General features: G+C 68.6%; 55 protein-coding genes and 2 pseudogenes (1 of these 57 only partly in view). 28 read left to right on the top strand and 29 right to left on the bottom strand.

Going from position 1 to position 55,198, the window contains the following annotated elements:
- The 5 genes from AB0E02_RS04435 to AB0E02_RS04415 all read left to right on the top strand — a co-directional run.
- Window positions 1–278, top strand: partial view of an alpha/beta hydrolase gene (locus tag AB0E02_RS04435; protein ID WP_362135865.1) — the end only. It extends 685 nt beyond the left edge of the window; only the last 278 of its 963 coding nucleotides appear in the window; its start codon lies beyond the left edge, outside the window; it ends in the stop codon at window positions 276–278.
- 10 nt (window positions 279–288) lie between these two features.
- A complete protein-coding gene (locus AB0E02_RS04430; protein WP_362135863.1) occupies window positions 289–1,269 on the top strand; it encodes an aldo/keto reductase in 981 nt (326 codons plus the stop codon).
- A 15-nt stretch (window positions 1,270–1,284) separates the two neighbouring features.
- Window positions 1,285–1,734 (top strand): hypothetical protein, encoded by a 450-nt coding sequence (locus AB0E02_RS04425; protein ID WP_362135860.1) that lies wholly within the window; start codon window positions 1,285–1,287, stop codon window positions 1,732–1,734.
- Between the two features lie 94 nt (window positions 1,735–1,828).
- Complete coding sequence (locus AB0E02_RS04420; protein WP_362135858.1) at window positions 1,829–2,593, top strand: NAD(P)-binding domain-containing protein; 765 nt, start codon at window positions 1,829–1,831, stop codon at window positions 2,591–2,593.
- Between the two features lie 278 nt (window positions 2,594–2,871).
- A complete protein-coding gene (locus tag AB0E02_RS04415) occupies window positions 2,872–4,380 on the top strand; it encodes a pentapeptide repeat-containing protein (RefSeq protein ID WP_362135856.1) in 1,509 nt (502 codons plus the stop codon).
- Between the two features lie 134 nt (window positions 4,381–4,514).
- Here AB0E02_RS04415 and AB0E02_RS04410 read toward each other — a convergent pair whose 3' ends face one another.
- The gene (locus tag AB0E02_RS04410; RefSeq protein WP_362135854.1) at window positions 4,515–6,887 is read right to left on the bottom strand and encodes an MMPL family transporter; all 2,373 of its coding nucleotides are present in this window, start codon (window positions 6,885–6,887) and stop codon (window positions 4,515–4,517) included.
- 81 nt (window positions 6,888–6,968) lie between these two features.
- Here AB0E02_RS04410 and AB0E02_RS04405 point away from each other — a divergent pair, with 81 nt between their 5' ends.
- A complete protein-coding gene (locus AB0E02_RS04405; RefSeq protein ID WP_362135852.1) occupies window positions 6,969–7,451 on the top strand; it encodes a hypothetical protein in 483 nt (160 codons plus the stop codon).
- A 34-nt stretch (window positions 7,452–7,485) separates the two neighbouring features.
- Here the strand turns inward: AB0E02_RS04405 and hemC are convergent, their stop codons facing one another.
- Window positions 7,486–8,421: a hydroxymethylbilane synthase gene (hemC, locus tag AB0E02_RS04400; protein WP_362135850.1), complete on the bottom strand. Its 936-nt coding sequence runs from the start codon at window positions 8,419–8,421 to the stop codon at window positions 7,486–7,488.
- A 113-nt stretch (window positions 8,422–8,534) separates the two neighbouring features.
- Here hemC and AB0E02_RS04395 point away from each other — a divergent pair, with 113 nt between their 5' ends.
- Complete coding sequence (locus AB0E02_RS04395; RefSeq protein ID WP_362135848.1) at window positions 8,535–9,257, top strand: DinB family protein; 723 nt, start codon at window positions 8,535–8,537, stop codon at window positions 9,255–9,257.
- 40 nt (window positions 9,258–9,297) lie between these two features.
- Here the strand turns inward: AB0E02_RS04395 and proP are convergent, their stop codons facing one another.
- From proP to AB0E02_RS04375, 4 genes are all read right to left on the bottom strand, one after another.
- Complete coding sequence (gene proP / locus AB0E02_RS04390; RefSeq protein ID WP_199812377.1) at window positions 9,298–10,809, bottom strand: glycine betaine/L-proline transporter ProP; 1,512 nt, start codon at window positions 10,807–10,809, stop codon at window positions 9,298–9,300.
- Window positions 10,810–11,412: 603 nt separating this feature from the next.
- Entirely contained in the window at window positions 11,413–12,120 is a 708-nt protein-coding gene (locus AB0E02_RS04385) for a class F sortase (RefSeq protein WP_362135845.1), read from the bottom strand.
- A 130-nt stretch (window positions 12,121–12,250) separates the two neighbouring features.
- Window positions 12,251–12,967 carry a hypothetical protein gene (locus AB0E02_RS04380; protein WP_362135843.1) on the bottom strand — a complete coding sequence of 239 codons (717 nt, stop codon included), beginning with the start codon at window positions 12,965–12,967 and terminating at the stop codon, window positions 12,251–12,253.
- Window positions 12,968–13,705: 738 nt separating this feature from the next.
- A complete protein-coding gene (locus tag AB0E02_RS04375; protein WP_362135841.1) occupies window positions 13,706–14,443 on the bottom strand; it encodes a Mut7-C RNAse domain-containing protein in 738 nt (245 codons plus the stop codon).
- Between the two features lie 336 nt (window positions 14,444–14,779).
- On the opposite strand from AB0E02_RS04375, the gene AB0E02_RS04370 reads away from it, so the two are divergent.
- Window positions 14,780–16,069 (top strand): bifunctional GNAT family N-acetyltransferase/ATP-binding protein, encoded by a 1,290-nt coding sequence (locus AB0E02_RS04370; RefSeq protein ID WP_362135839.1) that lies wholly within the window; start codon window positions 14,780–14,782, stop codon window positions 16,067–16,069.
- Window positions 16,070–16,124: 55 nt separating this feature from the next.
- Here AB0E02_RS04370 and AB0E02_RS04365 read toward each other — a convergent pair whose 3' ends face one another.
- On the bottom strand, window positions 16,125–16,904 hold the full coding sequence (locus tag AB0E02_RS04365; RefSeq protein ID WP_362135837.1) for a chitinase: 780 nt from the start codon (window positions 16,902–16,904) through the stop codon (window positions 16,125–16,127).
- A 324-nt stretch (window positions 16,905–17,228) separates the two neighbouring features.
- Here AB0E02_RS04365 and AB0E02_RS04360 point away from each other — a divergent pair, with 324 nt between their 5' ends.
- Window positions 17,229–17,930 (top strand): aspartate/glutamate racemase family protein, encoded by a 702-nt coding sequence (locus tag AB0E02_RS04360; RefSeq protein ID WP_362136116.1) that lies wholly within the window; start codon window positions 17,229–17,231, stop codon window positions 17,928–17,930.
- 249 nt (window positions 17,931–18,179) lie between these two features.
- On the opposite strand, the gene AB0E02_RS04355 is transcribed toward AB0E02_RS04360, so the two are convergent.
- Window positions 18,180–18,533, bottom strand: coding sequence for a hypothetical protein (locus AB0E02_RS04355; protein ID WP_362135835.1), 354 nt, complete (start codon window positions 18,531–18,533; stop codon window positions 18,180–18,182).
- A 236-nt stretch (window positions 18,534–18,769) separates the two neighbouring features.
- A complete protein-coding gene (locus tag AB0E02_RS04350; protein WP_030413553.1) occupies window positions 18,770–19,006 on the bottom strand; it encodes a DUF6296 family protein in 237 nt (78 codons plus the stop codon).
- Window positions 19,007–19,468: 462 nt separating this feature from the next.
- Here AB0E02_RS04350 and AB0E02_RS04345 point away from each other — a divergent pair, with 462 nt between their 5' ends.
- From AB0E02_RS04345 to AB0E02_RS04330, 4 genes are all read left to right on the top strand, one after another.
- Window positions 19,469–19,846, top strand: a complete 378-nt coding sequence (locus AB0E02_RS04345; protein ID WP_362135833.1) for a VOC family protein — start codon at window positions 19,469–19,471, stop codon at window positions 19,844–19,846.
- Between the two features lie 425 nt (window positions 19,847–20,271).
- On the top strand, window positions 20,272–20,397 hold the full coding sequence (locus tag AB0E02_RS04340; RefSeq protein ID WP_267881487.1) for a hypothetical protein: 126 nt from the start codon (window positions 20,272–20,274) through the stop codon (window positions 20,395–20,397).
- A gap of 232 nt (window positions 20,398–20,629) precedes the next feature.
- On the top strand, window positions 20,630–21,445 hold the full coding sequence (locus AB0E02_RS04335) for an alpha-ketoglutarate-dependent dioxygenase AlkB (protein ID WP_362135830.1): 816 nt from the start codon (window positions 20,630–20,632) through the stop codon (window positions 21,443–21,445).
- A gap of 220 nt (window positions 21,446–21,665) precedes the next feature.
- Entirely contained in the window at window positions 21,666–21,911 is a 246-nt protein-coding gene (locus AB0E02_RS04330; RefSeq protein WP_362135828.1) for a DUF2277 domain-containing protein, read from the top strand.
- Window positions 21,912–21,982: 71 nt separating this feature from the next.
- On the opposite strand, the gene AB0E02_RS04325 is transcribed toward AB0E02_RS04330, so the two are convergent.
- From AB0E02_RS04325 to AB0E02_RS04315, 3 genes are all read right to left on the bottom strand, one after another.
- Window positions 21,983–22,996, bottom strand: a complete 1,014-nt coding sequence (locus AB0E02_RS04325) for an endonuclease/exonuclease/phosphatase family protein (RefSeq protein WP_362135826.1) — start codon at window positions 22,994–22,996, stop codon at window positions 21,983–21,985.
- Window positions 22,997–23,065: 69 nt separating this feature from the next.
- Window positions 23,066–23,683: a flavin reductase family protein gene (locus AB0E02_RS04320; RefSeq protein WP_362135824.1), complete on the bottom strand. Its 618-nt coding sequence runs from the start codon at window positions 23,681–23,683 to the stop codon at window positions 23,066–23,068.
- 425 nt (window positions 23,684–24,108) lie between these two features.
- Window positions 24,109–24,324, bottom strand: coding sequence for a tautomerase family protein (locus AB0E02_RS04315; protein ID WP_362135822.1), 216 nt, complete (start codon window positions 24,322–24,324; stop codon window positions 24,109–24,111).
- Window positions 24,325–25,013: 689 nt separating this feature from the next.
- Between AB0E02_RS04315 and AB0E02_RS04310 the strand changes: the two genes are divergently transcribed.
- The gene (locus AB0E02_RS04310) at window positions 25,014–25,403 is read left to right on the top strand and encodes an AQJ64_40280 family protein (protein WP_362135820.1); all 390 of its coding nucleotides are present in this window, start codon (window positions 25,014–25,016) and stop codon (window positions 25,401–25,403) included.
- Between the two features lie 415 nt (window positions 25,404–25,818).
- Here AB0E02_RS04310 and AB0E02_RS04305 read toward each other — a convergent pair whose 3' ends face one another.
- Complete coding sequence (locus AB0E02_RS04305) at window positions 25,819–26,784, bottom strand: chlorophyllase (RefSeq protein WP_362135818.1); 966 nt, start codon at window positions 26,782–26,784, stop codon at window positions 25,819–25,821.
- A 170-nt stretch (window positions 26,785–26,954) separates the two neighbouring features.
- Here AB0E02_RS04305 and AB0E02_RS04300 point away from each other — a divergent pair, with 170 nt between their 5' ends.
- Window positions 26,955–27,551, top strand: a complete 597-nt coding sequence (locus AB0E02_RS04300) for a TetR/AcrR family transcriptional regulator (RefSeq protein WP_362135816.1) — start codon at window positions 26,955–26,957, stop codon at window positions 27,549–27,551.
- Between the two features lie 819 nt (window positions 27,552–28,370).
- Here AB0E02_RS04300 and AB0E02_RS04295 read toward each other — a convergent pair.
- The gene (locus AB0E02_RS04295) at window positions 28,371–28,739 is read right to left on the bottom strand and encodes a luciferase family protein (RefSeq protein ID WP_362136114.1); all 369 of its coding nucleotides are present in this window, start codon (window positions 28,737–28,739) and stop codon (window positions 28,371–28,373) included.
- Window positions 28,740–29,068: 329 nt separating this feature from the next.
- On the opposite strand from AB0E02_RS04295, the pseudogene AB0E02_RS04290 reads away from it, so the two are divergent.
- A pseudogene (locus AB0E02_RS04290) lies at window positions 29,069–29,542 on the top strand (IS5/IS1182 family transposase); the annotation flags it as partial.
- A gap of 7 nt (window positions 29,543–29,549) precedes the next feature.
- Here the strand turns inward: AB0E02_RS04290 and AB0E02_RS04285 are convergent.
- On the bottom strand, window positions 29,550–30,254 hold the full coding sequence (locus tag AB0E02_RS04285) for an SDR family oxidoreductase (protein ID WP_362135813.1): 705 nt from the start codon (window positions 30,252–30,254) through the stop codon (window positions 29,550–29,552).
- Window positions 30,255–30,692: 438 nt separating this feature from the next.
- Window positions 30,693–30,968, bottom strand: coding sequence for a hypothetical protein (locus tag AB0E02_RS04280; protein ID WP_362136112.1), 276 nt, complete (start codon window positions 30,966–30,968; stop codon window positions 30,693–30,695).
- Between the two features lie 497 nt (window positions 30,969–31,465).
- Here AB0E02_RS04280 and AB0E02_RS04275 point away from each other — a divergent pair, with 497 nt between their 5' ends.
- Window positions 31,466–31,642 carry a hypothetical protein gene (locus AB0E02_RS04275; protein ID WP_362135811.1) on the top strand — a complete coding sequence of 59 codons (177 nt, stop codon included), beginning with the start codon at window positions 31,466–31,468 and terminating at the stop codon, window positions 31,640–31,642.
- A 90-nt stretch (window positions 31,643–31,732) separates the two neighbouring features.
- Here the strand turns inward: AB0E02_RS04275 and AB0E02_RS04270 are convergent, their stop codons facing one another.
- Entirely contained in the window at window positions 31,733–32,827 is a 1,095-nt protein-coding gene (locus tag AB0E02_RS04270) for a hypothetical protein (RefSeq protein WP_362135809.1), read from the bottom strand.
- A 302-nt stretch (window positions 32,828–33,129) separates the two neighbouring features.
- Here AB0E02_RS04270 and AB0E02_RS04265 point away from each other — a divergent pair, with 302 nt between their 5' ends.
- Together AB0E02_RS04265 and AB0E02_RS04260 are read left to right on the top strand one after the other, a co-directional pair.
- Complete coding sequence (locus AB0E02_RS04265; protein ID WP_362135807.1) at window positions 33,130–33,339, top strand: DUF6243 family protein; 210 nt, start codon at window positions 33,130–33,132, stop codon at window positions 33,337–33,339.
- A 689-nt stretch (window positions 33,340–34,028) separates the two neighbouring features.
- Window positions 34,029–34,862: a PIG-L family deacetylase gene (locus AB0E02_RS04260; RefSeq protein ID WP_362135805.1), complete on the top strand. Its 834-nt coding sequence runs from the start codon at window positions 34,029–34,031 to the stop codon at window positions 34,860–34,862.
- Between the two features lie 278 nt (window positions 34,863–35,140).
- Here the strand turns inward: AB0E02_RS04260 and AB0E02_RS04255 are convergent, their stop codons facing one another.
- Complete coding sequence (locus AB0E02_RS04255) at window positions 35,141–35,659, bottom strand: RICIN domain-containing protein (protein WP_362135803.1); 519 nt, start codon at window positions 35,657–35,659, stop codon at window positions 35,141–35,143.
- A 590-nt stretch (window positions 35,660–36,249) separates the two neighbouring features.
- Here AB0E02_RS04255 and AB0E02_RS04250 point away from each other — a divergent pair.
- Complete coding sequence (locus AB0E02_RS04250; protein WP_362135801.1) at window positions 36,250–36,972, top strand: hypothetical protein; 723 nt, start codon at window positions 36,250–36,252, stop codon at window positions 36,970–36,972.
- A gap of 155 nt (window positions 36,973–37,127) precedes the next feature.
- On the opposite strand, the gene AB0E02_RS04245 is transcribed toward AB0E02_RS04250, so the two are convergent.
- The 3 genes from AB0E02_RS04245 to AB0E02_RS04235 form a co-directional block, all read right to left on the bottom strand.
- A complete protein-coding gene (locus AB0E02_RS04245) occupies window positions 37,128–37,472 on the bottom strand; it encodes a hypothetical protein (protein WP_362135799.1) in 345 nt (114 codons plus the stop codon).
- A gap of 106 nt (window positions 37,473–37,578) precedes the next feature.
- Window positions 37,579–37,989, bottom strand: a complete 411-nt coding sequence (locus AB0E02_RS04240; protein WP_362136110.1) for a hypothetical protein — start codon at window positions 37,987–37,989, stop codon at window positions 37,579–37,581.
- 391 nt (window positions 37,990–38,380) lie between these two features.
- Window positions 38,381–38,962 carry a TetR family transcriptional regulator gene (locus AB0E02_RS04235; RefSeq protein WP_362135797.1) on the bottom strand — a complete coding sequence of 194 codons (582 nt, stop codon included), beginning with the start codon at window positions 38,960–38,962 and terminating at the stop codon, window positions 38,381–38,383.
- A gap of 156 nt (window positions 38,963–39,118) precedes the next feature.
- On the opposite strand from AB0E02_RS04235, the gene AB0E02_RS04230 reads away from it, so the two are divergent.
- The 4 genes from AB0E02_RS04230 to AB0E02_RS04215 all read left to right on the top strand — a co-directional run bounded on the left by AB0E02_RS04230 (window position 39,119) and on the right by AB0E02_RS04215 (window position 43,151).
- Window positions 39,119–39,469, top strand: a complete 351-nt coding sequence (locus AB0E02_RS04230; RefSeq protein WP_362135795.1) for an antibiotic biosynthesis monooxygenase family protein — start codon at window positions 39,119–39,121, stop codon at window positions 39,467–39,469.
- A 139-nt stretch (window positions 39,470–39,608) separates the two neighbouring features.
- On the top strand, window positions 39,609–39,995 hold the full coding sequence (locus AB0E02_RS04225) for a VOC family protein (RefSeq protein WP_362135793.1): 387 nt from the start codon (window positions 39,609–39,611) through the stop codon (window positions 39,993–39,995).
- Between the two features lie 187 nt (window positions 39,996–40,182).
- Window positions 40,183–40,611, top strand: a complete 429-nt coding sequence (locus AB0E02_RS04220; RefSeq protein WP_362135791.1) for a DUF4267 domain-containing protein — start codon at window positions 40,183–40,185, stop codon at window positions 40,609–40,611.
- Window positions 40,612–40,856: 245 nt separating this feature from the next.
- On the top strand, window positions 40,857–43,151 hold the full coding sequence (locus tag AB0E02_RS04215) for a serine/threonine-protein kinase (protein ID WP_362136108.1): 2,295 nt from the start codon (window positions 40,857–40,859) through the stop codon (window positions 43,149–43,151).
- A 334-nt stretch (window positions 43,152–43,485) separates the two neighbouring features.
- Here the strand turns inward: AB0E02_RS04215 and AB0E02_RS04210 are convergent, their stop codons facing one another.
- Window positions 43,486–44,649 carry a hypothetical protein gene (locus AB0E02_RS04210; protein WP_362135789.1) on the bottom strand — a complete coding sequence of 388 codons (1,164 nt, stop codon included), beginning with the start codon at window positions 44,647–44,649 and terminating at the stop codon, window positions 43,486–43,488.
- Window positions 44,650–44,886: 237 nt separating this feature from the next.
- On the opposite strand from AB0E02_RS04210, the gene AB0E02_RS04205 reads away from it, so the two are divergent.
- Window positions 44,887–45,243, top strand: coding sequence for a DegT/DnrJ/EryC1/StrS family aminotransferase (locus tag AB0E02_RS04205; RefSeq protein ID WP_362135787.1), 357 nt, complete (start codon window positions 44,887–44,889; stop codon window positions 45,241–45,243).
- Between the two features lie 295 nt (window positions 45,244–45,538).
- Here AB0E02_RS04205 and panD read toward each other — a convergent pair whose 3' ends face one another.
- Entirely contained in the window at window positions 45,539–45,958 is a 420-nt protein-coding gene (gene panD / locus AB0E02_RS04200) for an aspartate 1-decarboxylase (protein ID WP_030413541.1), read from the bottom strand.
- Window positions 45,959–46,235: 277 nt separating this feature from the next.
- A pseudogene (locus AB0E02_RS04195) lies at window positions 46,236–47,933 on the bottom strand (DUF885 domain-containing protein).
- A gap of 224 nt (window positions 47,934–48,157) precedes the next feature.
- Between AB0E02_RS04195 and AB0E02_RS04190 the strand changes: the two are divergent.
- A complete protein-coding gene (locus AB0E02_RS04190; RefSeq protein WP_362135784.1) occupies window positions 48,158–48,532 on the top strand; it encodes a hypothetical protein in 375 nt (124 codons plus the stop codon).
- Between the two features lie 271 nt (window positions 48,533–48,803).
- Here the strand turns inward: AB0E02_RS04190 and AB0E02_RS04185 are convergent, their stop codons facing one another.
- The 4 genes from AB0E02_RS04185 to AB0E02_RS04170 all read right to left on the bottom strand — a co-directional run bounded on the left by AB0E02_RS04185 (window position 48,804) and on the right by AB0E02_RS04170 (window position 52,216).
- Window positions 48,804–48,959 carry a hypothetical protein gene (locus AB0E02_RS04185; protein ID WP_362135782.1) on the bottom strand — a complete coding sequence of 52 codons (156 nt, stop codon included), beginning with the start codon at window positions 48,957–48,959 and terminating at the stop codon, window positions 48,804–48,806.
- A gap of 134 nt (window positions 48,960–49,093) precedes the next feature.
- Entirely contained in the window at window positions 49,094–49,381 is a 288-nt protein-coding gene (locus tag AB0E02_RS04180) for a hypothetical protein (protein ID WP_362135780.1), read from the bottom strand.
- Between the two features lie 982 nt (window positions 49,382–50,363).
- Entirely contained in the window at window positions 50,364–51,083 is a 720-nt protein-coding gene (locus tag AB0E02_RS04175; protein WP_362135778.1) for an alpha/beta hydrolase, read from the bottom strand.
- A 515-nt stretch (window positions 51,084–51,598) separates the two neighbouring features.
- Window positions 51,599–52,216, bottom strand: a complete 618-nt coding sequence (locus AB0E02_RS04170) for a TetR/AcrR family transcriptional regulator (protein ID WP_362135776.1) — start codon at window positions 52,214–52,216, stop codon at window positions 51,599–51,601.
- Between the two features lie 94 nt (window positions 52,217–52,310).
- On the opposite strand from AB0E02_RS04170, the gene AB0E02_RS04165 reads away from it, so the two are divergent.
- Window positions 52,311–52,739 (top strand): nuclear transport factor 2 family protein, encoded by a 429-nt coding sequence (locus AB0E02_RS04165; RefSeq protein WP_362136105.1) that lies wholly within the window; start codon window positions 52,311–52,313, stop codon window positions 52,737–52,739.
- A complete protein-coding gene (locus AB0E02_RS04160) occupies window positions 52,736–53,596 on the top strand; it encodes an NAD(P)H-binding protein (protein WP_362135774.1) in 861 nt (286 codons plus the stop codon). The genes AB0E02_RS04165 and AB0E02_RS04160 overlap by 4 nt, the downstream gene beginning before the upstream one ends.
- 157 nt (window positions 53,597–53,753) lie before the next feature.
- Here AB0E02_RS04160 and AB0E02_RS04155 read toward each other — a convergent pair whose 3' ends face one another.
- Complete coding sequence (locus tag AB0E02_RS04155; protein WP_362135772.1) at window positions 53,754–54,980, bottom strand: MFS transporter; 1,227 nt, start codon at window positions 54,978–54,980, stop codon at window positions 53,754–53,756.
- Between the last annotated feature and the right edge of the window lie 218 nt (window positions 54,981–55,198).

The raw sequence follows: 55,198 nt of genomic DNA, 5'->3' as shown, positions 1-55,198 counted from the left end.
CCGTCCCGCCGGGAACCGACGCCGGCACACTCTCGCCGCTGTACGCGGACGACCTGAGCGGCCTGGCCCCGGCGCTCGTGGTGGTGCCCACCCAGGACGCGGTCGCCGATCACGGCCGCCGCTACGCCGAGCGGCTGCGCGCGGCTGGGACGTCCGTGCGGCTTTCCGAATTCCCGGGCGCGAAGCACGCGTTCCTCACCCTGCCCGGCGTCGAACCCCAGGCGAAGGCAGCCCAGGCGGAGATACTCCAGTTCCTCCGCGCGGCCCTGGCGAAGTGACGGAGGAACGATGCCCACCACCACTCTCGGGCAGGACGGCCCTGCGGTATCCCGGCTCGGCCTCGGCTGCATGAGCATGGCCGGCAGTTACGGCACCGCCGACCCGCACGAGGCCGCAGCCACCCTGCTGGAAGCCCTCGACTCCGGCGTCACGCTGTTCGACACCGGCGACTTCTACGGCGACGGAGCCAACGAGGAACTCCTCGGCCAGACCCTCGCACCGCACCGCGACCGGGTGGTGCTGGCCACCAAGACCGGTGTCCGTCGCACCGCGGACGGCCTGGTCCCCGCCGGTTCACCCGAGCATCTGCGACGTGCCTGTGAAGCGTCCCTGCGCCGACTCCGCACCGATCACATCGACCTGTACTACCTCGCCCGCATCGACCCCGCCGTCCCCGTCGAAGAGTCGGTCGGCGCACTGGCCGAACTGGTCGCCCAGGGCAAGGTGGGCCGCATCGGCCTGTCCGAAGTCTCCGCCGCCACCCTCCGCCGTGCCCACGCCATCCACCCGATCAGCGCCGTCCAAACCGAGTACTCGCTATGGGAACGCCATGTCGAGAACGACATCCTGCCCACGATCCGCAGTACCGGCGCCACCCTGATCGCCTACAGCCCGCTCGGCCGCGGCCTGCTCACCGGGGCCGTCCGCGCCACCACGCGCTACGAACCCGGCGACTTCCGCGCCACCGCTCCCCGCTACAACGGCGACGACCTCAAGGCCAACCTGGCCATCGTCGACGCACTCACCCACCTCGCCGCCGCCAAGAACGCCACCCCGGCCCGGATCGCCCTCGCCTGGCTCCTCGCCCGCGGCAGCGACGTCATCCCCATCCCCGGCAGCTCCCGCCGCCCCCATCTGCGCGACAACCTGGCCGCCCTCGACCTGCACCTGACCGCCACCGACCTCGGCGCCATCGACGCCGCCGTCCCCGACACCGGGGCCCAGGGAGCCCGATACGGCGACCACGGCATCGGACTGATCGACCAATGAAGGAGAAGCGCCTTGATGACGAAGCCAGCCCATGAGCGAGGGGCGCTCGGAGCGATGTACGCGGGCCTTGCGCTCACTGTCCTCGCGACGATCGCCCTGTACGTCGACCGCGGCACCACCCATCTGCTGGCCGACCACATCCGGGCCGGCTATCCCACCTACCCCCGGACGCGGGTCGACGCGGCCGTCACCACCTACCTGATCGCGTTGTCCGCCATCGGAGCGCTCGGCGCCCTCGTCTGGCTCGCGACGGCCAGGGCCGTCAAGGCAGGCAAACGGTGGGCCCGCCCCGCCGTGACCGTGATGTTCGTGCTCGGCACCAGCGTCGGACTGACCGGGCTGCTCACCAAGGACACCTCCGGCGAGACCGGCCTACCGCCGGCGCTGGGCTGGGCCGGGATGATTCCCTGCCTGGCAGGAGCCGTGGAGGTGGCACTGCTCTGGAGAAGACCGCGGCTGACGTAACCTCAATTCTCCATCCGAGCTCGCACTTGACAAGCAGACAGCGACCAACCCGACGACACAGGCCCGCACCAACACGGGCCTGCAGGAGGACACAGTGAAGCGCATCGGCATCATCGGAGTGGGCGAGATCGGGCGGGCCCTCGTCGAGGGCCTGCGGCACGGGGGAGGCGCGTCGTCGGAGATCTTCCTCTCCCCCCGGGGAGCCCGCACCGCCGCCGAGTTGTCCGAGCGCTACGAGGGCGTCCAGATATGCGCTGACAACCAGGAGGTGGTGGACCGCTCCGAGCTGGTGATCATCGCCGTACGCCGCCAGGGCCATCAGGAGGCGCTCGCCGGACTGAAGGTCGACAACGACAAGATCGTGGTCAACCTCATGGCCGGCGTTGCCACGGACGACCTGCGGCGGACCCTCTCCACCGGCGCCCCGATCGTCCGCGCCATCCCGCTTCCCTCGGCGCGCGAGTGCCGCTCCGTCACAGTGACCTGCCCCTCGCACCCCCTCGTGGACGCCCTCTTCGAGCAGCTGGGCGGCGCGCTCCCCGTCACGGACGAGGCCGCCTTCAACGTGTTCTCCGCACTGACCGGGACGCTCACCACCCACTACACCTACCTCGCCACGCTCACCTCGTGGGCCGCCGGCCACGGCATCGCCCCCGACGCCGCCGACCGCTATGTGCGCGGTCTCTTCCAGAACGTCGGCCGCTCCCTGGGCGACGGGACCCGCCCCCTGCACCAACTCGCCGCCGACCACGAGACACCGAAGGGCAACAACGAGCGCATCCGCACCACCTGGTTCGATCCGGCCAACGCCGCAGCTCTCAAGAAGGCCCTGGACGGTCTCCTCGCCGATCTGAAGTAAGAGCGCCCGGCAGGAGGCGTTCACTTGAGGCACTTCGTCATGGGGCAGCCGTGTGGGGCGACGCTCTGTACGTCGATGAAGGCCGGGGTTCGCGACAGTCGCGGGGGCGTAGCCTACGCCGCTGGGAAGAGGATGAGGTCGTACGTCAGGCCCACACGCTCCCGCGTCGCGGGCCCAGGCCGCACCTCGCGCCAGCCCCGGCTCCACATCTACGACTGACCGGACGGCAGTGTCGCACAGTCGCCCGAATCGGACCGGTCAGGACAAGAACCTTTCAAATGCCCGCGCCCGGCACGGATTTCGACTGGAATGAGCCGGTGGCACACAAGAAAAATGTACGCGCCGTCCGCGCCGTGCTCGCTGCAGTCGTCGCGCTACCAGTTGCTCTCTTCTTTTGCGCTATGTACCTGTCGCTCATCGAGGCGCTGCTGAAAGGTAACAAGGTCGCGGCTTGGTGGCTGCTGGTCGAGTCCCTGGCCCTCGCTGCCACCATCTTTCTGATCGTCTGGCTGCGGTACCGGCGCGACCGCCAAATCGGCCTGCTCATCGGCCTGTTGGCGATAGGCGCGATCTGGCTGTGGGGGCAGCACCTGTGGGATGCCGTCTCTTCGACGGTCGTGCCGCAGTACAAGGGGCTGAAGCCCGCAGAGCACGCACAGGCCGTCGGACAGTACCGGCTCGCCGTCGTTCAGGCCTGCGCTGCCGCTGGCGGTGTGATCGCGTTGCTCTACACCGCACGGAACTACCGGCTCATTCGCCGCGGCCAGGTGACGGACCGGCTCTCCAAGGCTCTGGAGCGCCTGGAGTCCACGGAAGAGTTCGTACGTCTCGGCGGTATCCTCGCCCTGCAGCAGATCGTCCACGACGCGCCGGCACAGGCCGAGCATGTGACGCACATCGTCCGCACGTTCGTCCGCCGTCAGGCACCGAAGGCAGGCCGGAGCACGTCGCAGGGTGGGCAGGCAGCAGCGGCTTCAGGCTTGCTGCTGCCCCCGGGACACGCGTCCTCCGGCCCAGAGAGGCCGGCGGCCGATGTCCAGGCAGCGCTGACCGCGCTGAATGCCAGACACGCCAAGCTGTATTCCTCCCGCATCGATCTCAGCGGATACCACCTCGCCGGTGCTCATATGGCGCGCCAGAATCTGTCTGGGGCGCAGCTGAGCGGAGCAGTGCTGACGAATGCTGTCCTGGTCCGTGCTGCACTGGGACGAGCAAGCCTGGAAAACTGCGATCTCCGGTGGGTGCTGGCCACGGATTCCCGGTGCAACAAGGCGCAGATGAACGGCGCTGATCTGCGTGCGGCGGTCTTCATCCTGGCCAATATGGTGGCCTGTGACCTCACCGACGCGGATCTGCGCCATGCCGACCTTTCCAAGTCAGATCTGCAGCTGGCAACGTTGGTCGGTGGAAAGTTGTCGGGTGCGTGCCTGGTGAGCACTGACCTGACCAATGCCGACCTGACGGATGTCAGAGCAGAGGAGGAGCCGGTGCGCCTCGATGAAAGCTGCCTCGACCAAGCGCGCCTCAACGGAGCGGTATTGCGGAACGCCAGCCTCATCGGGGCGAAGCTACGGCACGCCGACCTTACCGACACCGACCTGACGGGCGCCGATCTGACCAGAGCCGACCTTCGCATGGCGCGGGGGTTGACGGCAGACCAGTTGCTCGCTGCCGCTTCGATCGACAAGGCACAACTGGACCCCACGCTCCGCGCAGCATGCCGACGCAACGTGCATGGGGCCGGGACTGAGGCTCATGGGCCAGTCGGCCAAGAGGTACAGCCCTGACCTCGGGCGTGCAGTCGCAGGCCAGCCGCCTGAAGGGTTGCAACACCGCGTCGCGCTCTCGAACGCCGCCATCAGAGCACACCCAGATGCCGCTCGCATAAGGGGTGGTCGGGGCCTGGTCACCACACGGTTTCCTACTGCGTTCGCGTCGCGTCGGCGTGCGGCTCGACGTTCGCGCGGCGGGCGGCGCGGCGGCCGCGCCCCGGCGCCCACCAGTTGGCCCGCCCCGCCAGCCGCATCACCGACGGGACCAGCACCCCCCGTACCACCGTGGCATCGACCACGACGGCCAGTGCCAGACCGACTCCCAGTTCCTTGAGCAGCAGCACGCCCGAGGAGGCGAGCGCGCCCATGGCCACGGCCACGGCGAGCGCCGCCGCGGTGAACAGCCGTCCGGTCCGGGAGATGCCGTGGACGATCGCCGCCGTATTGTCGCCCGTTGCCCGGTAGTGCTCCTGGATACGGGAGAGCAGGAACAGCTCGTAGTCCACGGACAGGCCGAATGCCACGCTGAACAGAAGCAGCGGAATCGTCATGTCGATCGTGCCGGTGACGGTGAAGTCGCCGAGCAGCGACCGTAGATGACCGTCCTGGAAGACGAAGACGAGGCCGCCGAGGGCCGCGGTGAGGCTCAGCGCCGCCACCGCGAGCACCTTCAGCGGAATCAGCACACTGCGGGTGAACAGGAACACCACGGCCATGGTCCCGGCGGCGATCAGCCCCAGTGCCAGCGGGAGCCGGTTCGCCAACGCGGCGCGGGCATCGACGACTTGAGCGGCCCAGCCGGCGAGATGCAGGGCGCCGCCGGGGGCCGGCAGCCGGCGGACCGCGTGTACGAGGGCGGCGGCACGCTCCGACTGCGGGTCGGACCGCAGCGTCAACGTCACGACGGTGCCCCGCACCATGCGCCCGGCGGCTCCCCCGCCCAGCCTCGGCGCGTGCGCTCCCCCGCCCGTCTCAGAGGGGTACGCTCCCTCGCGCCCCACACGCCGCCCGCCCGCATACCGTCCCGTCGCCGGAACGGTCACCGTCGCCTCCCCCCGCACCCCGGCCAGCCCGGACAGCCTGCGTCCGTACGCATCCAGCGCCGCCCGGTCGGCCTCCGGATCGACCCGAGGGAGGACCGCCGTCAGGGTGCCCTCCGCGGACGTGCCCCACTCGCTCCGCACGAGATCGGCGGTCGCATGCGACTCGGCGCCGGCCGGCAGGATCCGTTCATCGGCGAGCCCGGGGCGGCCGTGTGCGAACGGCAGCACCAGCGCGGCCAGCACCACCATGCAGGCCGCTCCCCAGCACACCGGCCGCCGGGTGACCGCCCGTGCGATCGTGCCCCACAGCGGACTGTCCCCGCCGATCGTCGGCGCCGGTGCCCACCGGAACCGTCCCAGGGGATCCAGGGCCGTGACCCGGCTCCCCCAGCGGACCAGTACCGCCGGCAGCACGAACACAGCGGTGAGGGCGGCGAGTACGACCACCACCATGCCCGCGTACGCCATCGAGCGCAGGAACGAGAAGGGGAACACCAACAGCGCCGCCAGGGCCGCGGTCACCGTACCGGCCGACACGGCGACCGTGCGGCCGGCCGTCGCCACACCGGCCAGCGCCGCCTCCTGTGCGGTACGGCCGCGGGCCTGCTCCTCACGGAACCGGGCGACGATGAACAGGGCGTAGTCCACCGCCAGTCCGAACCCGAGCGCGCCGATGAGGTTGACGGCGAAGACGGAGACGTCCGTGACGGCGGTGAGCGCCCACAGCACGGCGAGCGCCCCGACCGCCGCCACCCCGCCGACCAGCACCGGCAGGAGCGCCGCCACCAGCGAACGGAACGCCAGGGCCAGGATCACGAAGGTCAGCGGTGCGGCGATCAGCTCCGCCCGCAGCAGGTCCGTACGGGCCTGCACGGTCGACTGTGCCAGGCTCCACGCGGGCCCGGTGGCCCGGATCGCGAACGGGCCCCGTTCCCCGGCGTAGCGCGGTACGAGCCGCTCCGCGGTACGCGCCGTCCCGGTCTCGCTCCCGTCAAGATCGACCAGCACGAGCGCGGCCCGCCCATCCGTCGACCGCAACCCCGCCGCACGACCACGATCAAGGTCAACATCAAGACCACGAGCAAGATCAGTACCACGAGGACCGTGCGCACCGTCTGCGTCCGCCGTCCAGTACGAGCGGACCCCGGCCACCCCTCGCTCAGCTGCCAGCCGCTCCGTCAGACGTCGTCCCGCGACACGCACCGCCGGATCGCCCAGCGCATTCCGCGGTGCGACCGGCCGGACGACCAGCACGAGTTCCGGGCTGCCGGCGCCGTAGCGCGCCGCCCACGCCTCGGCCCGCTCCGAAGGTGTCCCCGACGCGGCCAGGCCGCCTACGGACAGCCGATCGGCCAGCCCCGAGGCCGCGCACCCGAAGAGGACACACAACACCCCCGCCACCACCAGCACCCGGCGCGGAAACCGCACCCCCCACTCCGCGAACCCCCACCGCCCCGTCCCGCCGCATCCCTTGCCCATCGCGCCATGGTCCAGCCGGCCTGCGGGCGGGCTGAGCTGACGCGCCGTCACTCACCCCACACATGGAACGGATGGCGCACCATGAAGGACGCACACAAGTCCGCAAGCCGAGCCCATGCCGCCGCGATCCGCCCGCTCCCCTTCGCCCCACCGTTCGCCCCACCGGAGGTCAACACCGTGACCCAGGCCCGCTACATACGGTTCCAAGGGACGACGCGCAGTCCGCACGGCCACTTTCCCGGCATCTTCGCCCTCGCCAACGGGCTCGCCCGGGACGGCAGGCTGAGCGAGGAGCAGTACCGCTTCTGGCGCGCCGGAAACGACTGGTACGACGCCCACTACGCCAACCCGTCCGACACCGACCCGCTCGTCTACGACCGGCAACGGAACCCGTGCGCGGTGGCCTGGTTCAAGACCACCGCGACCCACCTCATAGCGCGCGTGGACGGCTACCTGCACCTACTGGCCGCACACGGCGTCCCGTACGAACGACTGGAGTCCGCCGACCCGGGCCGCATCATCTACGAGGACGACGACCAGGTCGTGGTCGTACCCCGGGGATGAAGAGAGCCCGTGCCCCTTCGGGGCACTCGCGGGCTCAGTGCGGGATGCCGTCGATGAGTTCGCGGGCGCCCTGGCGCAGCAGGGTCACGGCCACGGAGGTGCCGAGCGTCTCCGGGGTGAGCGGTCCGGCCCATTCGTGGGCGTTGAGGACCGTCTTGCCGTCCGGGGTGAAGACGCAGGCGCGCAGGGAGAGTTCGCCGCGGCGGTCGGTGGTGGCGTAACCCGCGATCGGGCTGTTGCAGTGCCCCTGCAGGGCGTGCAGCAGCATCCGCTCGGCGGTGGTCTCCTGGTACGTCCGGGGGTGGCCCAGGCCGCTGACCGCGTCGATGGTCTCGGTGTCGTCCTCGCGGCACTGGAGCGCCAGCACGCCCGCGCCGATCGGCGGGCACATCTCCTCGACGGAAAGGACCTGGGTGATCACGTCCGTCCGGCCGATGCGCTCAAGACCCGAGACGGCCAGCAGCAGTGCATCCGCCTCGCCGGCCGCGAGCTTCTCCATGCGGCGGTTGGCGTTGCCGCGCATCGGCACGCACTGGAGGTGCGGGTGCGAGGCGGCGAGCTGGGCGATCCGCCGGACCGAGGAGGTGCCGATCCGGGTGCCGGCCGGGAGCTCGTCGAGCGTACGGCCGCCCGGGTCGATCAGCGCATCGCGGACGTCATCGCGCTCCAGGAACGCGGCGAAGGTCGTACCCGCCGGCAGCGGACGGTCGCCCGGAATGTCCTTGACGCAGTGCACCGCCAGATCCGCCTCACCGGCGAGCAGGGCGGCGTCGACCTCCTTGGTGAACGCGCCCTTGCCCTCGACCTGCGAGAGCGCACCCATCCAGCGGTCACCGGTGGTCTTGACCGGGATGACCTCGGTGGCGATGCCGGGATGGAGCGCGGCGAGTTCGGTGCGTACCCGCTCCACCTGGGCCAGGGCCATCGGCGAGTCGCGGGAGACGATGCGGATCAGTTCTGGGGCGGACATGCGCCCACGATAGTCCGTCAGTTAGGGGCGACCGCCATCAGGAGGCCACCGGTGGGGGCGTTTCCTCGGGGCCCGTTCCCTTCGCCCACGTCATCACGAGATACGGTCCCTTCATGTCCCAGTCAACACCCCTTACCGTCACCGCGGACGACCTCGACCGTTGTGTGCAGCTCGCGGTGGCCGTACTGCGCCGGGCACCCGCGGAGGCGTGGCAGCAAAGAGCCGGTTCGCTGGAGTGGGACTGCTGGGAGACGGTCGAGCACCTCAGTGACGACCTCTTCGCCTACGCCGTCCAACTCGGGCCGCGGAAGCCTCCGTTGGACGGTGAGGTGCCCTTCGTGTGGGAGAGCCGACGGCCGGGCGGGCCGGCGAACGCCGTGCATGCCGACCGCGCGGCGGGGCCGGCGGGGCTGTTGCAGGTGCTGGAGGCGTGCGGCGCGCTGCTGGTCGCCATGGTGCGCACGGCATCGCCGGAGGTCCGGGCTCACCATGTGTTCGGGCTGTCGGACCCGGCGGGCTTCGCGGCGATGGGGGCGGTGGAGACCCTGGTCCACACCCACGATCTGGCCGAGGGGCTGGGGCTGATTTGGGAGCCGCCCGCCGACCTGTGCGCACGGGTGCTCGCCCGGCTGTTCCCGGACGCCCCGGGCGTCCCGGGCAATCCGGGTGACCCGGGTGACCCGGGTGCCGCGGAGGATCCGGGGGCTCCAGCTGTGGCGGATGCCCCAGTGACCCCCGGCCCGTGGACCGTCCTGTTGTGGGCCACCGGACGCGGTGCGCTACCGGGACGTCCTCGTCGCACCAGTTGGCGCTGGGACAGCAGCGTGCGCCGATGAAGTCCGGGGTGACTGCGCCGACGGAGTGACGAGGGGGTTCTCAGTGCCGGGCCCAGGGGTGCCGTAGGCGGATCCAGATGTCCCTGGCCCGCCGGCCGGCCTCGGTGCGGCTCTTGGCCACGAGTGCCTGGGCCTGCTCCTCGGTCTCCACCATCGGGCCGGAGCCGCGCAGCGGTTTGCCCGCGGTCTCGTGCAGGAAGAAGGTGGCGATCAGCCCGATGACACCGGCCGCCATCAGGTAGTACGCCGGGACCATGGCGCTTCCGGTCGCCTGCACCAGCGCGGAGGCGAACAACGGTGTCGTACCGCCGAAGAGCGAGACGGAGATGTTGAAGGAGATCGACAGCGCTCCGTAGCGCAGCCGGGTCGGGAAGAGGGCCGGCAGCGTCGAGGCCGACGTCCCCGCGAAGCACACCAGCAGCAGGCCGAGGATCAGACACCCGAAGGCGGGCAGCAGGATGCCGCCGGCCCGGATGAGCAGCACCGCGGGCGCGGCGAGCGCGATCAGGGCGGCGCTGCCCGCCATGAAGACGGGCCGCCGGCCCCATTTGTCGGAGGTGCGGCCGACGGTGGTGATGGTGAGCACCACGACGACCATGGTGCCGAGCACCAGCAGCTGCGCGGTGAGGGGGTCCTCGCCGAGGGTCTCGGTCATGTACGTCGGCAGGTAGGAGGTCACCATGTAGTTGGTGACGTTGTAGAGCAGCACCAGGCCCATGCAGATCAGCACCGCCTGCCAGTGCCGGGTGAAGATCTCCTTCAGCCGCCCGTGTCCGGACTGGCGGGCCTCCTCGACCGGGTCCTCGCCACCCGCGGCACGGACCGCCTCCGCGTCGTGGTGGGCCTGTTCGGCCTCGCGCTGGAAGGCCGGCGTCTCCTCCAGCCGCAGCCGCATGTACAGGCCGATCAGCCCCAGCGGCCCGGCGACGAGGAACGGCAGCCGCCAGCCCCAGTTCACCAGACCGTCCGTACCGAGGACGCCGGTGAGCAGCGTGACCAGTCCGGAACCGAGCGAGTACCCGACGAAGGTGCCGAAGTCGAGCCAGCTGCCGAGGAAACCGCGCCGGGTATCAGGGGCGTATTCGGCGATATAGGTGGTGGCTCCGGCGTATTCGCCACCGGTGGAGAAGCCCTGCACCAGACGGCAGATCAGCAGCAGAATCGGGGCGGCGAAGCCGATGGTGTGGTAACTGGGCAGAAAGCCGACCGCGAAGGTACTGATCGCCATCATGATCATGGTTGCGGCGAGTACGCGCTTGCGGCCGATGCGGTCGCCGAGCGGACCGAATACGAGGCCACCGAGCGGCCGGACGAGAAACGCCGCGGCAAATGTTGCGAACGTCGAGACGACCTGCGCCCCGGGCGAACTCGCCGGGAAGAACACCTTCCCCAGCGTGCCCGCCAGATAGGCGTAGACGCCGAAGTCGAACCACTCCATGGTGTTGCCCAGCGCGGCCGCCGAGACCGCCTTGCGGACCGCGGGCCGGTCCGTGACGGTGACGTCCTGGGCGCTCAGTGGCTGTTTGCGGCGGCGCAGCAGAATGCGCAGCATGCGGTCGGTCGCGGGCGTACCCCCGCGGGCCGGCTTCCGGCCCCGCCGCGGGGTAGGCGGTTGTTGACGTCCGGGGTTCATTTCATCCCGTCATCAGGGCGAGGTTGTGGCATCACGAGCAGAGTGCGTCAGACGCACTCACGTCTGCGGCACGCAGCTCTGCTTCTCAGCGCTGCGGTACTCACGTCGTCTCGCGTGTGCCCAGTGATCGCCAGGCAAAACGGCTCACGACCGGAACGACCCGTGAGTACTTCTCGAAGTCGGAAAGCGGAAGGCAGAACGCAGGAGGGGAACGCGGGAGGGGGAACGGGAAACGTGGAACGGCGAACGGGGAACGCGGAGAGGCGTCGCGAGGTCGTTCTCAGTGCCGGGCGAATACTGAGCGGTTCGGGCCGAGCGCGTTCATTATTCCCTCGCCCCTTCCCGGCCGGGGAAGCATCCACGGTTCCGCGTGTCGCTCGACCGCAGGCCGAATACAGAACGGTGCCCGGACCGGCGCGGCGGCCGGCCCGGGCATCGTCCGGTTGCAGCGGGACGAAACGCAAAGACAGGAACGGGTGGAGACGGGGAGGGTCGGGAGGAGGGAGGAGGTACGAGGGCGGATCAGGCACGCCTGTACGAGGAGAGGTGGGCGAAGACCACGATGTTGTCGACGTAGTCCTTGACCTTCCGGTCGTAGGCGCCCCCGCAGGTGATGATCCGCAGCGACGCGTCCGGCACATCGCCGTAGACGCGGTCGTTGGGGAAGTTCGCCTTGCTGAAGGTCTCCACGGAGTCGACCTTGAACGTGGCGATCACCCCGTCCTCACGGGTGATGTTGACCGTACTGCCGGGTTTGAGGGATTCGAGTTGCATGAACACCGCGGGTCCGGTCTTGGTGTCGACGTGGCCGGCGATGATCGACGAGCCGCGTTCGCCCGGCGTGGCCCCGTCCTTGAACCAGCCGACGAGGTTGTTGTCGCCTGCGGGAGGAGCTTCGAGCTGGCCGGTCGGGGTGATGCCGAGCGGGGTGAAGGGCGCGTCGACCGCGATCGCCGGGATCGACAGCCGCTTCGGCGCGGAGCGGGGCAGAGCCAGTCCCGGAGCGACGGTCGGAGCGGATGAGGAGCCGTTCGCCCGGGGGGTTGCGGAGGCGGCCACGGCGTGGGAGGACTGCGGCTTGGGATCCGCCGAGGTGTCGACGGAGTTGTAGACGAGGAGCGAACCCAGCAGAAAGGCTGCCGCGGACCACAACAGGCCGCGCCCGACGGGGCGGGAGGCGGGGGTCCGGGGCGGGTTCTTCTTCGGCTGGGGCGACTGCTGGGCGGTCATGTGCGGATGCCTTTCATGAACGGGCGGCGGCGAGTCGTGGGGAGGCGGTGGGAAACGCAATCGCCGCGGCCACCGTCCACGAGGAACGGTGGCCGCGACGGCGCAGCGGCCTCCGTACGGGGCAGCCTTGTCAGGCCGTCGCAGAACCCGAGGCGGAACGACGACGCAGCATGTAGGCACCGGCACCCAGACCACCGAGCATCAGCACGGAGCCGGCGGCCATGCTGCTGCCGGACGCGAGGCCACCGCCACCGGTGTGGATGCCGCCGTGCGGCCGGCGGTGGTCGCCGTAGCCACCGTGGTCGCGGTCGCCGTAGCCACCGTGGTCCCGGTCGCCGTAGCCACCGTGGTCCCGGCCGCCGTCCCGGCCGCCGCCGTCCCGGCCGTGGTCGCGCCCGTGATCCCGGCCACCGCCACGGCCGTGGTCGTCATCGCCGTAGCCGCTGCCCTGGTCCCAGTCGGCGAGCACGGTCTGAGCCAGCGCGCCGCCACCGGTGTGCACACCACCGCTCGGCCGCTGCCGGCCGTGGTCGCAGTAGTGGCCCCGGCCGTAGTCACGACCGTGGTCCCGTCCGTAGTCACGACCGTGGTCGCGGTCGCGGTCGCGGTCACGGCCGTTGTCGCGACCGTTGTCCCGGCCGTTGTCCCGGCCGTTGTCCCGGTCGCGGTCGCGGTCGCGACCGTTGTCGCGGCCATTGTCACGTCCGTGGTCCCGGCCGTAGTCACGACCGTGGTCCCGGCCGTAGTCGCAACGGTTGTCGCGGCCGTGGTCGCGGTCACGGTCGCCGTTCCTGTCGTGATCGTTGTTGCTGGCAGACGACCCGCTGCCCGAGGCAATATCCTCCATGATCATTGCGTTTGCGACGGGCGCGGAGATTGCGAGGGCCGCCGTGATGGCGGCCGAAGCGAACAGGGTGCGGGCAGTGCGCATGGGGAGATGTTCCTTTCGGCGCGACTACGAAGGCTGACTCTTTGTCGGCACATCGGATCGCAGTAGCGATGTGATCACCGTCAGCCGGATTGCGACCGCGCACCACCGGAGAACGTCGCATTCGAGGTACCCGATGGGCTCTTCGGGTGGCCGAAAGCAGCGGATTCACCCGTTGGACGGCGCGCGTCGTCGGCGTGTCGCGCAACGAGTGGGCTAGGGGGCGCGAGGGCACACTCGCCACCGGGATGGCTCACGGTCTACGCGGGATGGTTCACGACCTCCACGCGGGATGGTTCACGACTGAACGACTGAGACGGCGACGGTGACGGCGACGGCGACGGCGACGGCGCTACAACTGGTACCTCGGCGGTCCACTTCGGCCGGGTGGCAGAGAACCCGGCACCGAGCCGACGGCCGATCCGCTACCTGACTTGATTCAGAACTCCCTTTCAACGAAGGGAAGTTGAGCACTCATCGACGAAGAGTCACTACGGCCACAGCAGGTGCTGGAGCGACGCGAAGCGCCGATTGCCCTCCCGCCCGTCACCCGCCCTGAGGAATGCGTACGGCCAAGCGGCCGCCCCGGGAGGCGCCGGCCCGCACCGCGTGTTCCAGCGGCAACGGGCGATGGCCCACGGGCAGCCGCTCGCCGTATCAGCCGGCGTTCTCCCGAAGCGCCTCCTGGACGATGGCCTCCAGTCGGGCGTGGTGGGCACCGCGCCAGTAGACACGGCCGCAGGCGGTGCACTGCGCGAAGACGTCGTACGTACGCTGCGTGCCGTGCTGGAGTTGCTCGCGCACCGAGTCCTTGTCGGCGTCCGCCAGCTTGCCGTTGCAGGCCGTGCAGCGCGTCCAGGGGGCGAGCGCGGGCGCAAAGCGCGTTAGGACGTCGCGGAGTTGGTCATCGGGCCGGTCGCTGTAGACGAACGCTCCGGCCCAGATCTCCCGTCGGCGCAGCAGGCCGCGGTCCCGGGAGAGCAGCACCCGCTGCTCCTTCGCCGAGAGCGCCGCCAGTGCGGCGTCGCCCGGGTCCTGGTTCGTGTACGCCGCGTCGACGCCCAGCAGCCGCAGCCGGCGGGCGAGGGTGCCGAGGTGGACGTCGAGCAGGAAGCGCAGCGGGGCACCGGGGACCTGTTGCGGGCGTTCGACGGCCCGCACCTCGATGCGTTCGCCCGCGCTCGGCACATGGGCCGGCGTCGCCTCGGCCCCGTCCACCACCAGACCGCCGACCTCGGTGAGCGGGACGCCCAACGACTCGACGACATGGCCGAGCGTCGAGGTCCCGTCGGTCACCACGGGCACATCCGCGGCACTGTGCTCTGCCGCGACGAAAACGTGCAGCTCAGGGGCGAAGCTGAAGTGGACTACCGGTGCGTTCACGTCGCACAGCATGTCATCGGCCGGGACGGACCGGCCAGCAAATTCCGCCTCGGCGGGCGGCCTCCAAGGAAGACGAGATCTGGCTACGTACGGACCGTAGTGGTCCGCGCCCTCGGTTGTGCACGGTGGAGCAGGCCCGCGCTCCCCCCTGAGCCCTAGCCTCACTGCCACCCCACGCACATCAGGACGACATCAACCTCATCGCAACACCAACGTCACCACGGCATCAACGTCACCACGACACCTCAACACCAACGTCGCGGGGCCTCGACGTCTGCTGACATCGGCGTCACCCAAAGGCACCCAAGGCACCCACATCACGAGCATGACCAACGAGGGGCGGTACCGGTGAACTGGCTCATCCATGACTACCGCGAGAACGATCTCGCCGAAGTGGTCCACCTGATCGACTCCACGGCCGACCTCGGGCAGGAGTCCGTCTTCTCACTCGCCGAGTGCATCAGCGCGCTGACCTCGCGGCAGCCCGCCGTGGTGGCCGTCCACCAGGGAGCGCCCATCGGCGCCGCGCTGGCCTGCGTGGCGGGTGAGCGGGGCTGGGTGATGCGGATCGCGATCTCGTCGGCCTGGCGCGGCCGGGGCCTGGCGAGCGCGCTGCTGGTGGAACTGGAACGGCGGCTGATCGCGGCCCGGGTGAGCCGCATCGCGTACGTCCTGCCGGAGGAGGACCTGCTCGGTGAGGGGTTGCTGAACGCCGGCTACACGCGGCAGCCCGCGGTGGCCTACTTCGAGAAGGTCGAACCGCACCACGGTCCGGCGGCCAGCCTCCTGGAGGACCTCGGCGGGCGGTTCCTGCCCGCCGACCTCTGGGCAAAGGTGGCCGGGATGGAGGCGGAGAAGGACCTGATCGAACGGCGGGTCGTCCTGCCGCTGGCGGAGCCGGAGCGGGCCGCCCGGCACGGCGTCAGGCCACCGCGGGCGATCGCCCTCTTCGGTCCGCCGGGGACCGGCAAGACCACCTTCGCCCGGGCCATCGCCGCCCGACTCGGCTGGCCGTTCGTCGAGCTGCTGCCGTCCCGGCTCGCCGACGAGGGCAATCTCGCGGCGGCGCTGCGCAGCGCGTTCGCCCGGATCGCGGATCTGGAACGGGTGCTCGTCTTCATCGACGAGGTCGAGGAGATCGCTCCGGTACGGCATGAGCCCGCCCAGCCGGGTGGGCTGCACGGCGTGACCAATGAGCTGCTCAAGCTGATACCGGGGTTCCGGGAGCGGGACGAACGGCTGTTGGTGTGCGCGACCAACTCGATCCGCTCGCTCGACCCGGCGTTCCTGCGTCCGGGCCGCTTCGACTACCTGATCCCGATCGGTACGCCGGACACCGCGGCGCGCTCGGCGATCTGGTCCCGGTACACCGAAGGGCGGGCCGATGTGGACGTCGCGGCACTCGTGGCGGCCAGTGAGCTGTTCACCCCGGCCGACATCGAACACGCCGCGCGGGTGGCCGCGCAGGCGTCGTTCGAGCGGGACCTGGAGTCGGTCGGCGCGGGGGCGGGCACGCACGGCCGGTTCGGTGCGAGCACCGAGGACTACCTCGCCGCCATCGCCCAGTGCCGGCCGTCCGTCACCCCCGCCATGATCGACGAGTTCGGCGCGGACATCACGGCCCACGCCCGTTGCTGAGGGCGGCCGGCGCTCGGACGCATCTACGTATGCCTACGCCTACGCCTACCCCGCCTCAGCAGCTCAGATTGTCGCCAGGTGTGGTGCCCAGGATCTGCACGAAGCTCGTGTAGTTGTTGATCCGGCTCTGCACCTGACCGGGGTTGCCGCCGTTGCATTCGAGGGACCCGTTGATGCTGCGGATGGTCTCCCCGAAACCGGCGCCGCTCACCATCGCCTGATGGGGGGTCATGGTGCCCGGGCCCTTCTGGGTGTTCCAGTACCAGAGCGCGGTCTTCCAGGCGACGGCGGGATCCTGCTCCACCAGGTAGGGGTTGTGCAGCAGATCGATCCCCAACGCGTCGCCCGCAGCCTTGTAGTTGAAGTTCCAGCTGAGCTGAAGCGGCCCGCGGCCGTAGTAGGCGGCCTGCCCGGCCGGGCACCCGTACGGCTGGCCGGCGTCGCAGTAGTGGGGATAGTTGGCGGTGTTCTGCTCCACTACGTAGACGAGCCCGCCGGTCTCATGGCCGACGTTCGCGAGGAACGCCGCTGCCTCCTGCCGCCGTACGGTGTCGCTCCCGGTGTTCGCGAACTCCGGGTAGGCACTGAGCGCCGCGGTCAGTCCGCTGTACGTGTAGAACGCGTTCCGGTTCGGGAACATCTGGTTGAACTGCGCCTCACTCACGACGAATTCCTCGGCCCGCGCATCGGCCCGGGCATCGGGCCGGGCTCCGTCCGGAGCAGCGGTACAGGAGGTACAGCCCACCGCGGCCGCCACAGGGCCCGTCGGCACGACGAGGGCAACACCGACGGCCAGAGTCGCGGCACTCAGTACCGCGGCCATACGTGTTCTCATTGCGAAACTCCTTCGCGCGGCCGACGGGCGCCACGAGCCCCAGGAGCAGGGCTGAGCGAGGCGGGGCGAGGCGGGCGGGCCGGCCGCAGAGGTGGGGGGAGACGGGAATCGCGCGCACGGACGTACAGAGAGACGAGCCAAGGTCTAGACCAACTGAGACTCAACTGCAGGCTAGCCAGCCACAGTTGTCCATGTCCAGACCAATGCAAGGATCGCCTCGTGTCGCCTCGCGCGTCGCCTCGCGTCGGCTCATGTCGCGTGGTGTCGCCTCGCGTCGGCTCGCCGCTCAATCCCGCACACCTGTGCAACAGTGATCCCATGGAAATGCGAACGATCGGACTGCTCGGCGGGATGAGCTGGGAGTCCACGGCGGAGTACTACCGGCTGCTGAACGAGCTCACCCGCGAGCGTCTGGGCGGCCTGCATTCGTCCAAGTGCGTGCTCTACTCGGTGGACTTCGCCGAGATCGAACGACTGCAGGTCGAAGGTCGCTGGGACGAGGCGGCCGAGATACTCGCCGAGGCGGCCAAGGCCCTGGAAGCGGCCGGCGCGGACCTGCTGCTGATCTGCACCAACACCATGCACAAGGTTGCCGATCAGGTAGCCGCCGCGACGTCCGTCCCGCTCCTGCACCTCGCTGACACGACGGCTGAGGCCGTCCGCGCGCACGGGCTACGTCGCATCGGACTGCTGGGCACCGCCTTCACCATGGAGCAGGACTTCTACCGTGGCCGCCTCGCACACCACGGACTCGACGTCCTCGTCCCGGACGCCGCCGGCCGCAGCACCGTCCACAAGGTGATCTACGACGAACTCTGCCTCGGCATCGTCCGCGAGGGATCCCGGGCGTCCTTCCAGGCAGTCATCGACGATCTGGTGGCGGCCGGCGCCGAGGGCATCGTCCTGGGCTGCACCGAGATCGAGCTGCTCATCGGCCCCGAACACAGCCCGGTCCCCGTCTTCCCCACCACCCGCCTGCACGCCGAAGCAGCCGTCAACCACGCACTCGCCCCCGTGACCACGTAGCTCGGCCCGACGCTGAACACCCCTGCAGTTCGGCCCTGGTGTGAAGTCATTGCACGAGGTCACGGCATGGGGTCACAGCGTGAGGTCACGGCGTGACGGGCGAGCGAACCCCTCGGCAGGTCACTCGGCCCCACCCCAAACCCCTGACGCGTACGACCACTCCCTCAACTACCCTTTCTCCGCTAATTCTTGGGTGACCCCGAGGTTTGAAGTGGCGACAGGTACTCTGACGTGGTGTCGCGTACCGAGTTAGAACGACTGGCCAGAATCCGGATGCAGGTCACCGGGGAAACGCTCGAACGCGCCATGGCCGTACTCCAAGGACAGGCCGCCGAACCGGACCCCGAGGACGACCACGCCCCTGAGTCGGACCGCACCCTTCCGGATGCTGAGCCCGAGGCTCCAGAGCCGGGCTTCGCCCTCACCCTTGCCACCGCTCCTGCTCCCGCCCCTGATCCAGACCCGGCCGCCGACGACGACGGCACCGGCGAGGGCGCTGGTGATGGTGATCGTGATCGTGATCGTGATCGTGATGGCAACGGTGACGCAGAGCCCGCCGATCCTCCGAACGTCGGCGAGGCTCCATCCCAGCGGCGGCCCCACCTACGCGGCCTCTAACCAATGACAGGCCCGCCCGGCCCAACCTTGCGTCACGTACCGCAGCCACTGGATCGCAAACAGTCACTCCCCGCCAAGGGCGCTTCTGCCGCCTCCGGCACCTCCAGCCCTTCCGGGCGCAAGGAGAACGGCGGCCACCGGCCCGGGCACGGACACAAGCAGAGGCAGGGCCACCGGTCCGGTACTGCCACCGGACCAGTCACCGCCCGCTCCGCCACCCCTCAAGCGTCAGCGCCCAGCCGGCGCGCGAGGAGCGGTGTACGGGGTGCCTGGTGTCCGCCGCTGGCCAGCATGCGCACCTCGCCCCGGTCGCTGATTTCCGCGCGTACGATCCCCGATTCGTCCTCGTAAACCGGATACCCGCCTGCTCCGGCCCGCTCGGTGCGGCGGACGACCACCACGTCGTCCTCTACGGCGGGGGCTTGAAACACCAGCTCATAGCGTTCCGGGTAATCCATGGCGGCCTCCCGATACGGCTTGGCCCTTCCATCGTCACTCAGGCCCGCCGAGCGCGCCTCAGGAAACGGCGCTATGCCCACACGGAAGACCGCACAGTGCGATCACGGAGCGTTTGGGCCCCGCTCCCGTGCGCTGTCACAGGAGCGGGGCGGGTCCGAGAAGCGCCAGCAGCTCGGATAGTTACGGGTCCCACCGTACGGGCCACCACTGACAATCGCGGTCCGGGAGAGAGCGCGCGGTACCGCCCGCACGACGCCCGACAGCAACTGGCCACCCGAGAATCGCCCTGGCGCGCCATCGGGGCATCACCCGATCAGGGGAGTACCCTCCGGTCAACCCAAGGCCCTGACAGAACAGACGGTCGCAGCTGACTACAGACGAATGCGCCGACCAAGCCGGGACCACCGGGGCAGCCGGGACGGCCGGGACAGCCGATCAAGCCCAGAATGAGGTAGCTGAAGGTGACGAGGAAACCCCAGTTCTCGATCGCGACGGTCGCCCTGGACTGCCCGGACGCGCACCAGCTGGCCGGCTTCTACGGACGACTGCTGGGCTGGAACGTCACCGCCAGCGAACCGGACTGGGTGCTACTCCGCTGCCCGGACGGCGGCACCGGCCTTTCGTTCCAGTCCGAACCGGACTATCGACCACCGGTGTGGCCCGAACGCCCCGAGAAGCAACAGAAGATGCTGCATCTCGACATCCGGGTCGACGACCTCGACGAGGCCGAGCAGTACGCGGTCACACTCGGCGCGGTCCGAGCCGACTACCAACCCCAGGAGGATGTGCGGGTGCTCTACGACCCGGCCGGACACCCCTTCTGCCTCTTCCGCGACTGACCAGCTACTGACCCCCACCTCAACTCCCGTCCGTCCCACGTCCGTCTCCCGTCCGTCTCCCGTCCGCCTCCTCGCCTCCCCCGCCTTTCCCTCCCCTCAGCTCCACTGAGCTCCATTGAGTTCCCCTGAGTTCCTCTGGGCTCCCCTGGGCTCCCCTGAGCTCACTGTCCGGACGCGGAGCGTGTGGGAATGGACACATATAGCCAGCGAATCGCGCCCACCGGACCACCGGTCCTGGCTGGTCAGGGAGTTGAGGTGGAGACAGGGACGGGGGTCGGATCGGGCCATGTGAGCCACCGCGCGCCGCAGGCGGGGAGGCGTTGTCAGTGTCTGCCCCTAGCATTGCTCATATGTCCCCAACTCCTTCTGCCCATATGGGTGTGCCTGTCCCTGCCTCCGAGGCGAACGAATCGATTCGGCGGTTCGTGCGCGCTCGGCGTGGTCTGGCATGGACGGCGCAGGACATGGCGGAGTACGCGGCACTGCTGGAGGTCTGGACGCTGGCGGTGCGGTCAGAGGGCGCGGACGTCGTGGTGGTGGAAGCGGCCTGAGGTCGCAGCACGCGCATCAGACCAAGATCAGAACAAGCTCAAGATCAGAACAGCAACGGCCCACACCTCGCGCGCAGAGAATCAGCCAATCAGTATCAGCCCATCAGCGAGACCAGGCGGACAGCACCCGGCAAAGAACCGGACAGGACGCGGGCAAGAAGTGCCGCCGCGGGCGGGAGCAGGAAACCGGGCGGGCAGGCCAGCGGACGGGCAGGAACCCAGGCAGGAACACATGAGCACGCCACTCCCCGGCTTCGAGAGCTTCGGCACGCCCGAAACAGAGCCCACACCCGCGGGGAGCGGGGAGGCGCGCGGCGAGCAGGCCGGCAGCACGCCGACGAGCGCCCGCCGGGAGATCGCCCCCGGCGCCGTACACGTCCCCGGTTGGCTGTCCCTGGCACAGCAGCAGGCGCTGGTCGTCGCCTGCCGGAACTGGGCGCGCGGCCCCGTGCCGATCCGACACACCAAGCTTCCGAACGGCGGCGTGATGTCCGTCCAGACCGTGTGCCTCGGCTGGCACTGGCAGCCGTACGCCTACACCCGTACCGCCGACGACGTGAACGGCGCACAGGTCGCCGAACTCCCCTACTGGCTGGTCGAGTTGGGTCGCCAGGCGGTTGCCGCGGCATACCAGGACCGGCATCCCGCCACAGCGGCCGCGCGCCCGCCCCACACCCACACACGCGACACCTGCACACCCAAGACCTACACACCCATCTCCTACACACCCGACACGGCACTGATCAACTTCTACGACGACCAAGCGAAGATGGGCATGCACCAGGACAAGGACGAGCGCTCGGACGCTCCCGTGGTGTCCCTCAGCATCGGCGACCGCTGCGTCTTCCGCTTCGGCAATACCGAGACGCGCACCAAGCCGTACACCGACGTCGAGCTGGCTTCCGGCGACCTTTTCGTCTTCGGCGGGCCGTCCCGCTTCGCGTACCACGGCGTGCCCAAGGTACGACCAGGCACCGGCTCCCCCGCCACCGGCCTGACCGGCGGCCGCCTCAACATCACCCTGCGCATGACGGGCCTCAAGGGCTAGAAACAGGGGATGAAGCAGGGAATGGAACTCAACAGATCTCTAGGTTGATGAGGATGAAGAGCCAAGGTCCAAGCCGCCGAGCTCCCGAGACCGGCCAGGCCTGACCAGGCCAGGTCAGATCAGGTCAGGTCAGGTCAGCCCAGGTCCACCAGCTCGGCTCCACCGGCTCAGGCCCATCAGGGCGCGTGACTCCGACGCCGGAAGCCCGCACACTGAACTCATGTGCCGCAGCATCAAGACGCTCCGCCCGCCGATCACCCCCGAGGTCACCGAAGAGGACATGCGGGCCGCAGCCCTGCAGTACGTCCGCAAGATCTCCGGATTCCGCGCCCCGGCCGCCCACAACCGCGAGGTGTTCGACCACGCCGTGGACGCGGTGGCGGCAGCGACCCAGGACCTTCTCGACGGCCTACAGATCCGCGGCTCCACCACCCGCCGGCCCAGCAGCGAGCCCACCCGCCAATAGCCCCACCCCACCCCACGCCACAACACAAAACTCACCCACCCCGCTGCCTCACCCTCCCAACCGCCTCATCCTCACCCTCCCCACCCCACCATCGCCTGCACCGGCAGGTGATCGCTCGGAAACTGACCGTGCGCGGAATAGGTGTTGATCACCGCGCGCCGCGTCCGTACGCCCGGCGATGTGAGGATCCAGTCGATACGGTCCCCGTCCGGTACCAGCGGCCGGTATCCGTGGAAAGTGCCGTACTGCGCGCTCCGCTCCTCAGCCGTGTCCCAGCTGTCCACGAGCACCCCGCCGTGCAGCATCGCGTCGTACACGGGATTTCCGTGCGCCGCCACATTGAAGTCGCCGGTGACGATCCGGGGCAGGGCGGGGTCAAGCCCGCCCAGCCTCTCAGTGATCAGCGCCGCGGACCGCTCCCGCGAATACTGATGCGCATGATCCAGATGCGTATTGAGTGCGTAGAACTCGCTTCCCGTACGCAGATCCCGGAAACGTACCCAGGTCACCATCCGGATAACGGTATTTCCCCAGGTCGCCGACCCGATCAGATAGGGAGTATCGGACAGCCAGAAATGGTCGTACTCCAGCGGAGCGAGCCGCCCCACCCGGTAGAAAATCGCCGCGAATTCGTCCTTGCTGCCACCGCCCCGCCCGGTGCCCAGCCAGGCGTAGTCCGGCCCCAGGTCCTCCGCGATGTCGCGCAGCTGACCGTAGAGCCCCTCCTGGGTGCCGAGCAGATGCGGGCCCTCCCGGCGAAGGAGGGCCCGCATCACGGGGCGGCGCTCGGCCCAGGAATGCGGCCGGGCGTCCGAGGCATAGCGCAGGTTGAACGTCATCACGTGCAGCGCCGGCCCGCCGTCGGCGGCGTACGCGCTCTCCGCCCCGTACGCCGTCGCCGTCACCACCGTCCCGCTGACCGCCGCAGCCGCCACCGCCCGCACCACGACCCGCCGCCGAAACCCGGGCCCACCCGTACCACCGGCAGTAACACCAGCAGCGCCGGCAGCCCCATCCCTTACGTCACTCAGCTCAGCTACGTCGGCTAACTCAGCCACGCCCGTCACGTCAGTCACGTCAGTCATCCAACACAGGCTCTCGAAGAATGCCGTGAGCGGGAAGTGACCCTCAAGGGAATGCGCCCGGAATCAGCCTCAACGGTCGCTGGCCGGCCCCCGCCAGTCCGCATGCCGAATACGCGACAGCTCCCGCACCTCACCGACCGTCCCCCACTCGTCCCGCCCCAGGCGCGCCAACGGCTTCAGCCGGGAAATCTCAGGATGACCGTCGACCAGCACGTCCTGCGAAACGACCGCATGCACCACCCGCCCGAAAACGATGACGGAGTCCCCGATCCCCATGGTGGAGTGCACCTCGCACTCCAACGCCACCGGCGAGGCCGCCACCCGCAGCGGCTTGACCCGCAGACTCGGCTCGGACTCGATCCCGGCCGCCTCGAATTCACTCACACCGTGCGGAAAATCGGTCGCCGTGTCATTGATCTGCTCAAAAAGCCCCTCGGACGCAAAATTCACTACGAATTGCCCGGTCGCCTCGATGTTAAGGAGGGTGTCCTTACGCCCGACCGAACTGAACTGCACAACGGGCGGCGCGACGCTGGCAATGTTGAAGAAGGAGTGCGGGGCAAGGTTCGCGGTGCCGTCCTCGGAGACCGTGGAGACCCAGGCAATGGGCCGCGGCACGACCGTCGCGGTCAGGAGCTTGTAGAACTCTCTGCGGGGCATCTCAGCGGGATCAAAGTCAATGCGCATGGTGATCAGTATCCAGGTGGCGGCCGCGGATCGTACAGCGGATCCACGGCGCCTATCTGCGCACCTCCTCCGATCGCTTCGGGCTCGAAGCAGGCGTGGACCGGCAACTGGAGGATGCGGAAGACTCCCGGCGCCGCCTGGGCTGGGGTTCTTTCGCCAAGATCTATCGCGAGAACGACACCTCGGCCTTCAGTAGGGGAAAGCGAGAGGTGCGCCCGGAGTGCCCGGTGTGCCGGGAGGATCCACGTGCCCGAGTTGTGCGTGGGCCGCCGGTAGGGAGGGTGCGGTCAGCATCGCTGTTCAGCGGATCACAACGTCGCGTTCTTGCCTCCCATCGGTCCTTTCGCTTCTGCGCGTTGGTGGTGATCGCGTTGCCGGCGGTCCGGTCGTAGGTGCACACGGGGTCGGACCGCCGGTGGGTGTGGTCAGTTGTCGGGCGACTGCTGGATCTCGGCGGCGGTCAGGACATGGCCGCCGATGCCCCAGCCGCCGTCAGGTACGTCCTCGACGAGCACCAGGGTCGTGGCGCGGGCGCGTTCGCCGTAGATCTCGACGTACAGGTCGGTGGTGCGGGTGATGATCTGCTCCTTCTGCCGCTGGCTGAGGGTGTCTGCGGGGTCCTTGAAGTTCGCGTATGGCATGGGGAGTTCGTTCCGTCCTGGATTCGCGTGAGCTGGCCGCGGCGACGTGCGATCACCGCACTCTCACCCTCGGCCGGTTTGTGGTCGGCTGCCAGGGCTGTGCCCACCCTGGGGTTGTCGCCCCCTGACTCTGCGCACGTCGTACCCGGCACGATGCGGGTACGGACCTTCCTGAACTCGCCGGATTCCTCAAGTCCCGGCGGCTGATCCCGCCGATGCGGGCCTGCAAAGCACGCGGCCGCATCGGGCCCGACTCGCCGAGGACGTAAATGACCACGCTGTCCCAGCGGTTGGCCACACCCCCGGTCGACGCGGCCCGGGCCAGGAAGGTGCCCGTTCCGTATGCCCGCCGTGCGAACAAGCAGTGGCGGGCAGCGAGGCGACGGCGGCCGACGCCGCGAAAGCCGCAGCGGACCGACGCGGAAAACCCGGTGTCGCATGGTCGACAAGCTGCCGATAGGAGGGAGCGCGTCCCGCCTCGGACGCTCACAGCGATCCGGGCGACTCGACTACCCTAGATCGTGGCCATCGAGGGAAGTTCGCCGTCCAGCGCTCGTTCCGGTTCAAGCAACCCCCGCGGGCGCGAGGCAGTCTTTACAGGCAGGTGTCGAGGTGGGGCAGCGCCCGCGCCGACCGCCGGAATACAGGTGGGAAAAGACGACGTGCCGCGTGCCTGACTGAGGGTGTAGATGACGAATCTGAACACCGTGGTGACGTGGGTTGACGCACGCGAGCGGCTGCCTCGGAGCGGTGCACCGGTGGCAGCGGCGATCACGGGCCGGTATCCAGCTGACAGTGCCACAGAGTCCGGGGGCGACACAGCACTGGGTGAGGAATTTTGGCTGGTGAGGCCCATGGTCTTCATGACTCTGCACTGGAGTGAGGACGGGGCAGAGCACAGGGACTGCTTCGTCGACTCCGACGGGGTTGTCCGCTTGCCCCACGGCCTCGCCAGCGCCGAAACCGTGACGCACTGGGCCGAGCTGCCCACCCTGCCGCGCGGGACGACGCACCTCGTCCTCGGGAAAGGCGTGCAGTCAGCCCTCCAGAACGCGTGGGGCCCTCGCCCCCTCACCTGAACCACACCCTGACCGGAGACGTGGCGGACACGTGGCGGGTGCATACGTAGCCGGTCGGCCTACCGGAGCCGGCTACAGGGCGCCGCGCAGGGGGTCCCTCTGGATACGGCTGCTGAGAGAGTCGTGCGTTGGCGAGCGGTCCTCAGGAGGCTCGATCTGGAGCACACGTTGCGGTTCATGAAACAGAGCCTCAGTCGGACCGGCCGAGGATCCATACCCTGTCGGACCGGCCGAGGATCCACACCCTGGCTCTGTTCCCGCGTAGCAGCAGCAGTTGTTCACGTTTTGGAGCAGTGTGCGGGATCGGCTGCGATTCGAACAGTGCAGGGGCGTCTGGGCGGCGCCGAGGCAGCCAATTACGGCTGAGGGTCCTGGGGGTGGGGACCGCCCGTTTGCGTACGCGTCTGCGGCTGGGTTACTTGACGTCGACCCGTCCTACCCGGTCGGGACCGGTCGTCAGTGCCTCGCACGTGGTCTGCCACGTGGGGGCACCGGGGTGGAGCTGGGTGTGGAGGTAGGCCGCGGTGAGCCGGGCGAGGGCGGCAACTCGCTCGGGGTTCTCGTCGGTGGTCTCGGCGGCGTCGTATCCGGCGATCCCGCCGAGTCCGTGTTCCGCGTCGAACAGGGTGAGAAGGGTCTTGGGGCCGGGGGCGAGGGTGTAGGGGTCGGCGTGCCAGTCCGGTCCCATGTCCGTGAAGTGCCGAGAGTCGTCCTTGTCGCCGGCGACGACCAGCGCGGGTGCGGTCATGGTGGAGAAGTCGACGGCCCCGATGATGGGCCATTGCTCGGCCATGGGCCCGTTGAGGACGTCGCCGCCCCTGCCGGGCGCGGCGAGCAGCACGCCCGCCTTGATCCGGGGCTCGACGAGGTGCACCACGTTTCCGGTGTCGGGGTCGGTGAGTCCGGCGCCGAGCAGGAGGGCGGCGGTGAAGCCGCCGAGCGAGTGCCCGGCGAGGGCGACCTTGGTGTGGTCGATTCGTCCGGCGAGCTGCGGCACGACGTTCTCGATCACGTCGAGCCGGTCGAGGATGTGGGTCATGTCCTCGGCGCGGGAGCGCCAGAAGTCGGGTGCGCCTGGTGCGTCGGCGACCAGGTGGCTCAGTGTCCTGGAGGTGAGGTGGGTGGGCTGGACGACGACGAATCCGTGTGCCGCCCAGAAGTTGGCGAGCGGCGCGTAGCCGTTGAGCGAGGAGAGGTTGTTCGAGGGGCCGTGGCCGTGGGAGAGGAGGATGACGGGGAGGCTGGTTCCGCTCACGGGGGCGGAGACGCGCACCTGGAGGTCCACGGGACGTCCGGGCACGGAGAGGACTACGGGGCTGAAGGACAGGACCGGCACGGGTGTGCCCAAGGTGTCGGCACTGGTGGCGGTGGATGTGCTCACGATGCGGGCTCCCTTTCGGTGGCGCCTGCCGCCCGCCCGGTCACCTGCGGCCGGCGGACGGACAAGACAGTCAGGAGCGCCCCGTTTCGGTTAAGCTGAAACGGAACACTGCTCCATTTACTATCTGGAGCGATGTTCCGCTTTGTCAAGTGGTGTGGAAGGAGAACGTCATGGCCAGCGAGGGCCCCGCAGGGGAGTCGTCGTCCCGAAGCAAGCGGTCCGACGCCCAGCGCAATCGGCAGACGGTACTCACCGCCGCCGCCGAGGTCTTCGTCACCTCCGGCGTCGACGCCCCGATCCGCCAGATCGCGGCCCAGGCAGGCGTCGGGATGGCCACGATCTACCGCCACTTCCCGACCCGGGCGGATCTGGTCACCGCCGTCTATCGCCACCAGATCGAGGCATGCGCCGAGGCCGGCCCCCGCCTACTGGCGAGTGCCGACTCCCCGCTCGACGCACTGCGCCAATGGATCGACCTTTTCGTCGACTTCCTGGTCACCAAGCACGGACTCGCCGACGCCCTGCAGTCGGACAGTGACCGCTTCGCCACGCTGCACGCCTACTTCCTCGACCGCCTGCTGCCCGTCTGCGCCCAACTGCTCGACGCCGCGGCCGAGGCCGACGAAATCAGGCCCGGCACGCAGCCCTACGAGCTGATGCGCGGCATCGGCAACCTCTGCATCGGACGCGACCACGACCCCCGGTACGACCCCCGGCGCCTGATCTCCCTCCTCCTCCAGGGACTCCAGCAATCTCGGGAGTGCTGACGCCGACGAGCGACGTCGAGACCTGGCCCCTCCCCGACTTCCACGCGATGCGAACGGCCGCCCGCCAACAGGCCGGAGACCGGCAAGCCACAATGCCCCTGAGCCGGTGCTGCCACTTCTCATGAACATCGAACACGGCCTCATCAGGGTGCTGCTCATCGTCGTGAACATCCGCTGTCGTAACTCGGGCTCTGACTCAGCTTTTGTGGTCAATTACTGTGAGCGACAATCAAGTGTCGACCTGCCAGAGAATGAGAGAGCGCCCGATGATGCCGCCGTTCTGCGTCATATGCCGTGTTCCGTACCAGCATTCAGGCTTTGAATACGAGGACTTCACCCTCGTGAGCTTCCGGCCCACAATGACGTATCCGGATGATTGGGCTGGTCACCCGGAGCATTGCGAGTGGTTCTGCCCCGCGCATCGACCCCTCACGGAGGGCCTGACGCATCTGCCGGCCGTGGAAGCCCTGGCACGCATCCAGGCGAACCTGCGCGAGACGACAGACCAGGAAACCTAGGGGCGGCCCAGGAGCGCGACCGAAACGAAGACTCAGGCCATCCATCACTCAAGGCGGCCGCATCACAGAAGTTGAGCCAGAGCCGTAACTCCTGAGCAATGCCAACGCCCCGAGCCACACGCCGAGTTCGGCGCGCAGCACAGCGAGAAGGACGGGTGGCAACACCGGCATCGCGCTCTGTGCCGACTCATCGGACCGGATCCGTACCGGCACAGCGCTGCGAAGCGGCAACCCACCCAAAGCCGCACCCAGACAACGGCGCGGCAGGCGTGAATCGCCCTTCTTCAGATGGGCGAGGATTTCAACCCGTCATGCCATCCGGGGCCTTGTCTGTTGGACGCCACCTCACGGGCCGTCGTGACCTCCAGCCTGGACGGCGGCAGGGCGCTTGCGAGGCTCCCTGGGTGCAAGGGTCCGTTCGGACCGTTTCGGCCAGCTCCGGTCGGCTACCTGTCGCGAACAGTGCGGCGCTGACGAGCGTGGCGAGCAGGTCGATGTCGGAGCCCGATTCGAGTCGGACCGTGATCCAGCCGGATGTGGTGGGCAGCTTGAGGGCGCTCGACCTTTGCAGTGCCGGGCGCAGCCGGTCGATCATGCAGTGGGTCAGGTGTACGTCGGCCTCGTTGCCGCCGTGGAAGTGGACGATTTCCTGGGTGCCGGCGCAAAGCAATGCCGTGCCCCGCAACGCGCACGACCCCGCGAGAGCGCCGGCCAATCGGCGAGACGTGCGTTCGCGTGTTCGGCCAGGTTCATATCGTCAGCGTGCCCAATCCCGGCCCAAGGGCATAGGGCTGCGGCAAAGGGATCTCGGATCCGGACGAGACAGCTGTCCCAGCGAGCAAAGCCGTGCACGACTCTTCGCTTCCGCTTCATCGGCCGTCCACGGCCCCGGTAGCCATCGGGCTGAGGCTGGGATTTCGAGGAAGCCAGGGTGTCGAGATGTTCAGCGCCGCGCATGCGATGGGTAACCGTCGAGCCGGCCTGCGGCCGATACGGGGGGCCGCAGGCCGGTCCCCCTGCGGAGGCAGGCATGAACGCTCTGGCATGACGGGCGGCTGTGGAATCCCGCTGGGTCGGGTCTTGGTCGGAGCGAACCGCCACGACTCCCCACTGCTGGAACCGACCCTCGATCTGCTCGACGAACTCGGCCCGCTCCCGGACGAGATCACCGTGTACCTGCACGCCGGCTACGGCTCGGACGCCACCCGCGCTCTGCTCGACGCACGCGGACTGTACGGGTGCGTTGCCCACAAGGGCGAGAAGGCCCCCGTCCAGGCCAGCGGACGTTGGCAGGTCGAGCGGACCCATGCAGGGCAGAACGCTTTCCATCGGCTAACCCGCTGCTACGAACGGCGAATCAGGATGATCGACGCATTCGTCGACCTCGCCGACACCGTCATCACCGTCCGCAACCTCATCCGCCGGGCATGGACGACATACCGCTGGGGCGGCCGCCCCAACCGGCGACCATGAACGGCGATTACACAGGCTGACCGAGCGGCCTGACAATCACCGTGTTGATGTCGACCCCCCTCGGCTGGCTAATGGCCCAGACGATCGTCTCGCCCAACTGCTCCGCCGACAGAAAGTCGCGGTCGGGCAGCCCACCGGGGGCGCCATCGAAAAAGTTCGTCCTCGTCGCGCCCGGCGAGACGAGGGTGACGCCGATGCCGTCAGCAGTCACCATCCTCCTGGTGTTCTCCGCGATGCCTGTGACGGCCCACTTCGTTGCACCGTAGATGTTGCCTGGCGTGTGGACGTGGCCGGCCACGCTGCCGACGAGCACGATCCGCCCCTTGCTCTCACGTAGTGCGGGCAGCGCGGCATTGATGAGCAACGCGGGGCCGAGGACGTTGGTCAGCACCATGTCGTCCCAGCCTGTGGGGTCACCGTCGGCCAGGTCGTCGAAGGTTGCGTAGCCCGCGTTGGCAACGACGACATCCAGCCGGCCGAACGCCGTCACCGTCGTCGCCACCGCCGTCCGGACGGCCTCATGGTCGGCCGCGTTGCCCGGCACAATCAGCAGTCCGTCCGGCTGTCCGAGCTCCGCAGCGAATCGGCGGAGCCGGTCCTCGCTCCGACCAGTGATCGTCACGCGGTACCCCTGCTTCACCAGTTGCCGAGCCGTCGCGGCCCCGATCCCGCTACCCCCGCCGGTGATAAGTGCGACTGGAGAGTTCGTCATGTGCAGCCCCAAGGAATGTGTCGTGAAGTCAACTCGGGGATTCCAGCAGTTGGAGTGCACTCCAAGTCAACCACTTTGAGAGGTCGAGCGGGTAGCTAACTTGCCTATCGGCGCGACCACTATGGGTCGATAGCCGCTGGAGGAAGCAAGGAGGGGTTGGCTGCTTGCAGCCGACCCCTCCGATCACGCGCATCAAGCCCGATGGCGCGACTCATTTGCACTACGCAGTTTCGGCTGGCCGGCTCGCGTAGGCCGGGACCGACTGTCCTCGCCAGCGTCAAGCGGGGCCCTGCGCAGGCCGGTTGAGGCCTTCGTCGTGTCCGTCCGCTCACCGGCGGACCGGGCACCCGCAGCAGCGGGTGCCCGGCAACCTTGGCGACATCCTCCCGCCGACGCGCTTCCCCAGTCCGATCCTGTTCGTCGGGCGTTCGCTCGGGATCAGGCCGTCATCGGCTGCCCCGCTTTTCTTGTCCGCCGGCTCAGCTCCTTCAGTGCGGTGGCGTGGATCTCGGAGAAGCTGGGGAACGGCTGGATCGTGTCGCGCAGCACGTCGAGTGGGACGCGGGCGCGGATCGCCAGCGTGGCCTGCAGCATCCACTCCCCCGCGTCGGGGCCGAGCGCATAGGCGCCGGCCAGCTGTTCACCGTCGCTGAGCAGTGTCATGAAGCCGTTCGATTCGGCGTAGGCGTGTGTGTAGGTGGCCGTCTTGGGGATTCCGTAGGCCGTGCGGTCGCGCTGAACCGAGCCTCCGTGGCGCCTACCGCAGCGGCCTGCGGATCGGTGTGGGTGACGCGCGGGACCGCCTCGTCATGAGCTTCGCAGGGCTCGCCGAGGATGTTCGACGTGACGACCTCGCCCTGGTACTCGCCGACGTGCGTCAGAGGCCAGATGCCGGTGACATCACCGACCGCCCACAACCGCTCCCCCGCCCGCATGCACGCATCGACCGGGCCCCCCGGGCGTCCGCCGTGACGCCGACGGTCTCCAGCCCGATCCCCTCGACGCGCGGGCGACGACCGATGGCGACGAGCAGGCGGTCGCCACGCAGCTCGTACTGGCTGCTCCAGCAGCGTACGCCAGCGGTACGCCCGTCGTCACGACGGTGATCAGGCGGCCTCGACGAAGCCCGCGCCCTGGCCCTGGCCGGGCGCGACCACCTGCCGGCTGACGCCGTCGGCGCGGCAGCCGTAGCGACGTCCACCGGCGTCCTGGTGCTCACACTCAACCGGGCCGGCACCACCACCGGGCTCAACGTCTCCACCCCGGTCAAGCAGTTGCTGGACGGCCGCGGTGGCGGCACCGCCGACATCGCTCAAGGAGGTGGCATCCCGCGCGATCGACTGGGCGGCGTACTGGCCGATGTGCCGCGTCTCGTCGGACGTGGCTGAGCGCACAAGCAGCGGTGAGGTCCTCAGGCCCAACCGGTGCGGGTGTCGCGATTTCGGCGCCCGCACCGATGGCCACCGCGTATCCCACTTTCAGGGGCAGCCCAAAGCAGTGAGCCTCGACGTCACGACGGCCAGATGGTGCGAGGTCGCCCAGGCTCTCCACTCCGTCCCACCGCCTGCTTTCGCCCGCTGTCGATTCGCACATTCCTCAAGACGAGCGTCTCCCCACGACGTACCCGCGCCGGTGGGCGGCCGGTAGGGCGAGGAGACCAGGTCACGGCTGAGGGTGAAGAAGTCGTCGTTGCCGGGACGGGTCTTTGGATAGACAAAGACCTGCCAGTCTGCCGCCGTGGTGTAACGCATGTTGGGATGCGGAGTCCCACGAGCCTGCAGGGGCATTCGCGGGTGCGTCACACCGAAGTCGCCGAAGTCAGGCACTTCTCCACGCCACTGGTCGCGAACCTGCTTCCAGAGAAGCGCATCTTCCCTCACTACCGGCGTTGCTCGCCCGCGCGGGAAATTCGTCAGGTTGACCGGGAAGGCACCAGCAGCCACGCACTCATGCCGCCAAGGCCACTGCGTCATGTGCTTGAGCGTGTCCAGCACCTCAACTGCCAGTACTCTCCTTCCGTCCCGAGAATGCACAGGCCCAGCGTCAATGATCAGATCGATTTCCTCCGGCGCAGCGCGGAGCGTTCGGAGCATCTCGCGGACTCGTTCATCGTCCGGGCGGCGTTCTTGTGCGTCAGGAGCCGACGAGATGCGTAAACAACCGCCCTGCTGGTGCCACGCCATCACCGCACGAACCTCGGCGAGCGTCTCGTCGGTATCAGTACCTCTGAAGACCGGGCACATCGCAACCTGTCGACAGCTCAGCGACTCGCCGATCCTCACCATCGGACCGCCCGCATCGCCCTTGAGTACCTGCGCTGTCGGCAAGGCTCCGCAGTCGACCGTGAGGACCATTCCATTCGGAACATCTTCCATGGCACGGTCACAGAAGGTCTCCAGGAGATCCCGAACGTCGCAGTCGGGCACGACCTCCATCACCGGACGTATCTGGGACTGCACCTCCGCCGACGCATGCCCCAGTGCCAGAAACTCCCCCGCCTTGCCCTTGAGAATTGGAACGTAGGCCACCGGCTCCCCCAAGCACAGCACGCACGCAGCCAGTTGAAGTACCAACCACTCTTCTCAGAATGACGCATCGTTCCCATACCCGACAGAGTCTCGAATCAGCCATCCCGGCTCAAAGTGCGGCGAACGCCGCGAGATCGGCCTCATCCCGTGCCCCGGAGCAAACAACGCGGCAGCGAAAAACTTGGTGTGCGGGGCCGACGGAACCGGGTAATGTCCTCGTCATGTTCTTCCAGACACCGATTTACGAGTGAGAGCGTGACGGGCCCCTGCTGACGTCCTTCGGCGTCGCCGCGCCCGTCCCCCACCGATGAGTCCGTAGATCACTTCACATCATTCCGGGAGAACCCGTGAGCAAGAACATCAACAACCCCGTGGGCATGGGCGGCGGCCAGCGCAAGAGGCTCTCCCGCGCCGAACGGCAGAACAACGGTCCGCACCGCAACCTCGACCGCCAGGGTGCCGCCGACCAGAAGGCGGAGCTGGTGCGCAAGATGCGCGAGAAGGCAGCCGCAGCCGAGGGCGCCGGGCAGACGGGCAACGACACCGCACAGAGCTGACGCACCGCCGCCGCAGGGCGGCACCGCACGGGGCAGGCCCGGACCGCGACGCGCGGTCCGGGCCCTGCTGCCGTACCGGGCGCGGCCGGTCCCGCTCAGCTCTCGGCCGACCACCCGGGGCAGCCGCAGATTCAGCAGCCCCTTCAAACGCGGGAGTTCGACTCCCATCAATAGTGCAGCTCAGCACCGCGTACAGGTAAAGGTGCACATCGCACAGCATCACGTGCAGATCCGAGGCGGCGAGGGCGGCTTCGGGGCATTTCACATCGCAGCACCATGGAAAACGGCGATCTGCGACGGATACCGTTGGCGATTTGGTGGCGCTCCAGTCATCCATCGCGAACGAGACTTCGCGTAAGCCAGGTCGTTTGAGAACGCTGGCCACAGTCGGTCTCAAACGACCTGGCAACCGTGCTGGTCAGCAACCCACCATACGCAAGGTGCCGCCACAGGACGGAAGTTCGCGCCTGCACCTCGATCGCGTGGAACCCCGAAGCCTGGAAGGCCATCGCCGCGCCGGGAACAACCAGGCCGGTCGGCACGGTTGCATCGACCGAGGGGCCGAAGCCGCACGGGCGGGAGACACGGAAACCACCAGGTCGTCCGCCCCACCAGGATCCGATCCCCAGGATCGCGGTACACCCGCCGCGCACTCGGAACAAGACGTATTTCTGCAGGAGGACTGTTTCATGACTGACCGGCCCTTGACGCTCATGGCGGTGCATGCCCACCCCGACGACGAGGCCACCGGAACCGGAGGGGTCCTGGCGCGGTACGCGGCCGAGGGCATCCGCACGGTTCTCGTGACGTGTACCGACGGCGGTTGCGGTGACGGGCCAGGGGGTGTCAAGCCGGGCGATCCCGGGCACGACCCGGCGGCCGTCACTTTGATGCGCCGTCAAGAACTTGAGGCGAGCTGCGACGTCCTGAAGGTCAGCGATCTGGAGATGCTGGACTATGCCGACTCCGGGATGATCGGCTGGCCCAGCAACGACGCCCCCGGATCGTTCTGGCAGACCCCCGTGGAGGAAGGCGCCGCCCGACTCGCGGAACTCATGCGGCACTACCGGCCCGATGTGGTCGTCACCTATGACGAGAACGGCTTCTACGGCCACCCCGACCACATCCAGGCCCACCGCATCACCATGGCGGCGCTGGAGATGACCGCGCTGACCCCGAAGGTGTACTGGACGACGATGCCCCGCTCGATGATGCAGCGGTTCGGGGAGACCATGCGCGAGTTTCAGGAGGACATGCCGGAGCCGGATCCTGCCGAGGCCGCCGCGATGGCCGAGATCGGCCTCCCCGACGATGAGATCACCACGTGGGTGGACACCACCGCATTCAGCGGTCAGAAGTTCGATGCCCTGGCCGCGCACGCCAGTCAGGGCGAGAACATCTTCTTCCTCAAGATGGGCAAGGAACGGTTCGGCGAGTTGATGGGAATGGAGACCTTCGTACGCGTCAAGGACGCCACCGGCGCGGCCCTACCCGAGAACGATCTCTTCGCCGGACTGCGCTGATCCGCCCGTCCGACCGAGGCCCCGGAAAGGCGCATCGGCCGCAGGCGTGATCGAGCGGACACTCCGGAGGCTTGTCCACACGAGTCCCGCTCCGGCAGCCCGCCTCCAGCCACTCGCCGGTCGCGTCAACACGTGTGCGGCGGCCCGGCCCCGGGTGTCCGGATCGGGCTCCTCGTGGTCCTGCTCCCCGCTCGCGCGAGGATGGGCGCCCCGGTACATCGATGTGACACGGCCGTGCGCGCCAGCAACCGCGAGCACGGCCGTGGCCGGCTGATGTGTTAGCCGACGAAGGTGAACCGCTGGTAGGACAGTCCGTTGTACCCGAAGGCGCGCAGGCCGAAGTCCAGGCTGTCGTCCATCACGCGGCCGGTGTTCTGGTTTTTGAGCGTCTTCGTGCCGTCGGACTGGTAGATGATCGACCACCGCTGGTACGCCGAGTAGTTGCAGCCGAAGGCGCGCAGGCCGTAGTCGGCGCTGTCGTCGATGCAGCGGCCGGTGTTCTGGTTCTGGATGACCCAGGTGCCGTCGGACTGCGGATACCAGTTGAAGTTCTGGTAATTGAGCCCGTTACAGGTGAAGGCGCGCAGGCCGGCTCCCCATGAGTCGTCGACGCAGCGGCCGGTGCTCTGGTTCTTGAGGGCGTAGAAGTAGATCTGGCCGTTGGCGATGGCCGGGCCCTTGGGCCTGGGTGTGACGGCGTGTGCGGCCGTGGTGCCGGTCAGCAGCAGCGCGGCAGTGGCGCAGGCGGCTGCCGCCGGTCTCGCAATGCGGGTGGCGAGGGTGGTACGCAGGCGCATGATGGTCCTCCCGTTGTGGTGGTCCGCCTGCCCCAAGGGCAGGCGGGTAGGCGCCGCGGCCGTGCGCTGTGGAGCGGGGTCATCAACCCGGCCGCGCATGCCTCGCACACGCTATGGGTCGGACATGAACACTTCAATCCGGTCTGGCATGCACTATCCGGTATGGCCGGTTCCGTGCGGTCTGACCGCCCCAGGCACATGCCAATGACGCACGGTCCTCGCCCCGGTCACCGTCTTCGAAGCGAATAGTTGTGATCGATCGCCTTGGCCGGTTCCTCGGCGTGGGCGTCGAGCAGCGGCTTGAGTGCGCTGTAGTAGGGGTGCTGGTCTGCCGTTCCTGCCCAGTGGCGCGGTGGCCACCTTGGGAAAGGTGACGCGGAGGCGATACAGCGTTCCCTTGGACGGCAAGAACCAGGCGGGGATGGCTGGATCACCCGACGGGACGTACCCAGTCGGCAACAGGGCTGGCGTCAGGTCGTCGGATCGGACCAGAGGCAGATCGGTAGGCCGGCGGTACGACCACGGTCCGACCTGGAAGTGTGGACCGTGCTCCGACGACGCGGCGTGTGCTGCGGCAGCATCTTTGCACCATGACCGTCACTTCTCCGTCGAACACTGCATCGCACTCTGTCTTTCCGGGACGATGGGTGGGCGGCGCATCCCTCATCATCGGACCCTTGCTGGTGCTCGCCGGTGCACTGCTGCGGGTGCGCTTCGGCTTTTTCTTTCCCGACCAACTGAGCGCGTACGAGCATCATCCGGACCTCATGACAGCCTCGTACAGCCTGGTGTCCGCAGGATGGGTGGTGCTCTGGCCGGGCGTCGCGCTCCTCGCCGCCGACATCGGTGCGCATTACAGGGAGCTGGCTGTGTGGGGCGGCGTTCTAGCAGCCCTGGGCTTGTTCGCCCGGGCGTTCCACGCTGGTGTGGACCACGCAGGCTTCCAACTGGTGACCGCTCAGGGTGTAGCGTCGGCGACCCGAACGGTGAGCGAGACCCATGGTGCGTTTCATGTCTTCAGCACGCTGAACGCCGCCATCATGGGTGGCTGGATCCTGCTGGCCGTCGGCGCCTACCGCTCGCGGGTGCTCGGCCCCCTGCGCGCGGCGGCCTTGGCTCTGGCATCGGCGATGCCGCTGGGAGTGCTGAAGGGGACGACCGCCTGGTCGGTCGCGGCGGCTGCGGGGTTGTGCGTGGCGCTTCTTCCGCTGGGCGTAACCGCATGGCGCACCGGGCCAGAGGCGGGGCCGCTGCTGCGGATCGAGCTGGAGCACGGTGCAGCGGATGCAGGCGTGTTCGTGCTGGCAGGGTGAAAATCGACCCCACTCCTAGTATCCGCGCAGGTCACGAAGTGTCGTCCCCGCACCCGCGGGGATAGTTAACGTGTGTGCCCGCTATGCCAGAGGGCCTGGATCCGTCGTCGGATCCAGGCCCTCGCGCATCTGGCGGGCTCAGCTGGCGTACCGCATCAACGCAGCTGGCGTCCCATCCTTGCCGACTGACGGTTGTGCCCCTTGGTGTCCCACCACTCTTCGAGCAGGGCGTGGACCAGGTGCACGGTTTGCTTCAGCCGTTCAGGTTCGGGCTGGGGTGAGGTCAGCACGTCGGTGAAGGACTTGTCGTCCCAGGGGAGGGTGAACTCCCAGTCTTCTTCCGGGTGCCGTTGCCCAACGACGGTGATCCGGTACGTGAAGGTGACGCTGCGATTGGCATGGTGACGGACCGACAGGTTCGTGACCTCAAACCTGACCTGCCCGTCGCCAGAGGTGTACGAGTGAGCCAGAGCTCGCTCTGCAGGCGTCTGTTCCAGCACGCGAGCCATCCTCCTTCGCCTCACCTATCGATGAAGGAACTCCCCGCGTACGGGAACGTTAACGCCGGCTCTTGGCGACCTTCGGCTCCAAGCCCCGAGTGATCAACTAGGAGTTCGAGCGCAGCCCCAAGGCACTGTGCTGAACCAGGCCCGCAGGGGCACCGGCAGAACCCGACTCCCGACGCGACACCAGCTTCGCGCGGAGGTCAGGCGCTGGTTCCCCAAGCACGATGGCACTGAGTACCAACTCAAGCATGATGCAGTCGTAGGCATCGTCCGTGCCCCCATAGCGCTCAGAGTCACGTTCAACCACGGCACTGACGATCCGCCAACCACCGCCATCAACCGGCGCGAAGGTCGCCGCGAAGACTCCGTAACCGGTCCAGCTTCGGTGCAGGAGGACGACCTCGTCCTCTGCGAAGACGTTCCACTTCTCGTCCATGTCCCGCGCCGCGTAGCCACGCTGGATCTGTTCCCAGTCCTCATCTGACCAGATTCGCTGGGGCAGCTGCGGCATCGGCTGAGGAGCCGATATCGGCTGGGCACGACCGGAGAACGTGGACCGGGTTACGCGTTCGTCAGCAGGCATGGAGTGATCCTACGGACGAACCCGAGCGTCAGAGAATCCCGTCCCCCAAGGACCCCATGGCGAAACGACCTGTAACACCGGCTAACACAATGAGCTGGTTCGGCCCTGCTGGCCGTCTCCATGGCGGGAGTTGAGCGTTCCGACGGTGTGGGGGTACGGGGCCCGGCGATCTGCGGCTGCTCCGTGTGGGCCCCCGGCTGCGTGCCCGCCGGCGTCATGATGCTCGGCGACAAGTCCCGCAAGCCGCAGAAATGATCCTTTCAGCTTTCCCATTGAGGGCACCCGCCGTAGGTCGCGGCGAGTGCCCTCGACGCGCTCTTCAGGGCGTGGGGGCGGTGAGATACCGCTGGACCGTGGGTCCGAGCCAGTCCACGATCTCGTCGCGGTCGAGCGCCACGCTCGCCGGGAACCGCAGCACGTAGCGCGTCAGCGCGAGCCCCAGCACGGTCGAGGCGCACAGTGCCGCCCGTGCCGGCGCCTGCTCCGGATCGGGGCCCACCTGGCGGGCCAACGGGATCAACTGCTCGCGCAGCACGCTCTGCATGCGATCGGCGGCGGCCGTATCGGTGGCTCCGACCCGCATCAGCGCAGTGAGCTCCCCGTTCCCCTCCCACAGGGTGAGGAAGTGGCTCACCAGCGTACGGCCGATCGCCTCGCGCGGTTCGAGGGGCAGGTCAGGCAGTCCGGGGTCGATCGCGACGGCAGCTGCGAACAGGCCCGCCTTGCTGTCGTAGTAGCGCATCACCATCGACGGGTCGATCTTCGCGTCGCGCGCGATGGCCCGGATGGTCGCCTTCTCGTAGCCGTCCGCCGCGAACCGCTCGCGGGCCGCGGTGAGGATCGCTGCGCGGGTTGCGTCGGAACGCCGTACAACCTGCTGGTTCTCCGTGGTGCCGATCATGCCTACAAATGTATGCCAACGACTGTTGACAGTCCAGGGTCGCGCCCTTACGTTTGCCAACGCGCGTTGCCAACAAGCGTTGCCAACACATGTTGCCAACGCTTGTTGTCTAGATACCTCTGAGCGGACAACCAACAGCGAGAGGACGTACCCGAAATGGCCAAGCTCCAGAGTCTCGACCCGCACACGCCGATGTTCGCGCAGTTCCAGGAGAAGGCCGGGCCCATCGTCCTGGCCAACACCTTCGTCGTCCCGAAGGACAGGTACGCCTCGTTCCTGCCCCTCTTCCGGCGGCAGGCCGAGTTCATGAAGGCTCAGCCGGGATTCGTCTCCCTGCAGATGCACAAGGGGACGGCGGACAGCCGGCTGCTGATGAACGTCGCGGTCTGGGAGTCGACCGAGGCACTCGCCACGGCGTTCGGCAGCCCGGAGTTCCAGCGCATGGCAGCCGAGTTCCCCGACGACATCGTGTCCTACCCGCACATCTTCGAGCAGATCGACGTATGACGCGGCAGCTGTAGCCAGGGGAGGCAGCCGGAGAAACCCAGCCCTCCCCTGGGCAGTCACGCATCCCCGCCATGCCGCGGGATCGCCGAGTCCGCAGACCAACCCACCACGCGTAGCCCGTCCCTGACGAGGAATCCCAATGGCCGTGGAACGGAATCACACCATCGTCCCCACCCGTGACCCACAAGCCTCGGCGCAGTTCCTGGCCGACATCCTCGGCCTGACCGTCGATCCGCCGGTGGCGCACTTCACGCCCGTCACGCTGGCCAACCAAGTCAGCCTGGACTACGACCAGATGAACGACTTCGAGCCGCACCACTACGCGTTCATGGTCAGCGAGCAGGAGTTCGACGCCGCACTCGTCCGCATCCGGCACGGTGGAATCACCCACTACGGCGATCCCGCATGCCGAGAGATCGGACAGATCTATCGCGGTAAGCGCACCGAAGGCCGCAGGGGCACCTACTTCCACGACCCCGACGGACATCTCATGGAGATCTGCACCCCGGGCAGCACAGGGCCGTGAGGCCGACGGCGGCCCAGCGGATCACGGCTGCGCTGGTGGTGGCGGGATGGCGTTCGTAGTCGCGGACGAGGCGGCGATGCGCGATCAGTCACGCCAGGGCCCGTCATCTTGCACGTCATCGGCCGCCCAGCTACGGCCGCCGCGAAACCCTGACCCATCCCAGGCGGAACATCGAAGGAGAAGCACCATGTCACTGAAGAACGTCAACACCGTCCTGGCCACCGCCTGCGCCCTGTTCGTCCTCTACCTCGGGCTGTCCTTCATCCTGGCCCCGGAGGCATCCACTCAAGGTGTTGGCCTACCCAACTGGCCCGCCGGCAACGGCGATGGCTTTCTCATCATGAAGGGCACCCGCGAATTCTCGATGGGCCTGGTCCTCGGCATCCTGCTGGTGACGGGCCACCGCCGCGCCCTGGGCTGGGTTCTGCTGATGGAGGCCGTCGCTCCGTTCGGCGACATGATCAACGTCTTGGCCCATCACGGCTCCATCGCCGCCGCTTTCGGCATCCACGGCCTGACCTCTGCGCTGATCGCGATCACCGGCCTGCTGACCCTCCGCGAGACCAGCAAGGCCCATCAGGCGCCCGCCCTGGCAACCGCCGCGCAGCCCGCCTGACAGCTACAAGCCCCGCAGGGGGTGGCCCGGCCATGTGGCCGGGCCGCGGTGCGGGCGATGATCGCTCGCACCGCCCCCGCGCGCAGATCGCCGCGGAGAAGTCGCAGCACTTCGAGGAGATGCTGCAGAAACTGACGGGGCGGGGGGAATGTCAGGCACAGGCGCTGGAGCGGCTAGTTTGTGTGCAGGACTGGTACGCAGGCCCGTGGTGGCAGAGGTGCACGGGGGACAGGGGGTCGGGAAGAGTGTCGCTGCGCGAAGGTGATCCAGCCGAGATCGGTGGTTATCCACTTGAGGCCCGGCTCGGCTCGGGTGGCATGGGCACGGTCTTTCTGGCCCGTACGAGTTCGGGGCGTCCTGTCGCGATCAAACTGATCCACCCGCAGTTCGCGGCGGACGACGAGTTTCGCACCCGGTTCCGGCAGGAGGTGGCGGCGGCGAGGCGGGTGAGCGGGGCGTTCACCGCCGCCGTGGTCGACGCTGCCCCTGAGGCCGAGCAGCCGTGGATGGCGACGTCCTATATCCAGGGGCCCACGCTCGCCCGGCGCATCGCCACGAAGGGCCCGCTGAGCGGAGCGGAGCTGAGGCGGCTCGCCATCGGGCTGGCGGAGGCGTTGCGGGACATCCACCGGGTGGGGGTCGTCCACCGTGACCTGAAGCCCTCGAACGTCGTGCTCTCGCCCGAGGGCCCACGCGTCATCGACTTCGGCATTTCGCGCGCCGTGGACCAGCAGACGCTGACGGTTACCGGGCGGGTCATCGGTACGCCGCCCTTCATGTCGCCGGAGCAGTTGCAGGCGCCGCGTGATGTGGGGCCGCGATCCGATGTCTTCTCGCTGGGGACGCTGCTGGCGTACGCAGCGACGGGCCACGGGCCCTTCGACGCGGACAGCCCATACATCGTTGCGTATCAGGTGGTGCACGGGGAGCCGTCGCTCGAAGATGTGCCGGTGGCCTTGCGCACGGTCGTCGAGTCGTGCCTGGCCAAGGAGCCCAACGGGCGCCCCTCGGCGGACGAACTCCTCGTGCTGCTACGGGACCTGCCGGCCGACCTCGGCCAGACCGACGCGTGGGGAGTGGACGCGGGCCGCACCCGCGACATGGTCACCCAGCACCACTTCGCGACGCCGGCCACCCCCACGCCGGCACCCCCGACGCCGGCACCCCCGACCACCACCGCGGCCGGACTCGACACGGGGAGCACCGAAACGGGGAGTGCCGAAACGGGGAGCGCCGACACTCCCATCGGCCGCCGACCGCGTCGCCGATGGCGTCCCGTGCTCGCGGCTGCGGTCGCGGTCACGGTGGCAGCGATCGGTGGAGGAGTCGCCGCACTGACGGCGGGCGGCTTCAGGGGGAACAGCGGCGACGACAAGGGCAACAGCCTTGCGGCCCCGGGTGCCGCACTTCCGGACGGCTTCGAGCGGTGGCACAAGACCGTGCCCGGCGGTCGCCCGGACATCCCCGACGAGCTGCGGTGCGTCGCGCGTGGCGACGCGCTGTTCTGCGGGGGCGGCAGTGTTGTCGCGACCCGTATCAGGGCCAGGGACGGCTCGCGGACGTGGACGGTGAAGAGCCCCGGCGTCCCCGCCAACGGCATGCACTTGGTGGGCGCCACCGACGACACGGTGCTCGGTTACCGCTTCGCCGCCCAGGACACCCCGCAGGCCCCTCGCAGCGAGGTGGTGGCCGTGGACGCGAACAGCGGACGGGAGCTGTGGTCCGTGCCGTCCGGCGCCCAGTCGACGGCCGTCACCGGTCGAACGCGGGACGCCATTGTGGTCGGTTCCGACGTCGTGACGGTCGATGCTTCCAACTCCCGCTTCGAGGCCCGCAACGCGCACAGCGGTCAGGTCGCATGGACGTCGCCATTCCCAGCGGGTACGCAGTGCGCTCCCGTCCCGGTGGGCCCACAGCTCGTCGCGATGTGCGCGAAGGATGCGGAGGTGGATGCCTTTGCAGTGCGCCACCCCACCTTGTACCCGGTCGACCGCGCCTCGGGGAAACTGGGCAGGCCCATCGCGGTCAACGGCCCCGCCGTGCCGATGGGCACCGCCGACGGCAGGCTCGTACTCCTGCAAGTACGCCTGGGCGGAACGGAGCTGGACCGCTACAACGGGGTGGCACGGGTCGACACGGCCTCGCAGAAGGTCACGTACTCCCGACTGGCCAAGACATACACGGGGACGCCCGGCATGGCGGACAGCACCGTCTACGTGAGCGGGCAGACCGGTCTCGTCACAGCACTCGACCCCGCGACCGGCCGGAAGAAGTGGTCGCGGCAGACTGACGTGGAGGGCGCGTCGGGTCCTGTTGCGGGAGCCGACGCCCTGTATTTCAGCTCGGCCACCGGCCGGGTGGTCGCACTGTCGCCGGACGATGGCAAACCCCTGTGGACAACAGATCCGCAGGCCGATGGGTTGACGGGCGAGATGGACGTAAGCCCGCGTGTGACTCTTGCGGGGCGTGCGGTGATCGTGGCCGCGGCCAAGAACACGCTCTTCGCCTTCGACGCGCAGAAGCCGCCGAAGTCGGGCTGACCCGGGTGTCTGGACGGCGGCTGCAACATTGCCATGTTGTGTTCACCACCGAGCGCTTCACGCACATCATCCTGCGCGTGGGGCCGGTGGAAGTGGCCATCAACGGTGTCCCTGACGGTCGACCGACGGCCGAGGAGTGGCCCGCGTGATGGCGGACCGGGTGCGGGCAGTGCTGGATGGGAAGAAGCCCACCGCCCGGGTCGACTGATCCACACCCCACCACCGCGCCCCCGCCGACATTGACGACACTCTTGCACCCAGTCCGCCAGGTACGACAAGGCCGGATCACCAGACGGGCCGTCCAGTCTGTTGGGTCCGCGAGTTCGACGTCGGACTAACGTGTCTGACCGGTTCGGGAGAGTGAGGGAACGGCGTCAGTCGTGCCCTCCCGGGCCCGCGCCAGCTCGGCCGCATCGTGCTGGAACGCCCAGGACATCTTCGGCTCCATCACGTATCGGAACACCCGCCGTACCGGCCGCGTGCACAGCAGGGTGATCAGCGTGGCGGCCAGCACCGTCACCACGACCTCGCCGACCGGCGTGCGCACCCAGGGGAGAGTGTCGTACCAGCCGGACCAGCGTGCCACCTTGATCGCGAAACCGTGCAGCAGATAGCCGTACAGCGTGCCCGCGCCCAGCTTCGTGAACCACGTCCGCCGCCGCGGCACCAGGGCCAGGAAGCACACGGTGAGCACCAAGGCGCAGCCGAACAGCGCGAGTTCCATGACCGGGGAGACCCACGCCGGCATGCCCAGGTCCTGTACGGCGTTGTTCTGCCGGAACCATGCGGAGTTCATGCGCGGCGCCGCCCAGTACGCGAAGACAACGGCGCCCAGCACCACCGGCGCTGCCGCGACGCGGATCGCGCGCTGCCGCAGCAGGTCGAAGTGGGCCGGCTTCAGGTGCAGTCCGAGGACGAAGAAGGGCAGGAACTGCAGTACCCGCCGCATGGCGAAGTCGTTGCCGACCTGAGGTGAGGCCGCCGCGAGCACGGCGATCAACAGCGCCAGTGGGACGGGCCAACGCACGAGCTCCCAGACAGGGGTGGTCAACCGCCAGATGAAGAGAGCTGCCAGGAACCAGTCCAGGTAGTACGGGCTGGTGAGGCTGATCGGCTCGTTCGGGGAGTCGTGCACCCAACGCTGGAAGTAGGCGTAGAGGACCTCGAACACCACGTACGGCACGGCGACACTGGTGATGAGCCGCTTGAGCTTGGCCGGGCTGAGGTCGAATCCACGGGAGAAGTAGCCGGAGATGAGGACGAACGCCGGTATGTGGAAGGTGTAGACGGTCATGTACAGCGCCATCGCCGCCCGGCCGCCGTGGGTGAGCGGCTCCCATGTATGCCCCATGGCGACGAGGACGACCGCCAGGTACTTCGCGTTGTCGAAGAACGGGTCTCTCCCGCCGGACTTGGGGTCGATGCGTGGGACGGGATCCTGCCGCCCCTCGGGCGCCGGGTTCACAGTACGTTCGAGGGGTATGGCCGCGCGGAACATTTGAGGCACCCTAGCTGCACAGCTGTAATGGGTAAAACCGTCCACACGACTGATCCATCGTCCGTCCATCCGATTCGGCGCAACGACAGGCCGATTCATGCGTTCCGCCGGCTTGATGCCTCCTCATCTGCCTCAATGGAGGCGTGTACGCGGCGAACTGGGCAGGCCGTTGTCGCGCTACGGCGGAAGAGCCGCTCCGGGCATCGGATGCCGCCCGGGCGACGGTGCCGCCGCGAGATGCCCACCAGCCACTCACTGGCCCCCTCCGCCGTGTCCGGCACGGGCCTGAAGCTGCGGATCCACCCGCTGGCCGCAGCCCTCGCACGCGCTCAGCTCTCCCGCCTGGACAGCTACCTCGCCGGGCGGCAGGCTGCCATCGCGACCCGCGTGTGCGCCGCGCTGGACGGGGTACCAAGAATCCGCGTGCCGTACGTGCCTGCCTCGGCGCGGCCGCCGTGGTACGTGCTGCCGCTGCGATATGAGTCAGCCGAACTCGGCGGGCTGTCGCTCCAGCGGTTCCTCGGCACCGTGCACGCCGAGGGCGCCACCATGGCCCACCAGCCGGCCTCGACGTGCCCGCTGAACACCCACTGAACACCCACCCACTGTTCCAGCATCCCGGGGCCCTGCTGCCTGGCTACGCTCGCCACCACCAGGACCCCGTGCCGGGGTGTTCCAGCCAGCCGAGCACGTGCACGCCGTGGCGGCAGCTGGTCGGCAAGGCCGAGCGGCACGAGGGGGTCCCGACGGCGGCCGGCTGGTGTTCCCCGCGGGCGCGTGCCACACCAGCCCGGCCACCCTCGGCGAACTCACCGTCCAGCTGACCACCCGGGATGGGGGGCCGGCCGCGCCCCGACCGTGATCGCTCTCGATTTCCGGCCGCGGACCCTCAGACCGCCGAGGCCCTCGGGCTGCGTGAGGTACCGCTGCCAGGCACCGGCTCGGAGGCATCGGCTCCCAGGGCGACGATCCGGTTGTCCGCGTCGACATGCACGACCTTCGGGCGCAGCGCACGGGCCTCGGCGTCGTCCACCTGGGCATAGCTGATCAGGATGACCAGATCCCCGGGGTGCACCAGATGCGCCGCCGCTCCGTTGATGCCGATGACACCCGAGCCCCGCTCGCCCTCGATGACATACGTCTCCAGGCGCGCCCCGTTGTCGATGTCGACGATATGGACCAGCTCGCCGGGCAGCAGGTCGGCGGCCTCCATCAGCGCGGCGTCGATGGTGACCGACCCCACGTAGTGCAGATCGGCCTCGGTCACCGTGGCCCGATGGATCTTGGACTTGAACATGGTGCGCAGCACAGCGTCACACTCCTGCCAGAGAGAGGGTCGCGCCCTCAGCGGAGGTGCGCGCCGACCACGCCATGCTACGCGGCGACGCCCCGGGCCTGCGCTGCGCGCCCAGGTACGTCCACTGGTAGGGCCGACACCCCCGGCCAGGCTCGCCAGGCCCGTCATGGGCACAGCGGAACGGTGCACCCTGCGGGACCGGCGAGGCTCGTCGTCCGGATGGCGGGGCGGTGACGCCACCGAGGTACCCCGCCCACGCTCCGTACTCAGTACTCCGTACCCAGACCCGTTAAAGCGACGCGAGGTCGTCGGCCAGGTCGGCGAGGCCGAGGGAGCCCTGGGTGAGCGCCTTCATGTGCCAGGTCCGCAGGTCGAAGCCGGGGCCGAGGCGGCGGCGGGCGGCGTCGCGGCCCTGGAGCCAGGCGCGCTCTCCCAGCTTGTAGCCGATGGCCTGGCCGGGCCAGCCGAGGTAGCGGTCGATCTCGCTGGTGCGGCGGGTGGCGTCGCTGCCGTGGTGGGCGGCCATGAACGCGGTGGCGAGGTCCGGGGTCCAGCGTGCGCCGGGGTGGAAGCCGGAGTCGGCCGGGATGGTGAGTTCCAGGTGCATGCCGATGTCGACGATCACGCGGATGATCCGGAGCATCTGCTAGTCCAGGTAGCCGAGGCGACGGGCGGGGTCGGTGAGGAAGCCCAGTTCGTCCATCAGACGCTCGGCGTACAGGGCCCAGCCCTCCTTGTTGGCGCTCACCGCGCCGAGGGTGATCTGGTAGCGGCTGAGGTGATCGACGGCGGCGGTCCATCGGGCGGTCTGCAGGTGATGCCCCGGGACACCCTCGTGGTACCAGGTGCTGACGATCTCCCAAGTGGGGAAGGTCTGTTGGCCCGGAGTGGGCAGGTAGGTGCGTCCGGGGCGACTGAAGTCGAGGCTGGGGCCGTTGTAGTAGGGAGCGCCCGAGCTGCCCGGGGGCGCGATCCTCGTCTCGACCCGGCGGAGCGGGCCGGAGATGTCGAAGTGGGTGCCGTCGAGGGCATCGATCGCCTCGTCCATGATCTGCTGGAGCCAGGCTCGGATGTTTTCCTCGCCCGTGATGGCGTGGCCGTGGTGGTTCAGGTGGTCCATGGTCTCCCGGACGGTGGCGTTCGGGAGGATCCGGCGGGCCTCTGCCTGCATCTCGGCGACCGTGCGGTGGAACTCCTCCCAGGCCCACGCGTACGCCTCGGCCGGCTCCGGACCGGCGCCGATGGCCCAGCGGGCCGAGCGCAGGTAGCGCTCGCGGCCGACGGCGTCCGGGGTGCCGTCCGCGGCGGGCAGGTAGGTGCCGCGCAGCCAGTCGCGGAAGCCGGCCACCGCGGTCGACGCCCGGTCGGCCGCGGTGTCCAGCTCGGGCCTGAGCCGATCCGGACCGGCGGCCACGAACTCCGCGAACCAGCTTGCGCCGTCGGCCTCCTGGCCTGTCCAGGCCGCGAGCTGCCCGATGACGGCCTGGACCTGCCGGGGCGCGCACAGCAGCCCGCGGGCGATGCCCTCCGTCAGGGTGGCCCGGTAGCCGTCCAGCGCGTCCGGCAGATTGCGCAGCCGCCCTGCGACGGTCGCCCAGTTCTCGTCGGAGTCGGTGGGCATCAGCGTGAAGGTGCTCCGCACCTTGTGCAGAGGCGAGCTGACGTTGCGCAGCTCGCGGAATTGGTCACCCGCCTCGTGCAGGGCGAGTTCTGCGGTCAGTCGTTCTCGCAGCAGGCGTGCGCAGTTCCGTTCGGCGTGCTCCCACACCACGCCGTCCTGCTCGGCGTTCCGCTCGCTGGCATCGAGCGTGGAGAGCGTGCGCCGGGACGCTTCGGCGAGTGCCGCGAAACCGTCCGGCGACAGATCCGGTTGCCGGTCGTCCTCGGGGTGCAGGCCGAGTCGGGTCGAGGTCAGGGGGTCGAGGGCGGCGACCTGCGCGACGTGGTCGTCGGCGATCCGGCGCGGAGTGCTCGCGTTCTCGGGCATGTCCCCATGCTGGCCGACCGTGTCGACGGCGTCAGCCGGCCGCCATCGGCTTTCGGCCGACGCACGCCGCGGTGAGGGATCGGGGCCCTGTGCGAGCTCGTCCGCCGGTGCCGGATGTCGCGTTCATGGGGCTGCTCGTGCCCCGCCGGGCGCATCGCTCCGAGGGGTGACGCCGGCCGAAATGGACGCGTCGGGTGAGGTGTGAGCGAGCGTAGGCTGCCCACATGATCGTCCGCTGTGTTCAGATCCTCAGCCCGACGAGCGGTGAGGTGGTCAGTGACCACCCGGGGATCCGGACCGGCGTGGAGTATCCGGTCCTCGAAGTGATCACCACCGTGGGTGGGGTGCTGCTGCGGATCCCTGAGCACCCCAACGTCCCGGCAGAGCGGGAGACTCCTGGCTTGTGGGATGCGGCAATGTTCACCGTCATCAGCAACCGGCTTCCCGACTGCTGGGTCGCAGAGTTGGGAAACGGCCAGCTGACGCTGGCACCGAAGGAATGGCAGCGCCCAGGCTTCTGGGACGACTACTTCGACGACGAGCCGTCTGCCTGCGCCGAGTACGAACGTCTGCGGGCGGAGATCCTCTCGCAGGCGTAAGCGCGTAGTGACGCTTTCTGGTCCTTGACCAGTCATTCGCGGTGGGGTGGGGGCCGGTGGCCGGGGGTCGGGAATCTGGGGTACACCGGCGGTCGGCTGGTGAGCTGCGCGACGTTTTGCGATCCAACAGCACCCAACTCGCCCGGATTTGCCTAACCGCGGCCTTCTGCAACACGCTTTGGTGAGCAGGCCAATTGAGACGACCTATAAAGCCAGCCGGGTGGTGCTGGTGCTGGTGCTGGAAAGGCCAGCGTCACCCGGCAGACTTTACTTACCGAGCGGCAATGGAGATGGTCCCGACCCCGCCGGCCCGTTTGTTCGCCGCGTCGGCTTCCTGATAGGTGAAGTAGTCGCGGACCGTGCCATCCGGGAGGTGGAGTCGGTAGACAGTGGGCTGCGGTGTCGTCCCGCCGCAATTGCATGCCATGATCGCGATCCTTTCCGTAGCTTCGTCGAAGTATTGGTTCGCTGGTGCTGCATGGTCCTGTCATTCCGGAAGCGCGTTCCGGTGAGTGGCCGAGCTCCGCACTTGCTCGCGCTAACCGCTCTGTCTGCCAGCGTTCAATCAAGCCAGCGTGAAGCGACTCCTGCGACATAGGAGAGACACAAGGCGGTCGCCGTGAGGTGGAACCATGAAGAGTCTTCCCACCATTGGGCGGACGCGGCCACCGAGGCTCCGACCCAAGTGCTGGTGCACCAGCAGCAGTTGACGAGGTAGGTGACCTTGGATTCGTCACCGAAGCGGTCCGCTATCCATATCCTGAAGCCGGCCGCGAGTGTGTCCTTGGCTATGAAACGAGTAATGCGGCAGGTGGCACCCAGGGAAAGCAGAAATCCTGCGAGGTTCACGGTCCTCCTGTCCTTTCGGCGCGACCGGTCCCGACGTACGCGCGAGCCGTCCTACCAAGGCGTCTCGCCCCTGCGTGGGTCCGCGTCCGTCAGGTTCGGGGCTCTCAAGTCAGCGCCGTCGTAGGCATCTGGGATTGGGGTGTGTGCCGCTTCTTCCGGCCCGGAGCCGGGGGCGGAGGGAGCGGCCGGGGGCAGTGCGGGCAGGTTCAACGAGCCCCAGGAAGGGCTGGTCCTCGCCTGCCTTGGCTCAAGACGAGTGGGGCCACCCGTGGTTCCGCCGTGCCACCGAACGGAACCCGAACTCAAGGCTCCCTCACCCCGAAAAGGGCACACCCTCGGGCGCACGCACGCACGCTCGCATGCCATAGGCTGCCCAGCTCCGGAGAGGGATGGGCAGCCCACCGGTTCTACCTCCAGTAACCCACCGGAGTGACACTGCCTGCAACGAGCTTGACGCCAATTCATCCGAATGGCCGAGCAGATCAGTGCATCGCCCCGACGTTCCGCCCCCACCTGGGCCGAGTGCGCTGTCCAACGTCACGCGAAAGGCGAGACGGATCCTGCCTCGATACGCAGGAGCGGAGCGGGTAGTGGTCCGGCGTTCGGGACGGCGCGCTGACGTCTCACTGCTCGGGTAGCCGGTTGCGGTTGGCGACCGGCTGCTCGAACTCTTCGTGGGGGCGCCCCGCATGTCGTCCCCGCGCCCGCGGAGGTAGTTCGGGTGGCAAGGTCGTCCCAGACAACGAGCTCCACCGAGGTGGGCCGGCCCCCGAGGCCACCGAGTCCAGCGGCGACCCCGCGGGATGCTACGGGGCCGAGCGCCGCCCCGACCGGCCGGTACCGCCGGTGGCCGGTACCGTCGCGATCGGGGCGGTTGTGCATCGGCTGGTCACCGCCGTTGAGGAGGGCCGGGGACTGTCCTCGTTGAGCGGCATCCTGGCCGACAGCGCCTACCGTCTGCCGCCGGCCTGACGGCCCGACCTCACTTCAGGTGCCGGCCGAAGAACCGGTCCCCGTCGTCCACCTCGAACCACGGCGTACCGGCGTGCCCGCCCATATTGGCGTGCAGCGTCTTCTCCTTGGAGCCGAAGGTGTCGAACAGGTCCAGGGCCCGTTGCCGGGGGTTCCCTTCGTCGTCCCACTGCAGCAGGAACAGCAGCGGAATGGTGACCTGCCGGGCCTCCTCGCGCTGGGCGCGGGGCACGTATCCCCCGGCGAAGAAGCCGGCGGCCGCGATGCGCGGTTCGACCACCGCCAGCCGGATGCCGATGGCGGTCATCCCCGAGTACCCGACCGGGCCGCCGATCTCGGGCAGCGAAAGGAGGGCGTCCAGGGTGGTCTGCCATTCCGGGACCGCCTTTTCGACGAGCGGGACGATGAAGGACTCGAAGATCTCGTCGACCGGCTCGCCGGCCGCCATCGCCCGGCGGAGGTCGGCGCGAGCCTGCTCATCGACGGCGGAACGGGGCCGTTCGCCGTGGCCGGGGTGGTCGATGGCGGCAACCGCGTAGCCGTAAGCCGCGGAGTGCCGGGCCCGGGCCACCAGCCGCGGTTCCCGCTTGTGCAAGCCGCCGTTGTGGCCGATCAGGATCAGCGGGGCCGGTGCGGATCCAGACGTCCACAGGGTGCCGGGGATCTCGCCGAGGGTGAATTCGCGCTCAAGGACGCCGTCGTCGAGGCGCTGTTCAGACGTGAATTGCATGGTCGTGCCTTTCGGGAGTGCTCTTGAACGGCGCTCCCGGACGACCTATCGCCCGACCGTGACCCCGGAGGGGAGCACCCATGTCGATACTGCGTTCACGGGTACCACCTCCTCGTTCTCTCGCACGGCCGCCGGGAGATTAGCAGTGGTCGCCGTGGTTCGCCAACGGGGTTTTGACGTACGACCCGATAAGGCCGGTACCGCCGATGACTGCGAAGGATGACTGCGACCTTCATACGTCACCTTTCATCTCGCGCGCCGACAGGTCCTGCATCCAGATGGGGACGGTGCGGTGCGCGGCGCACGCGGACCATAAGGCGTCAAGGCGTCAAGGCGTCAAGGCGTCAAGGCGTCAAGGCGTCAAGGCGTCAAGGCGCGGATATCGGCTGATCCGGGCCGGGCTTGAGGAACCTCTCCCCCGGCAAGCAGCACGGCTCCGGCCTGGGGCCCGCGTGTCCGCCTGTCCGCGTCGAGGGCGGCGGCCGCGGCCCGCGGCCCGGGGTCCGGGCGTCGTTTCAGTGTTCGTCGGCCGGTTCTCGTTGAGTGCGGGCGCCGAGGGTTCCGGCGATGTAGTCCGCCAGGCGTTTGCGCAGTACCTCGCGTGGCACGCCCTTCTCGCCGGCCAGGTATTCGACGAGGTCGGCTCGGGTGGCGGCGAGGAGTGCGTGGGCGGTGAAGTCGGCGGAGTCGATGGTGGCCGGTGCCGGGAGCTGCTTCAGCAGGTCCCGGAGCAGGGTGTGCCAGTGCTCGTAGTGAGCTGTCCGGTAGGGGCTGTCCGCGCCGGTCGCCTCCAGGGCCAGTGCGAGGTGGCGGTTGTCGAGCTTGAAGCACAGGACGGCATCGAGGAGGGCCGGTACGCGCTGAAGGGGTGGCGTGGCGGGTCCCAGCGGCGGCGGGCCCGCTTCGACGGCGCTGCTGAGGGGTTCGAGTCGCGCCTCGCACAGGGCGCGGATCAGCGCGGTGCGGTCGCCGAAGGCGCGGAAGAGGGTCCCCTTGCCGACGCCGGCCGCTGCCGCGATGTCGGCCATGGTGACGTCTTCGGGGCTCCGGCACTGGATGAAGAGGGTGTCGGCGGCCGCGAAGACGGCTGCGCGGTTGCGGGCCGCGTCCTTGCGTGGCTTGCGTTCAGGCACGGGGACCTCCGTGTTGCGATACGGACCGGCGGTCCGTATCGTTCGTGCGAGAGAAACGGACCACTGGTCCGTATCGTACGGGATGGAGAACTCCATGGTCGCCACCACCTCACCGGCGGATCTGTACCGCCACAGCCTGCGCCTGCTGCTGAACAAGGACATTCCCGCCTGGGTCGACCTGTGGGCCGAGCACGGCGTGATGGAGTTCCCCTTCGCTCCCCCGGGCTGGCCCCAGCGACTGGAGGGCCGTGCCGCCATCGCCGCCTACATGCGCGACTACCCCGACCACATCGACCTGCACGACTTCCCCGACGTGCGGATCCACCGGACCACCGACCCCGGAACCCTTGTGGTCGAGATGCGCGGGGTTGGCCGGATGGTCGAAACGGGCGACCCCTTCGACATGACCTATATCGCCGTGGTGACCGTCCAGGATGGGCGCTTCACCTCCTACCGGGACTACTGGAACCCCCTGGCCGTCCAGGCGTCCGGCCTGAACTTCGCCGGGAGCAGCGTCCGATGACCGCCACCGGCACCACCTTGGTCATCGGGGCCACCGGCACCACGGGCAGCCGTACCACCGCGCAGCTGATCGCCGCCGGCCACCGAGTCAAGGCCGCCAGCCGTCGAGCCACCCCGCTCCCGGGCGCGGAACCGGTCCGCTTCGACTGGTACAACCCGGCCACCTTCGGCGACGCCCTCACCGGAATCGACCGCGTCTATCTCGTTCCGCCCGTGGGCGACCCGGATCCGGCCGCCGTCATGCTGCCCTTCCTCCAACAGGCCCGTACCGCCGGCGTACGCCGTGCCGTACTCCTCAGCGCCTCGGCCATCCCCGCTGGCGGGCCGGCGGTGGGGGCGGTGCACCAGGCCCTGCCCGGCCTGTTCGACGAGTGGGCGGTGCTGCGGCCCTCGTGGTTCATGCAGAACTTCACCGGCACGCACGCCCATGCCGACAGCATCCGCGAGCACGGCGTCATCCTGACCGCCGCCGGGGCCGGCCGGGTCGGATTCGTCGACGCCGACGACATCGCCGCCGTCGCCGTACGTGCCCTGACCGACGACCCGCCGCCCGACACCGACCTGGTCCTCACGGGGCCGCAGGCCCTCAGCCACGACGACATCGCCGCGATCGTCACCCAGACCACCGGCCGCCCCGTGACCCACCGCCACCTCACCTACGACGAGCTGTGCAATCGGCTGGCCGCGGTGATGCCACCGGAGTTCGCCACCATGCTGGCCGACATGGACCGCGCCATCGCCGGAGGAGCCGAGGACCGCATCACTGATTCCGTGCAGCGCGTCACCGGGCGCCCCCCGCATGGCTTCCGGGCGGTCGCCGTACGGGAGTTGTCTCTCCAACGAGCTCGGGCACGGTAGCGATGAGACATCGAGCTCTCGATCGTTGATCATGGTTGTGTGGTGGGGAAGGCGCGATGCGGCGACCTCTGCTCGCCCAGCGAGGCTGCACTGTGAGCCCAGGTGTGCGCCTGCGGACGCTGGCTGACGTGGTCGATCATCTCGGGGTCCCTGTGCGTCAGGGCCGCTCCCTGCAGTCCGTATCGGGGAGGCGTTCGGCGAAGCGCGCCCCTATTGCGAGGACCATGAGAACCGCGGTGCATCCACCTAGCAGCATGACCGTGGACGGCGAGGTGCGGTCCAGGACGACTCCCCCTACGAGTGCACCCATAGCGAACGTTGCCTGGAAGGAGGCGGTGAACAGGACCGACGCCGCTTCCGGGGCATGTGGTGCCGCCTTGGAGAACCAGGACTGGGATGCAACTGGCACAGCGCCATAGGCGATGCCCCACACGATCAGCAGTATCAATGCGCCGGCATCCCAACGGCCCAACGCTGGAAGCAGGAGGGTCACCGCGGCGATCAGGCCGGCCGCGAGACCGAAGACGGTCCGGGGATACCGGGCCACCCAGGCACCGCCCAGGAAGTTTCCGAGGATGCCGCCGGCACCGTAGAGCAGCAAGAATGCAGTGATCAGACCGCCGCCGGCGTGGGTGACCTGTTCCAGGAATGGGGTCACGTAGGTGTAGGTGCCGAAGTGAGCCAGCACAACAAGGAACGTCAGCAAGAGTGCAAAGCGTGTGTTGACACCGCGGAGCATGCCGCCCAGGACGCCCAGTCGTGTGGCCTGGACCGGAGGAAGCGGCGGCACGAGCAAGAACAGCATGACCAGGACGCCGACCGTGAGAGCTCCCATGACGGTGAAGGCCGTTCGCCATCCGGCGAGATCTCCGATGAGGGTGCCGGTCGGCACGCCGAGGACGGATCCCAGCGGGACGGCAGAGAAGATCACAGCAGTCGCCCTGCCGACCGAGGCCGGTGGCACCAGTCGTTCCGCCAACCCCGCCCCGATCGACCAGAAGCCGCCGATCGTGACGCCGACCATGATCCGGGAGATCAGTACGAGCGAGTAGTCGGGGGCCGCGGCGGCAAGGAAGTTCGCCAGTGCCAGCAGGAGCATGAATGCGCACAGCATCAGCCGGCGGTCGAAGCGTGCCGTGGCCGCGGTGACCAGCGGAGCGGCGAGAGCCGCCAGGAAGCCGGGCATGGTCATCATCAGTCCAGCCATCCCGTCCGAGACGGTGAAACTGGATCCGATCGAGGTCAGCAGACCGATCGGCAGGATCTCGGTGGTGACGATGGCGAAGATCCCCAACATCACCGAGACCACGGCCAGCCACCCCATCAGCGAGGATCGAGCGGGTAGCAGTTGGCCGTTGACTGAAGCGGTGGTGGCTATCGGCATGGTGTCCTGTCCTGTGAAGGCAGCGCGTTTTGCCCTCAGTGCGGCAGGCTTCCTCAAGAGGTGGCTGGCAGGTCTGCGACAGCACCCTTGCCTTCATGGGTGAGGTCGCATACCCGCCGACAACGTCCCACGCAAAGGAAGTGCCTTGGTCCTGGAGGAGCCGTACCACCGCTCATAGTGGCTCGCCTGGTACACGGTGCTGATCCCGCTCCCCTCCA

Origin of the sequence: Streptomyces sp. NPDC048196 (assembly GCF_040652715.1) — a bacterium.
GTDB classification, from domain to species: Bacteria; Actinomycetota; Actinomycetes; order Streptomycetales; family Streptomycetaceae; genus Streptomyces; species Streptomyces siderophoricus.
This window is presented reverse-complemented; position numbering and strand designations above follow the sequence as displayed.

What these genes read in the sequence shown, in the direction of transcription:
- AB0E02_RS04430 (WP_362135863.1), top strand. Translation starts at nt 289, where the DNA reads ATGCCCACCACCACTCTCGGGCAGGACGGCCCTGCGGTATCCCGGCTC.
- AB0E02_RS04425 (WP_362135860.1), top strand. Translation starts at nt 1,285, where the DNA reads ATGACGAAGCCAGCCCATGAGCGAGGGGCGCTCGGAGCGATGTACGCG.
- AB0E02_RS04415 (WP_362135856.1), top strand. Translation starts at nt 2,872, where the DNA reads ATGCCCGCGCCCGGCACGGATTTCGACTGGAATGAGCCGGTGGCACAC.
- AB0E02_RS04410 (WP_362135854.1), bottom strand. Translation starts at nt 6,887, where the DNA reads ATGGGCAAGGGATGCGGCGGGACGGGGCGGTGGGGGTTCGCGGAGTGG.
- AB0E02_RS04405 (WP_362135852.1), top strand. Translation starts at nt 6,969, where the DNA reads ATGAAGGACGCACACAAGTCCGCAAGCCGAGCCCATGCCGCCGCGATC.
- hemC (WP_362135850.1), bottom strand. Translation starts at nt 8,421, where the DNA reads ATGTCCGCCCCAGAACTGATCCGCATCGTCTCCCGCGACTCGCCGATG.
- AB0E02_RS04395 (WP_362135848.1), top strand. Translation starts at nt 8,535, where the DNA reads ATGTCCCAGTCAACACCCCTTACCGTCACCGCGGACGACCTCGACCGT.
- proP (WP_199812377.1), bottom strand. Translation starts at nt 10,809, where the DNA reads ATGCTGCGCATTCTGCTGCGCCGCCGCAAACAGCCACTGAGCGCCCAG.
- AB0E02_RS04385 (WP_362135845.1), bottom strand. Translation starts at nt 12,120, where the DNA reads ATGACCGCCCAGCAGTCGCCCCAGCCGAAGAAGAACCCGCCCCGGACC.
- AB0E02_RS04380 (WP_362135843.1), bottom strand. Translation starts at nt 12,967, where the DNA reads ATGGAGGATATTGCCTCGGGCAGCGGGTCGTCTGCCAGCAACAACGAT.
- AB0E02_RS04375 (WP_362135841.1), bottom strand. Translation starts at nt 14,443, where the DNA reads ATGCTGTGCGACGTGAACGCACCGGTAGTCCACTTCAGCTTCGCCCCT.
- AB0E02_RS04365 (WP_362135837.1), bottom strand. Translation starts at nt 16,904, where the DNA reads ATGAGAACACGTATGGCCGCGGTACTGAGTGCCGCGACTCTGGCCGTC.
- AB0E02_RS04360 (WP_362136116.1), top strand. Translation starts at nt 17,229, where the DNA reads ATGCGAACGATCGGACTGCTCGGCGGGATGAGCTGGGAGTCCACGGCG.
- AB0E02_RS04350 (WP_030413553.1), bottom strand. Translation starts at nt 19,006, where the DNA reads ATGGATTACCCGGAACGCTATGAGCTGGTGTTTCAAGCCCCCGCCGTA.
- AB0E02_RS04335 (WP_362135830.1), top strand. Translation starts at nt 20,630, where the DNA reads ATGAGCACGCCACTCCCCGGCTTCGAGAGCTTCGGCACGCCCGAAACA.
- AB0E02_RS04330 (WP_362135828.1), top strand. Translation starts at nt 21,666, where the DNA reads ATGTGCCGCAGCATCAAGACGCTCCGCCCGCCGATCACCCCCGAGGTC.
- AB0E02_RS04325 (WP_362135826.1), bottom strand. Translation starts at nt 22,996, where the DNA reads ATGACTGACGTGACTGACGTGACGGGCGTGGCTGAGTTAGCCGACGTA.
- AB0E02_RS04320 (WP_362135824.1), bottom strand. Translation starts at nt 23,683, where the DNA reads ATGCGCATTGACTTTGATCCCGCTGAGATGCCCCGCAGAGAGTTCTAC.
- AB0E02_RS04315 (WP_362135822.1), bottom strand. Translation starts at nt 24,324, where the DNA reads ATGCCATACGCGAACTTCAAGGACCCCGCAGACACCCTCAGCCAGCGG.
- AB0E02_RS04310 (WP_362135820.1), top strand. Translation starts at nt 25,014, where the DNA reads ATGACGAATCTGAACACCGTGGTGACGTGGGTTGACGCACGCGAGCGG.
- AB0E02_RS04300 (WP_362135816.1), top strand. Translation starts at nt 26,955, where the DNA reads ATGGCCAGCGAGGGCCCCGCAGGGGAGTCGTCGTCCCGAAGCAAGCGG.
- AB0E02_RS04285 (WP_362135813.1), bottom strand. Translation starts at nt 30,254, where the DNA reads ATGACGAACTCTCCAGTCGCACTTATCACCGGCGGGGGTAGCGGGATC.
- AB0E02_RS04260 (WP_362135805.1), top strand. Translation starts at nt 34,029, where the DNA reads ATGACTGACCGGCCCTTGACGCTCATGGCGGTGCATGCCCACCCCGAC.
- AB0E02_RS04255 (WP_362135803.1), bottom strand. Translation starts at nt 35,659, where the DNA reads ATGCGCCTGCGTACCACCCTCGCCACCCGCATTGCGAGACCGGCGGCA.
- AB0E02_RS04250 (WP_362135801.1), top strand. Translation starts at nt 36,250, where the DNA reads ATGACCGTCACTTCTCCGTCGAACACTGCATCGCACTCTGTCTTTCCG.
- AB0E02_RS04240 (WP_362136110.1), bottom strand. Translation starts at nt 37,989, where the DNA reads ATGCCGCAGCTGCCCCAGCGAATCTGGTCAGATGAGGACTGGGAACAG.
- AB0E02_RS04235 (WP_362135797.1), bottom strand. Translation starts at nt 38,962, where the DNA reads ATGATCGGCACCACGGAGAACCAGCAGGTTGTACGGCGTTCCGACGCA.
- AB0E02_RS04230 (WP_362135795.1), top strand. Translation starts at nt 39,119, where the DNA reads ATGGCCAAGCTCCAGAGTCTCGACCCGCACACGCCGATGTTCGCGCAG.
- AB0E02_RS04225 (WP_362135793.1), top strand. Translation starts at nt 39,609, where the DNA reads ATGGCCGTGGAACGGAATCACACCATCGTCCCCACCCGTGACCCACAA.
- AB0E02_RS04220 (WP_362135791.1), top strand. Translation starts at nt 40,183, where the DNA reads ATGTCACTGAAGAACGTCAACACCGTCCTGGCCACCGCCTGCGCCCTG.
- AB0E02_RS04210 (WP_362135789.1), bottom strand. Translation starts at nt 44,649, where the DNA reads ATGTTCCGCGCGGCCATACCCCTCGAACGTACTGTGAACCCGGCGCCC.
- AB0E02_RS04205 (WP_362135787.1), top strand. Translation starts at nt 44,887, where the DNA reads ATGCCCACCAGCCACTCACTGGCCCCCTCCGCCGTGTCCGGCACGGGC.
- AB0E02_RS04190 (WP_362135784.1), top strand. Translation starts at nt 48,158, where the DNA reads ATGATCGTCCGCTGTGTTCAGATCCTCAGCCCGACGAGCGGTGAGGTG.
- AB0E02_RS04185 (WP_362135782.1), bottom strand. Translation starts at nt 48,959, where the DNA reads ATGGCATGCAATTGCGGCGGGACGACACCGCAGCCCACTGTCTACCGA.
- AB0E02_RS04175 (WP_362135778.1), bottom strand. Translation starts at nt 51,083, where the DNA reads ATGCAATTCACGTCTGAACAGCGCCTCGACGACGGCGTCCTTGAGCGC.
- AB0E02_RS04165 (WP_362136105.1), top strand. Translation starts at nt 52,311, where the DNA reads ATGGTCGCCACCACCTCACCGGCGGATCTGTACCGCCACAGCCTGCGC.
- AB0E02_RS04160 (WP_362135774.1), top strand. Translation starts at nt 52,736, where the DNA reads ATGACCGCCACCGGCACCACCTTGGTCATCGGGGCCACCGGCACCACG.
- AB0E02_RS04155 (WP_362135772.1), bottom strand. Translation starts at nt 54,980, where the DNA reads ATGCCGATAGCCACCACCGCTTCAGTCAACGGCCAACTGCTACCCGCT.